Annotated in this window: 44 protein-coding genes, 1 tRNA gene and 1 CRISPR repeat array (1 of these 46 running past the window's edge); of the genes, 16 read left to right on the forward strand and 29 right to left on the reverse strand. The window is 58.3% G+C overall.

The window, feature by feature from the left end:
- Positions 1-27 precede the first annotated feature (27 nt).
- A CRISPR array of direct repeats spans positions 28-703; the repeat unit is 36 nt; unit sequence AAAGAATATCAAGAGTTCTGGTAACTGATTCCCAGC.
- A gap of 149 nt (positions 704-852) precedes the next feature.
- The 6 genes from AC5RE1_RS01695 to AC5RE1_RS01720 form a co-directional block, all read right to left on the reverse strand.
- Positions 853-1,665, reverse strand: a complete 813-nt coding sequence (locus AC5RE1_RS01695; protein WP_179370244.1) for a hypothetical protein — start codon at positions 1,663-1,665, stop codon at positions 853-855.
- Positions 1,665-2,372: an ABC transporter ATP-binding protein gene (locus tag AC5RE1_RS01700; RefSeq protein WP_179370243.1), complete on the reverse strand. Its 708-nt coding sequence runs from the start codon at positions 2,370-2,372 to the stop codon at positions 1,665-1,667. Before AC5RE1_RS01700 ends, AC5RE1_RS01695 begins: the two co-directional genes overlap by 1 nt.
- Positions 2,369-2,758 carry a GntR family transcriptional regulator gene (locus AC5RE1_RS01705; RefSeq protein ID WP_179370242.1) on the reverse strand — a complete coding sequence of 130 codons (390 nt, stop codon included), beginning with the start codon at positions 2,756-2,758 and terminating at the stop codon, positions 2,369-2,371. Before AC5RE1_RS01705 ends, AC5RE1_RS01700 begins: the two co-directional genes overlap by 4 nt.
- Before the next feature lie 460 nt (positions 2,759-3,218).
- On the reverse strand, positions 3,219-5,585 hold the full coding sequence (locus tag AC5RE1_RS01710) for a glycogen/starch/alpha-glucan phosphorylase (protein ID WP_179370241.1): 2,367 nt from the start codon (positions 5,583-5,585) through the stop codon (positions 3,219-3,221).
- A 259-nt stretch (positions 5,586-5,844) separates the two neighbouring features.
- Positions 5,845-6,480 carry a MarC family protein gene (locus AC5RE1_RS01715; RefSeq protein ID WP_006680914.1) on the reverse strand — a complete coding sequence of 212 codons (636 nt, stop codon included), beginning with the start codon at positions 6,478-6,480 and terminating at the stop codon, positions 5,845-5,847.
- Positions 6,477-7,322: a PHP domain-containing protein gene (locus AC5RE1_RS01720; RefSeq protein ID WP_179370240.1), complete on the reverse strand. Its 846-nt coding sequence runs from the start codon at positions 7,320-7,322 to the stop codon at positions 6,477-6,479. The genes AC5RE1_RS01715 and AC5RE1_RS01720 overlap by 4 nt, the downstream gene beginning before the upstream one ends.
- 47 nt (positions 7,323-7,369) lie before the next feature.
- Between AC5RE1_RS01720 and AC5RE1_RS01725 the strand changes: the two genes are divergently transcribed.
- Together AC5RE1_RS01725 and AC5RE1_RS01730 are read left to right on the forward strand one after the other, a co-directional pair.
- Positions 7,370-8,917 carry an aminopeptidase P family protein gene (locus tag AC5RE1_RS01725; protein WP_493938253.1) on the forward strand — a complete coding sequence of 516 codons (1,548 nt, stop codon included), beginning with the start codon at positions 7,370-7,372 and terminating at the stop codon, positions 8,915-8,917.
- Positions 8,918-9,110: 193 nt separating this feature from the next.
- Positions 9,111-10,919, forward strand: a complete 1,809-nt coding sequence (locus AC5RE1_RS01730) for a hypothetical protein (protein ID WP_493938241.1) — start codon at positions 9,111-9,113, stop codon at positions 10,917-10,919.
- Between the two features lie 86 nt (positions 10,920-11,005).
- On the opposite strand, the gene AC5RE1_RS01735 is transcribed toward AC5RE1_RS01730, so the two are convergent.
- Positions 11,006-11,785: a YflT domain-containing protein gene (locus tag AC5RE1_RS01735; RefSeq protein ID WP_006680910.1), complete on the reverse strand. Its 780-nt coding sequence runs from the start codon at positions 11,783-11,785 to the stop codon at positions 11,006-11,008.
- A gap of 95 nt (positions 11,786-11,880) precedes the next feature.
- Here AC5RE1_RS01735 and AC5RE1_RS01740 point away from each other — a divergent pair, with 95 nt between their 5' ends.
- The 4 genes from AC5RE1_RS01740 (at position 11,881) to AC5RE1_RS01755 (ending at position 15,924) form a co-directional block, all read left to right on the forward strand.
- Positions 11,881-13,170 (forward strand): magnesium transporter MgtE N-terminal domain-containing protein, encoded by a 1,290-nt coding sequence (locus tag AC5RE1_RS01740; protein ID WP_040318376.1) that lies wholly within the window; start codon positions 11,881-11,883, stop codon positions 13,168-13,170.
- Positions 13,163-13,741, forward strand: a complete 579-nt coding sequence (locus AC5RE1_RS01745) for a DUF1003 domain-containing protein (protein WP_103632366.1) — start codon at positions 13,163-13,165, stop codon at positions 13,739-13,741. Before AC5RE1_RS01740 ends, AC5RE1_RS01745 begins: the two co-directional genes overlap by 8 nt.
- Before the next feature lie 233 nt (positions 13,742-13,974).
- On the forward strand, positions 13,975-15,105 hold the full coding sequence (locus tag AC5RE1_RS01750) for an Mrp/NBP35 family ATP-binding protein (RefSeq protein WP_179370237.1): 1,131 nt from the start codon (positions 13,975-13,977) through the stop codon (positions 15,103-15,105).
- Between the two features lie 189 nt (positions 15,106-15,294).
- Complete coding sequence (locus AC5RE1_RS01755) at positions 15,295-15,924, forward strand: O-methyltransferase (protein WP_006680906.1); 630 nt, start codon at positions 15,295-15,297, stop codon at positions 15,922-15,924.
- A 65-nt stretch (positions 15,925-15,989) separates the two neighbouring features.
- Here the strand turns inward: AC5RE1_RS01755 and AC5RE1_RS01760 are convergent, their stop codons facing one another.
- The 4 genes from AC5RE1_RS01760 to AC5RE1_RS01775 form a co-directional block, all read right to left on the reverse strand.
- Positions 15,990-16,154, reverse strand: coding sequence for a DUF3117 domain-containing protein (locus AC5RE1_RS01760; protein WP_006680905.1), 165 nt, complete (start codon positions 16,152-16,154; stop codon positions 15,990-15,992).
- Between the two features lie 99 nt (positions 16,155-16,253).
- Positions 16,254-16,982 (reverse strand): LOG family protein, encoded by a 729-nt coding sequence (locus AC5RE1_RS01765; RefSeq protein WP_179370236.1) that lies wholly within the window; start codon positions 16,980-16,982, stop codon positions 16,254-16,256.
- A gap of 46 nt (positions 16,983-17,028) precedes the next feature.
- A complete protein-coding gene (gene dapE / locus AC5RE1_RS01770) occupies positions 17,029-18,159 on the reverse strand; it encodes a succinyl-diaminopimelate desuccinylase (protein WP_179370235.1) in 1,131 nt (376 codons plus the stop codon).
- A 317-nt stretch (positions 18,160-18,476) separates the two neighbouring features.
- Entirely contained in the window at positions 18,477-19,061 is a 585-nt protein-coding gene (locus AC5RE1_RS01775) for a hypothetical protein (protein ID WP_179370234.1), read from the reverse strand.
- A 180-nt stretch (positions 19,062-19,241) separates the two neighbouring features.
- Between AC5RE1_RS01775 and AC5RE1_RS01780 the strand changes: the two genes are divergently transcribed.
- On the forward strand, positions 19,242-21,341 hold the full coding sequence (locus tag AC5RE1_RS01780; protein WP_179370233.1) for an LPXTG cell wall anchor domain-containing protein: 2,100 nt from the start codon (positions 19,242-19,244) through the stop codon (positions 21,339-21,341).
- A gap of 448 nt (positions 21,342-21,789) precedes the next feature.
- Here AC5RE1_RS01780 and AC5RE1_RS01785 read toward each other — a convergent pair whose 3' ends face one another.
- The 4 genes from AC5RE1_RS01785 to AC5RE1_RS01800 form a co-directional block, all read right to left on the reverse strand.
- On the reverse strand, positions 21,790-22,377 hold the full coding sequence (locus tag AC5RE1_RS01785) for a 50S ribosomal protein L25/general stress protein Ctc (protein ID WP_006680900.1): 588 nt from the start codon (positions 22,375-22,377) through the stop codon (positions 21,790-21,792).
- A 164-nt stretch (positions 22,378-22,541) separates the two neighbouring features.
- Complete coding sequence (locus AC5RE1_RS01790; protein WP_179370232.1) at positions 22,542-23,513, reverse strand: ribose-phosphate diphosphokinase; 972 nt, start codon at positions 23,511-23,513, stop codon at positions 22,542-22,544.
- A 37-nt stretch (positions 23,514-23,550) separates the two neighbouring features.
- A complete protein-coding gene (locus AC5RE1_RS01795; RefSeq protein WP_179370231.1) occupies positions 23,551-24,591 on the reverse strand; it encodes a sugar phosphate nucleotidyltransferase in 1,041 nt (346 codons plus the stop codon).
- Between the two features lie 39 nt (positions 24,592-24,630).
- Positions 24,631-24,701: transfer RNA gene (locus tag AC5RE1_RS01800), tRNA-Gln, on the reverse strand.
- Between the two features lie 122 nt (positions 24,702-24,823).
- Between AC5RE1_RS01800 and AC5RE1_RS01805 the strand changes: the two genes are divergently transcribed.
- Genes AC5RE1_RS01805 through AC5RE1_RS01815 form a run of 3 tightly spaced genes read left to right on the forward strand, consistent with a single transcriptional unit; the run spans position 24,824 to position 26,306 of the window.
- Positions 24,824-25,459, forward strand: coding sequence for a TetR/AcrR family transcriptional regulator (locus tag AC5RE1_RS01805; protein ID WP_179370230.1), 636 nt, complete (start codon positions 24,824-24,826; stop codon positions 25,457-25,459).
- Positions 25,456-25,989: a MarR family transcriptional regulator gene (locus AC5RE1_RS01810; RefSeq protein WP_179370229.1), complete on the forward strand. Its 534-nt coding sequence runs from the start codon at positions 25,456-25,458 to the stop codon at positions 25,987-25,989. Before AC5RE1_RS01805 ends, AC5RE1_RS01810 begins: the two co-directional genes overlap by 4 nt.
- The gene (locus tag AC5RE1_RS01815; RefSeq protein WP_493938242.1) at positions 25,986-26,306 is read left to right on the forward strand and encodes a DUF4298 domain-containing protein; all 321 of its coding nucleotides are present in this window, start codon (positions 25,986-25,988) and stop codon (positions 26,304-26,306) included. Before AC5RE1_RS01810 ends, AC5RE1_RS01815 begins: the two co-directional genes overlap by 4 nt.
- Here AC5RE1_RS01815 and AC5RE1_RS01820 read toward each other — a convergent pair.
- The 12 genes from AC5RE1_RS01820 to AC5RE1_RS01875 all read right to left on the reverse strand — a co-directional run bounded on the left by AC5RE1_RS01820 (position 26,281) and on the right by AC5RE1_RS01875 (position 44,206).
- Positions 26,281-28,323, reverse strand: coding sequence for an ABC-F family ATP-binding cassette domain-containing protein (locus tag AC5RE1_RS01820; protein ID WP_179370227.1), 2,043 nt, complete (start codon positions 28,321-28,323; stop codon positions 26,281-26,283). The genes AC5RE1_RS01815 and AC5RE1_RS01820 overlap by 26 nt on opposite strands.
- On the reverse strand, positions 28,324-29,304 hold the full coding sequence (locus tag AC5RE1_RS01825) for a 4-(cytidine 5'-diphospho)-2-C-methyl-D-erythritol kinase (RefSeq protein ID WP_103632354.1): 981 nt from the start codon (positions 29,302-29,304) through the stop codon (positions 28,324-28,326).
- The gene (gene rsmA, locus AC5RE1_RS01830; RefSeq protein WP_179370226.1) at positions 29,297-30,388 is read right to left on the reverse strand and encodes a 16S rRNA (adenine(1518)-N(6)/adenine(1519)-N(6))-dimethyltransferase RsmA; all 1,092 of its coding nucleotides are present in this window, start codon (positions 30,386-30,388) and stop codon (positions 29,297-29,299) included. The genes AC5RE1_RS01825 and rsmA overlap by 8 nt, the downstream gene beginning before the upstream one ends.
- A 105-nt stretch (positions 30,389-30,493) precedes the next feature.
- Positions 30,494-31,909: an aggregation-promoting factor C-terminal-like domain-containing protein gene (locus AC5RE1_RS01835; RefSeq protein ID WP_179370225.1), complete on the reverse strand. Its 1,416-nt coding sequence runs from the start codon at positions 31,907-31,909 to the stop codon at positions 30,494-30,496.
- A 245-nt stretch (positions 31,910-32,154) separates the two neighbouring features.
- Positions 32,155-33,279, reverse strand: coding sequence for a resuscitation-promoting factor (locus AC5RE1_RS01840; RefSeq protein WP_179370224.1), 1,125 nt, complete (start codon positions 33,277-33,279; stop codon positions 32,155-32,157).
- A 219-nt stretch (positions 33,280-33,498) separates the two neighbouring features.
- On the reverse strand, positions 33,499-34,407 hold the full coding sequence (locus AC5RE1_RS01845) for a TatD family hydrolase (RefSeq protein WP_179370223.1): 909 nt from the start codon (positions 34,405-34,407) through the stop codon (positions 33,499-33,501).
- A gap of 1 nt (position 34,408) precedes the next feature.
- Positions 34,409-35,848, reverse strand: a complete 1,440-nt coding sequence (locus AC5RE1_RS01850) for an alpha-amylase (RefSeq protein ID WP_179370222.1) — start codon at positions 35,846-35,848, stop codon at positions 34,409-34,411.
- Between the two features lies 1 nt (position 35,849).
- On the reverse strand, positions 35,850-36,512 hold the full coding sequence (locus AC5RE1_RS01855) for a DJ-1/PfpI family protein (RefSeq protein WP_179370221.1): 663 nt from the start codon (positions 36,510-36,512) through the stop codon (positions 35,850-35,852).
- A 26-nt stretch (positions 36,513-36,538) separates the two neighbouring features.
- Positions 36,539-36,721, reverse strand: a complete 183-nt coding sequence (locus AC5RE1_RS01860; protein WP_493938243.1) for a hypothetical protein — start codon at positions 36,719-36,721, stop codon at positions 36,539-36,541.
- Positions 36,722-36,758: 37 nt separating this feature from the next.
- The gene (locus AC5RE1_RS01865; protein ID WP_179370220.1) at positions 36,759-38,600 is read right to left on the reverse strand and encodes a cation:proton antiporter; all 1,842 of its coding nucleotides are present in this window, start codon (positions 38,598-38,600) and stop codon (positions 36,759-36,761) included.
- A gap of 152 nt (positions 38,601-38,752) precedes the next feature.
- A complete protein-coding gene (locus tag AC5RE1_RS01870; protein WP_493938244.1) occupies positions 38,753-42,412 on the reverse strand; it encodes an efflux RND transporter permease subunit in 3,660 nt (1,219 codons plus the stop codon).
- 453 nt (positions 42,413-42,865) lie between these two features.
- A complete protein-coding gene (locus tag AC5RE1_RS01875) occupies positions 42,866-44,206 on the reverse strand; it encodes a galactose-binding domain-containing protein (protein WP_285067917.1) in 1,341 nt (446 codons plus the stop codon).
- Positions 44,207-44,638: 432 nt separating this feature from the next.
- Here AC5RE1_RS01875 and AC5RE1_RS01880 point away from each other — a divergent pair, with 432 nt between their 5' ends.
- The 6 genes from AC5RE1_RS01880 to AC5RE1_RS01905 all read left to right on the forward strand — a co-directional run bounded on the left by AC5RE1_RS01880 (position 44,639) and on the right by AC5RE1_RS01905 (position 53,576).
- Complete coding sequence (locus AC5RE1_RS01880) at positions 44,639-46,279, forward strand: choice-of-anchor M domain-containing protein (RefSeq protein ID WP_493938245.1); 1,641 nt, start codon at positions 44,639-44,641, stop codon at positions 46,277-46,279.
- The gene (locus AC5RE1_RS01885) at positions 46,276-47,925 is read left to right on the forward strand and encodes an anchored repeat ABC transporter, substrate-binding protein (RefSeq protein ID WP_103631556.1); all 1,650 of its coding nucleotides are present in this window, start codon (positions 46,276-46,278) and stop codon (positions 47,923-47,925) included. The genes AC5RE1_RS01880 and AC5RE1_RS01885 overlap by 4 nt, the downstream gene beginning before the upstream one ends.
- Positions 47,922-48,917 carry a choice-of-anchor M domain-containing protein gene (locus AC5RE1_RS01890; protein WP_493938246.1) on the forward strand — a complete coding sequence of 332 codons (996 nt, stop codon included), beginning with the start codon at positions 47,922-47,924 and terminating at the stop codon, positions 48,915-48,917. Before AC5RE1_RS01885 ends, AC5RE1_RS01890 begins: the two co-directional genes overlap by 4 nt.
- Positions 48,914-49,636, forward strand: a complete 723-nt coding sequence (locus tag AC5RE1_RS01895; RefSeq protein WP_103631552.1) for a metal ABC transporter ATP-binding protein — start codon at positions 48,914-48,916, stop codon at positions 49,634-49,636. Before AC5RE1_RS01890 ends, AC5RE1_RS01895 begins: the two co-directional genes overlap by 4 nt.
- On the forward strand, positions 49,633-50,511 hold the full coding sequence (locus AC5RE1_RS01900) for an anchored repeat-type ABC transporter permease subunit (protein ID WP_103631551.1): 879 nt from the start codon (positions 49,633-49,635) through the stop codon (positions 50,509-50,511). The genes AC5RE1_RS01895 and AC5RE1_RS01900 overlap by 4 nt, the downstream gene beginning before the upstream one ends.
- A 293-nt stretch (positions 50,512-50,804) precedes the next feature.
- Entirely contained in the window at positions 50,805-53,576 is a 2,772-nt protein-coding gene (locus AC5RE1_RS01905) for a choice-of-anchor M domain-containing protein (RefSeq protein ID WP_493938247.1), read from the forward strand.
- Positions 53,577-53,838: 262 nt separating this feature from the next.
- Here the strand turns inward: AC5RE1_RS01905 and AC5RE1_RS01910 are convergent, their stop codons facing one another.
- Together AC5RE1_RS01910 and AC5RE1_RS01915 are read right to left on the reverse strand one after the other, a co-directional pair.
- The gene (locus AC5RE1_RS01910; protein ID WP_493938254.1) at positions 53,839-56,736 is read right to left on the reverse strand and encodes an InlB B-repeat-containing protein; all 2,898 of its coding nucleotides are present in this window, start codon (positions 56,734-56,736) and stop codon (positions 53,839-53,841) included.
- Positions 56,717-57,671, reverse strand: partial view of a hypothetical protein gene (locus AC5RE1_RS01915; RefSeq protein WP_493938248.1) — the 3' portion only. 1,007 nt of this gene lie beyond the right edge of the window; the window shows 955 of its 1,962 coding nt (coding positions 1,008-1,962); the start codon falls outside the window, past its right edge; the stop codon is at positions 56,717-56,719. The genes AC5RE1_RS01910 and AC5RE1_RS01915 overlap by 20 nt, the downstream gene beginning before the upstream one ends.

A 57,671-nucleotide genomic window follows, 5' to 3' on the forward strand; every position in this document is an offset into this window, starting at 1 on the left:
CCGCAACGCGTGGAACGGTCTCGACCAAAAGAATATCAAGAGTTCTGGTAACTGATTCCCAGCTTACGAACAGGCTGAACGGGCATATCGCAAAGAATATCAAGAGTTCTGGTAACTGATTCCCAGCATGTCGAGGCGATCTTGCAGGCGAACCCAAAGAATATCAAGAGTTCTGGTAACTGATTCCCAGCGTTTCGTCATCATTCGGGTTGTCATTCGAAAGAATATCAAGAGTTCTGGTAACTGATTCCCAGCGCGGGGTGATGTGGTAGACGTTGATCGCAAAGAATATCAAGAGTTCTGGTAACTGATTCCCAGCCACATCCCCCAAGCCCGAATGCTTGGACAAAGAATATCAAGAGTTCTGGTAACTGATTCCCAGCTCCACAAGCCCCTAGGCGCGTTAAAAACAAAGAATATCAAGAGTTCTGGTAACTGATTCCCAGCGTTTGGATTGTTGGTGGCTGACTGTAGAAAAGAATATCAAGAGTTCTGGTAACTGATTCCCAGCCCTGCGGATATGTGCCCGTCAGGCCGGGAAAGAATATCAAGAGTTCTGGTAACTGATTCCCAGCTAATTGCCTTGTCCTGGAACTGTTCTGCAAAGAATATCAAGAGTTCTGGTAACTGATTCCCAGCGACAACATTAACCCCGTATGCCCTGAATAAAGAATATCAAGAGTTCTGGTAACTGATTCCCCAAATAATAATTTCAGTTAAGAAAACACCATTAGAGCTGGAAGCACACTTAAATGCAATACGTCTTGGGGGCAGGGCGCATTTGCACCCTACCCCCAAGGTCTGTGCGGAACCTCGTCGATTGTGACGAAGCCCGACAGTCGGAAGGTGGAACTAACGCACCGATGTGTGGCGCTCGATCGAACGCACACCCCACCATGCGACACCGATTGCCAGCAACACCGCCCCTACGGGCGCACCAATGCCGACAAACTGCGGATCCGTATCAGCTAACAGCGCGTTCACCAGGTCCGTGACCCAAAAGCCGAAACGTAACTCGCCCGTGTTGACATCCATCATCAGCGGGAAGAATGCCATCGCAACAAAGGTCACCACCTGATTCGCCAGATAGAGGATCACGAAACCCACTATCGCAGCTCCAAAGCCATGCTTCTGCCAACGCTCGCGGGCACTCAAGCTCATTCCAGCAGCGACCTCAAGAACAATCGTCACCAACTGCACCACAACAGCCACCACAGCGAACCAGACAATCCAGCTCGGAAGATCCCAAATAACAGCGGTGCGATGCCAGAACTCCTGCACGCTCAGCTCCGCCTTGTGAGCCTTCAGTAGAGCCAGCACACCCCAGTTCAACAGGGTTAGCACGATCGCCACTAACGCATACGCCAAGGCAACCAGCACTTTCGACCAGAAAAGATCACGGCCACGAACCGGCAGCAAATGCGTAAAGTACGCCATCTGGCCGTGCATACTTTTCCAATACGCCTGAGCCAGAACAAGTAGAACAGCAACCGGCATCATCGGAGCCACAAGCAGAGCAAAGCTACTAGAAAAGCCTGAAAACACGGGGAAATCAACAGCGACTGCCACGAAGGCAACAAGGCACATGACCTGCAGGATGCCTAACGTTTGCACAACCGCCTTCGCGTTCTCACGCAATTCATACCCAAACAACGTACCAAACATCAGCGGTACTCCTTCTTGAAAATACCCTCCAGCGACAGGCCATACTCGGCTCGCAGATCGTCCACATTCGCGTGAACAAGCACAGTACCCGCCCGCATCATGATGACGTCATCCAGAATCTGCTCCACGTCAGCAATCAAATGAGTGGAAATCAGCATCGCCGAATCCGGGTTAAAGTCGCGCAGAATCCCCTGCATGATCGTGTCGCGCACCGCTGGATCCACACCTGACAGAGGCTCGTCCAACAGGTACAGCTCAGCACTGCGTGCCATCAGCAGAGCAATCTGTAGTTTCTCCCCCATGCCCTTCGACATGGACTTCAGCTGCTGATCCGCTTGCAATCCGAAGTAGTCGATTCCTTCACGCGCCTTCTTGGCCGAGAAATCCGAATAGAAACGCGAGTACACGTCAATCGCTTTATTCGCATCCCACATCGGATCCAAGAAATCCGAGGCGGGAAGGAATGCGACGTGTGCCTTCGTGGTGGCTCCCGGCTTCTCACCTGCGATCAGGACAGTCCCGTCCCAATCGGAAAGAACGCCCGCCATGATCTTCAGTAGCGTCGTCTTACCACAACCGTTTTCGCCAACCAAGCCGGTGATTGTGCCCGGCTTGAGCTCAAAATTCACACCTTGCAGGGCAGTCGCGCCACCCGCATAGGTTTTCATCAGGTTTTCCACCCGAACAAGTGCATGTGTTGATGTCATTGCGCATCACCTTCGCGTGTTGTGCGTTCGATGTCGGTCCACTGTTCAGCAAGCAACTCCTGCGCCCGATCGAGACTCAGCCCAAGTTGCGTGACAGTAGTGATGTGATCGCGAGTTGCATCGAGGGCGAGCTCTGCCCTGGTCACATCGATCACGTGTTGGTCTGCGGTGACGAAACGCCCCTGCGCACGTTCAGCTTCGGTCAGTCCCTGACGATCCAATTCGCCGAGGGCACGCTGAATCGTGTTCGGATTAACTCCCGCTTGTAGTGCGAGTTCGCGGACACTAGGAATCTTCGAGGACGGTGGCCAGGTTCCGGACACGATATTGATCCGAAACGTTTCAACTAGCTGGACCCAAATTGGTCGAGAATCGTCGATACTCACACCCCCTCCTTCCTGTATCGCTGTATTAATACAGTAATACTATGACAGTCCGCGAGGCACTGTGTCAAGCGCTTAATACAGACGCGGAGGGTGGGTGCTCTACTCGTTCGGTATACGAGGCAACGAAATCAGGCTCTCAGCAGAGATAACAGCGCCTCACACGACCAAACCCGACCGCAGGAGCCACGTACGCGACCGACAACGTCATACGAGGCAACGAAACCGGGAACCACTGCAAACAGCGTGAAAATATCGCTTCACACGGTCAAACCTGCCCCCAAACACCCCACGCAGAGGCACACACCCCAGCAGGCATCCCGCCCCCCCAACCTGACCGCACACAGAAAACTGCGGGGACAAGGCCTTTCGGACCTGCCCCCACAGTCAGAGCCAGCAGAGCGCCGGCGCAAAGCCAACACAAAGCCAGCGAGAAGCTAGCAGAAACTAGCGCGTCGCCAGATCAGCCGATCGGCGTTGCGTCGAGCTTCCAGACCTCGTTCGCATAGTCGGTGATCGTACGGTCAGACGAGAAGCGACCGGACTGAGCGATGTTGATCCACGCCTTGCGCGCCCAACCACGTGCATCGCGGTAGTCGGTGGCCATGCGATCCTTCGCGTCACGGTAGGCCGCGAAGTCGCCGAGGACGTAGTAAACGTCGGCGGGCTCGTAGCCGGCTTCAAGAAGCGACCAGCGCAGATCGTGGAACCAACCGGAACCACAGTCATCCAAGGTGCCGTCTGTCAGAGCGTCAAGGACTCGCTTGAGGCCGGGGACGTTCTCGTAGTGCCAGCGCGGATCGTAGTTCTGACGTAGCTCGGGAAGTTCGTCTTCGGTGGCACCGAAGATGTAGGCATTCTCATCACCGACGGCGTCGAGAATCTCAACGTTTGCGCCATCGAGGGTGCCGAGGGTCAGGGCGCCGTTCATCATGAACTTCATGTTCGATGTGCCCGACGCTTCCTTACCCGCAGTGGAGATCTGCTCGGAGATGTCGGCTGCCGGGATGATGTGCTCAGCAGGAGACACGTTGTAGTTGTGGATGAAGACGACCTTGATGCGACCGTTGATGTCTTCGTCGTTGTTGACCAGGTCAGCGATCGTGTTGATCAGCTTGATAACGCCCTTTGCGCGGATGTAGCCGGGGGCTGCTTTTGCGCCGAAGACAAAGACGCGCTTCGGGACGTCCAGCGTCGGATCATCCTTGATGCGGAAGTACAGGTCAAGGATGTACAGAGCATTCAACAGCTGGCGCTTGTATTCGTGCAGGCGCTTGATCTGAACATCGAAGATGGCGTCGGGATCGATGTCAACGCCTTCGCGTTCCTTGACCCACGCCGCGAAGTCAACCTTGTTGGCGTGTTTGATCGAGGTGAGTTCGTCCAGAACATCCTCGGAAGCAGAGTCAACGTAGCGGGACAGGATGGAGAGGTCCGTGACCCATTCGTCAGAACCGGTGACGCGATCGAGGAGAGATGCGAGGCGAGGGTTGCACTGCTTCAGCCAACGACGCGGAGTGACACCGTTCGTCTTGTTGTTGAAGCGCTCGGGCCAGATGTCGTGCCATTCCTTGAGGGTTTCGCGCTTGATGATCTCGGTGTGCAGGGCCGCAACACCGTTGATCGAGTAGGCGGCGTAGCAGGCGATCCATGCCATGCGGACCGTGTTGCCGGAAACCGGTGCCATGTAGTCGATGGTCGACTGTTCCAGACCACGTTCTGCCATCTCGATGCGGAAGCGACGGTCGATTTCGCGGACGATTTCGGCGACGCGCGGGAACAGACGGTCGAAGATCGTCATTTCCCAGGTTTCGAGAGCTTCGGCCAGAACCGTGTGGTTCGTGTACGCGAAGGTCTTGGCGACGATTGCCCAGGCGTCTTCCCAGCCGAGACCGTGCTCATCCATGAGCAAGCGCATGAGTTCCGGAATAGCCAGAACCGGGTGGGTGTCGTTCAACTGGATCGCATTGTACTTCGCGAAGTCGGTCAAATCCTTGCCGTGATGTTCGACGTAGTTGTCGACGATGGCCTGCAGGGATGCGGAGCAGAAGAAGTACTGCTGGCGAACGCGCAGGACCTTGCCTTCAAACGTGGTGTCGTTTGGGTAGAGGACGCGCGAGATGTCGTTGGTGCGTTCACGGTCGACGATAGCGTCGGTGAAGCGCTGCGAGTTGAAGGCGTCGTAGTCGAATTCCTCGACAGGCTCTGCACGCCAGAGGCGCAGAGTGTTGACATTCTTTGTGCCGTAGCCGGTGATCGGCATGTCGTAGGGTACTGCGCGGACGGTCAGGTCAGCGTAGGAAACGATGCGCTGGGCTTCTTCACGACGGATAACGAAGGGGTAGCCCTCTTCCATCCAGGGGTCCGGATGTTCGGTCTGGAATCCGTTGTCGAACAACTGCTTGAACAGGCCGTAGCGGTAGAGGATGCCGTAGCCGGCGACCGGCAGATCGAGCGTGGCGCAGGAATCGAGGAAGCAGGCCGCCAGACGGCCGAGGCCACCGTTACCGAGGGCCGCGTCCGGTTCTTCTTCGAGAACAACAGAGAGATCGTCGCCGTGTTCGGCGAGTGCGGCGCGCGCTTCGTCAACAAGGCCCAGGTTGGACAGGTTGTTCAGCAGAGCGCGCCCCATGAGGAACTCTGCGGAGAAGTAATGCTCTTGACGACCCTTGGCGTAGGTTTCGGTCGTTGTATCCCACGAGTCGGCAATCTGATCAACGACTGCGGCTGACAGGCCCTGCCAGAGCTCCATCTTCGTGGCTTTTGCGATCGGACGGCCAGAGACCGCGCGGACCTGCGTTGCCAGCGTCTGGCTGAGGTTCTGAGTCATAGGTACTCCCAGTGTTCAATGTTGTCGTGGCTCGTTTGCCGCTTTGGCAAAGACACCCTAGCTACGAGATTACCGACTATTTCTGCGCAATTTCGCCAAAAGTGGTCGTTTGAAAGGTGAGCCACAGTGGGAGTTTTCGCCCCACGGGGACTAGTGTAGCGCGTTTTACGGAAACGTTTCCGTTACCGGTGATACTCAACCGAGTTTTCACCCGGACAGATCCAAAAGGAACACACCCCTTATTCGAGGAAAAAGACCCTTAAACTGCCGCTTCAGCAATGAAATCGAAGATGCCACCCATGACCAGCTGAGTCGCGATAGCGGCCAAGAGAAGGCCCATGATCTTCGTCAGGAGCATGATGCCACCGGTGCCAAGCAAACGCGACAGGATCAGCGAGAAATACATGGCGAACCACATAATCAGGTGGGCGACAACGACCGCCGACACGACGGCGATCCATCCCGCAAGAGAGGCGTGAGCCTGCGCGACGGACACCATGACGGCAACAATCGCGCCGGGGCCTGCCAGAAGTGGCGTGCCCAGCGGAACCAGGGCGACGTTGACGTTCGGGTCGCCAGTATCGGGCTCATCACTGTCTTTGCCCATCAGCAGTTCCATTGCGACAAGGAACAGCAAGACACCGCCGGAAAGCTTCAGCGCCTCCATCGAAATTTGTAGGAGACGAAGAACCTGCTGGCCAAGAACGGCGAACGCCAAGATGATGCAGAAGGAAATAATCGTTGCCTGGCTGGCGGCTTTCTTTTGTGCCTGTGGCTTCAGGCGACCGGTTAAACCGAGGAAGATGGGGATCGCGCCGAAGGGATCGAGGATGACGATCAGGGTCGTAAACGTCGTCGCAAAAAGTGTGACATCAAAAAACGACGATGCGTTCACGGGCGAATTACCTCCATTGTTCCTGCGTCTTCAACCTGAGAAATTACTTCAGGATCCGTTAAATTCTCGCCCAATTGGTTCGGTTTTCCCAAACCGTGGTAGTCAGATGAGCCGAAGATCGCAAGCCCCAGATCGTCGGCCAACCGTTGGACAACCGCGCGGTCTTCAGCCTGATGGTCGCGGTGATCGCGTTCAATTCCGAAGAGCCCGGCATCCTTCATGTCGTAGATGACTTCGTCGGAGAGCAAACGCTGGCGCGCACGCGCTTTCGGGTGCGCCAGAACAGGCACTCCCCCAGCCTTCAAAACAAGCTCTGTCGCTTCGACAGGATCCGGTGCCCAGTGGTGAACGAAGTAAGGACCGGACGGATGCAGGATCTTTTCAAAAGCCTGCGACCTGTTTTCAAAAACGCCGACTGCGACCAGAGCGTCCGCGATGTGAGGGCGACCGATTGGCCCACCATCGGGCGCAAATTCGAGGACCGTATCCCACGTAATCGGGTAGTCTTCCGCAAGGTTTTCAACCATCCGCTGGGCGCGAGTTTTGCGAGAATTTCGGGCTTTCTCGAAGCAATCAAGCAGTCCGGTGTTCGTGGGGTCCGGCAGATATGCCAGCAGGTGCACCGTAATTCCCGAGGCTGCGCATGACATTTCAACGCCTCGGATTAACGCAACGTGCGATTCTTTGACGCTCGCCTCACCTTCATCCCACCCGGCAAACGTGTCATGGTCGGTCAATCCGATCATGTCAAGACCAGCATCGCGAGCCTTGAAAAGCAATTCAGTTGGCGTATCGGTGCCATCTGAATACGCGGTGTGAGTGTGGGAATCAATTCGGAGCATAAAACTGAGAGTATCGACCTTCGCCCGAAAGTGCCATCATGGAGACTATGAACGACACGACGAATACTCAGTCAGCGCAAGAAAACAAGGCGGAAGAAGCGCCCGCATCGATGGCTCAGCGAGGGGAAGGACGAAGCCGTCGCCCCTCGTCGGACGCGTTCCGCGCGTTCATGGGCTCCGGTTGGGGGCCTCGTATCCAGACGGAAATGAAGCGCAGTGGAGCAGCCGACTATCTGCCCGAGCGCGCTAAAGTAGCCGGCGAGCCTTTCAAGGGCGAGCGCTTGGTAATCCCCGCGGGCACATACAAGGTACGCAGTAACGACTGCGATTACCGCTTCCGCGCATACTCCGCTTTCGCACACCTTTCGGGCCTCGGTGGCGAGCGCGAACCTGATTCTGTCCTCGTTCTTGAACCGCGCGAAGACGGCCCGCACGAGCCGGTTCTGTACTTCCGCCCGCGCGCTTCACGTTCTTCCCAGGAGTTCTACTCCGACGCAACCTACGGCGAGTTCTGGGTGGGCGCCCGCCCCTCTTTGGAAGAGGTCAGCGCCGAGACCGGACTCCGCTGCGAGCACATCGATACGCTCCGCGACGCTCTGTCGAAGGACGCTGGGCTGATCAACTTGCGCATCGTGCGCGGTGTGGACGCGAACGTTGAAGCAATGGTGAACGAGGTTCGTACTCAGGCTGGATTGAAGGCCGGAGACGACGCCCGCGAAGCAGACGAGAAGCTTGAAGAGCGCCTGTCGGAAATCCGCTTGCGCAAGGACCCCTTCGAAATCGCTGAACTTCAGCGCGCGGTCGATGTCACCTATCAGGGCTTCACCGATATCTTGAAGGCTCTCCCCCGCGCCGTCGGTCACCACCGTGGCGAGCGCGTCATCGAGGGTGCTTTTGGCGCGGTTGCTCGCGAAGAGGGCAACGGCCTTGGCTACGACACGATCGCAGCATCGGGCAATCACGCGAACACCCTGCACTGGATCGACAACGATGGTCCGGTGAACGAGGGCGATCTGGTTCTGGTTGACGCTGGTGTTGAGGTCGATTCCCTTTACACCGCCGACATCACCCGCACACTGCCGGTCAACGGAAAGTTCACCGAGGTCCAGGCACGTGTCTACCAGGCTGTTTTGGATGCGTGCGAGGCTGCGCTTGCGCGAGCAAACGAACCTGGCACCCGCTTCAAGGACGTTCATGACGCGGCAATGCAGGTCATTGCCACTCGCCTGCGCGAGTGGGGTCTACTTCCGGTCACCGTTGAAGAATCCCTGTCCGCCGAAGGTCAGCAACATCGTCGTTGGATGCCTCACGGCACCAGCCATCACCTGGGTCTGGACGTTCACGACTGCGCTCAGGCGCGTCGCGAGATGTACCAGGAGGCACTGCTCGAACCGGGCATGGCTTTCACCATTGAACCCGGCCTATACTTCCGTGCCGATGACGAACTGATTCCGGAAGAATTCCGTGGCATCGGCGTGCGCATCGAAGATGATGTGATCGTGAACGAAGACGGTTCGGTCACGCGAATCTCCGAGAATATCCCGCGCACTATTGAAGACGTCGAGGCATGGATCGCGGCGGCGCAGCAAAGCTGAGCATCATCAGTTTCGACTGACCGTTTTCAACTCCCGCTGGTGGGGAGCAGGCAGCGCCTGCTCCCCACCAGCCTTTTCATATCAGCGTCATATCAACTCGTTCTTCCAGCGCGAACGGGGAAAATATTTTAGTGCAACACAATCCTTATGCTAATTTAGGTGCGCCTTACCTATGACATAAAAGGAGAACCTAATGACGCATTCGTCTCGAGGAGTGCAAAAACGACGCATTTCTCTTCGCACGATTGTTACGACGTTGTGTGTTTCCATCCTCTGCAGCGTGGCAGGAATCAGTTCCGCCATTGCTGACACTGGCCAGCACAATTTCGAGTGGATCAAGACCCACGGCAAAAAGACCGTAGTCAAGTTGGACGACGGCAACGTTGATGTCTACGTTGCGACGCTTTCTGTTGACCCGTTGAACAAGGCGAAGGAAGTCATTCTGTACGGGGAGCTACAGATGCCACTGACCGTCCAAGATCTTGGTCTTGAAGATGTTGACAACAAGACGTACCTGCGTTCGGACAGCAACAAGGTCAAGTACAACGAGTACGTGACCATCCCTCTGCTCGTGTCTCCGGAAGACACTAAGCCCGGTAAGTACGACAAAACGATCTTCCAGCTTGATCAGTCAATCCAGGTCAAAGGCGACAAGGTGAAGCTTGTCTTGAAAGATAAGAGCTTCGACATCCCGCTGCCCGCAAAAACCGCTGAAGTCGACACCAGCTACCTTGAAGGAGCAATTGCAGAGCACTGGAACGAATACCAGGCAGCACTGAACGACGGCATCAAGCTCGACCCTACAACGGCTGATGCATATCTGCGCATCAACGACGAAGCACGCGCTTTCGTAGAGAACGCCAAGAAGGCGGAGAACCCGCCGTCGATCGAAGAGATCGAAGCAATGCGTACAAAGCTCAACGAAACGTACGCCGAACTTCTCCCACTCCCCTACGAGCGCGACGGGCTGAAATCCTTAATCACTGAAGCACAGAAAAAGATTGACCAAAACGGAGCCAACGCCACTCGCTACACCAAGGATTCCTTCGACGCACTGAACTCTGCTCTGGCAAAGGCAGAACAGCTTGTCAGCTTGAAAGATCTGACCACCATTAAGGTTCCTGCCGACGGTTCACCGCTTGTCACGCACCGCGCATTCGACGAGAGCGAAAAGGCATTGCGAGCCGCGATCGATGGTCTTCAAACCGAACCGTTCACCCAAGTGAATCTTGATGCTTTGAAGGCTCTCTACGACCAGGCAGTGGCGAAGACTCCGAAGGACGGATACACGTTCAGCAAGGACGGGATCGAGGCCCTTCACGCAGCTATCGAAGCAACCGCAGCTGAAATTTTCACGGCTCCGCAGTACATGGACGAGCAGAAGGTGCAACAGTTGACTGATGCCCTGCAATCCGCACTCAAAGGACTGAATGAGGTCAAACTCGACCCGAAGCGCGCCTTTAAAGTCAAGGTCATGTACGCACACCCCACTGACGGTGGTGTCTCGCCTCTTCTCAAGGAATACTTCACCGATGAAGCACAGAACCCGATCACGGAAATACTTCCCGTGGTTGACGGTCAGTACATGAATATTCCACTGTCCGATCCGCTGGTGAAGGACTTCCCCGGCTACCTGCCAACGAATTTCCTCTACGGCTCTGACGACGGTTCCCTGCAGCTCGCAAAGGTCCTGCGCGATTCTTCTGGGAAGCAACGCGTCGTGTTCACTGCAACTTCAGCAAACCTTCAAACCGGCACAACCCTTGTTGTCTTCTACGAAAAGGGCGAGAAGCCAGCCACGGGCACCACCGTGACAGAACCATCTGGAGTAGCTAACGCTCAGCAGGCAAACGCTACGTCCGCTCAAGCATCCAAGAGCGGAAAGCTCGCACGTACCGGCGCAGACACGTACACCGCCTTGGTGACAACCCTTGCAACCTTCCTTGCAGGAGCATCACTGATGGGAGTGAACTCATTCGCTTCGCGTAAACAGCGCAACTGAGTCATTACTTGACTGATCGATAGTGCAACTAACCGGATCAGACGCACTGGTGGGGAGCAGGCATTGCCTGCTCCCCACCTTGCTGTTCAGTCGTCTGCCCGATGGCGTCCATACACTGGCTTGGAATCGTCTGCGTCGTTGGAATCAGCCTTTTCATCTGCGGGCTGGCCAGGGTGGGCTCCACCGCGAGTAGGCTCCGATCCTTCGGAAGAAAGAGAGTCTGAGGAAGCAGGATCGGCCTCGTTCCCCGAAGCGGAAGATGCGGAAGACGCAGAGGCATGACTCAAGCGGACACCGAAACGAGGCTTTTCGTCCGGGCGCGACCCGTATTCGGTCGGGCCGGTGGATTCTGGGCGGACTCGACGCAGCTTCGGACGCATCTGATTACCCGGCGTCTTCTGCAACATCTGGAACGCGCGATCGATATCCGCTGACGCAAGTAGCGCGTATCGCGACGCCACAGTCTGTGACTGTGACGTGAAATCCCTACGCCCACTCGTCATCGCATACAGCAGACCCGACATGATGATGCCCGCGAGCGCGCCACCCAGAATGCCAATGCCAACCCACACGAACGCCGATCCGTTCGGTGCCGCGAAGGACAGCATCAAGCCCATGAAGGCACCCCACAAGGCGCCACTAGAGGCGCCTGACAGGGCCGCGCGTCCCATCGTCATCCGACCGGTCACGCGCTCAACAAGGTGCAAGTCGGTGCCGACGATCGTAATCGACTTGACGTCGAATTCCTGGTCGGACAGGTAGTCGACCGCTCCCTGAGCTTCCGCGTAGGTCTGGTATGAGGCCACCTCGGTCCCTGTCGGCATTACCGGCATGCCAAAGTTCAGGTCATTCGAGCGTTGCGCCATGGGTTTTATTCCTCACAAACTGAACAGTTTTCACTACGTGCTAGCCACTATCATTCCACCCGAGGGCATAGGCTGTCCCTGTGAACAGCGCACCTATGGAACTCAGAACAGCCGGGCGACGCGTATACATTGGCAAGCTCGCAGGTACTTCCGTCTTTGACCCCATCGGGGATCAGGTTGGAAAGATCCACGATGTCGTCGTGATTTTCCGCTATGGATCAGCCGCGAACGTCATCGGATTCGTCGTCGAGGTCGGTCCGCGTAAGCGTGTTTTCCTGCCAATGACACGCGTGACGTCCATTGAGTCCGGGTCGATTATTACGACGGGCCTGCTCAATATGCGTTCATTCACACTGCGTCCCATGGAGACACTGGTGCTTGGTCAGCTGTTCGACCGAGTTGTTGCCTTGAACGATGGTTCGGGCGATGTGAAGATCCTTGACGTTGCGATGGAGCGACGTCGCCCGAAGGATTGGGTGATTTCGAAGCTTCATGTGCAGCGCCAGCGCACGACGGCACTGGGGTTCATTCGTTCCGGCGAGACGCTGAACGTCTCGGTTTCTGAGGTGACCGGCCTGCGTAGTCGCGACGTGGAACAGTCTGCGGCGACTCTTATTCAGCAGACCGAGGATATGCGCGCTGCCGACCTAGCGGACTTCCTGCATGATCTGCCTGCCGAACGCCAGATGGCTGTTGCGAAGGAACTGCCTGACGCGCGTCTAGCCGACGTCCTCGAAGAGCTCGGCGACGACGACCGAGTTGCCATTCTGTCCGGCCTTGAAGCAGCCCGAGCAGCAGACGTTCTGGATGTCATGCAGCCTGACGACGCCGCAGACCTCGTTTCCGAGCTTCCCGAAGCCCAAGCTCAGCACCTGCTGAACCTGATGGAGCCAGAGGAAGCTAAGGACGTTCGCCGACTGCTCACCTACGCCGAGTCGACGGCCGGTTCGCTGATGACGACCGAGCCGATTGTGTTGGGCCCGGATGCAACTGTGGCGCAGATGCTTGCTTCTGTGCGCCGTGAAGATATTCCCACGTCCCTTGCGACCGTCGCGTTCATTACTCGCCCGCCGGAAGAGACTCCGACCGGCCCGTACCTGGGTATGGTCCACATTCAGCGTGCCCTGCGCGAGCCTCCACAGACTCTGCTGGGCACGATCCTCGACTCTGATATTGAGGCTGTTTCCCCGCAGGCTCACGTCGCAACTGTCACGCGACTGTTGGCAACGTACAATCTGACAATCCTTCCCGTCGTGGATGAAGACGCGCACCTTCTGGGCGCGGTCTCCGTTGACGACGTGTTGGACGAACTGTTGCCAGAAGACTGGCGTGATTACGATGACGAGGTCACTGACCGCATGATGGCAAGGAGCATTGATGGCTGAACGTCTAGATACTCCCCGCGAAGCTGGATTCCGTTTCTTCAAGCGTCGCAAGTCATCGGGTGATAGTTTCGGCAAGTTCGCCGAAGCGACCGCCCGTTTCATGGGCTCGCCGAAGTTCATCTTGTACATGACGATCTTCGTGGTCGCGTGGATCACGGCGAATATCGTGCTGTACCAGGTGTCGCAGAAGTATGCGTGGGATCCCTATCCGTTTATCCTGCTCAACCTTGCTTTCTCAACCCAGGCGTCGTATTCCGCTCCTCTGATTCTTCTTGCGCAGAACCGTCAGGATGACCGCGACCGTGTCCAGGCCCAGCAGGATCGTCAGCGCGCCGAGCGCAATCTGGCTGACACCGAGTATCTGACCCGCGAAATTGCGAGCCTGCGCCTGTCTGCCCAGGAAGTTGCTACCCGTGACTTCGTGCGTTCCGAGTTGCGTGATCTGGTCGAATCCTTGCGTGAGGAGATTCGCGAAGAATTGCACGCCGAACTGCTTGCCTCCCAGAAATCCGCTTCGGGCGACGATGAGTCCGCCGAAGAATCCACCTCGTTCGATTCCGCGCAGGTTTGAGGGGACGAGGCCGCCCGCTGGGGTAAGCGTGGCCCTGTACATTGGGCGAAAGTGGCCTTGTACGTTGGGCGGAATTCGAATAACCCACCGCCCACGTTACTCATATCCGCACGCCACGAGCTTCTGACTTTGGGGGGCGGGAAAATGGCGGTTACCCACGCTTTGACACTCACTTTCGTGCACCGGCTGGTTTAGGAAACGACCCCGCGCGCACGCCAACGTAGGATAAGAGCATGTCTGTCTCAATCGATCAGGTGATGGCCGCGCTCGAAACGGTCATCGATCCCGAAATTCACCGTCCCATCGTCGATCTCAACATGACCAGCGCCGAGCAGGTCACCATTGACGGCTCCACCGTCACCGTCGAGGTTCTTCTGACCACCGCCGGTTGCCCGCTACGCACCACGATCAACGCTGACGTCATCAAAGCTGTTGGCGCCATTGAGGGCGTTGAGAACGTCAAGGTTGATATGGGTGTCATGTCCGACGAACAGAAGAAGGCTCTGCGCGAGAAGCTGAACGGTGGTCGCCCCGAGCGCGAAATCCCGTTTGCTCAGCCCAATTCGCTGACCCGTGTTATCGCTGTTACTTCCGGTAAGGGTGGCGTCGGCAAGTCCTCCATGACCGCGAACCTTGCTGCCGCGATGACGCAGGCAGGTCTGAAGGTCGGCGTTATGGATGCCGATATCTACGGCTTCTCGATTCCGCGTATGTTGGGCGTCGACCACGACCCGCAGGTCATCGACGGCATGATTATTCCGCCCGTCGGCGCTTCCGGTATCAAGGTCATGTCCATCGGCATGTTCGTGCCCGACGGTCAGCCCGTCATCTGGCGCGGTCCCATGTTGCACCGCGCACTCCAACAGTTCTTGGCTGACGTCTTCTGGGGGGATCTCGATGTCTTGCTCATTGACATGCCTCCGGGCACCGGCGACGTTGCCATCTCAATCGCGCAGCTACTGCCGAATTCCGAGGTCCTGGTCGTCACGACCCCGCAGGTTGCTGCCGCCGAGGTCGCAGAACGCGCAGGTTCCATCGCATCGCAGACCCAGCAAAAGGTCATCGGTGTTGTCGAAAACATGTCCTACCTGCCTCAGCCCGACGGCTCTCAGTTGGAGCTCTTCGGTGCCGGTGGTGGCGCATCGGTTTCCGCTCGCCTGACGGCTCAGCTCGGTTACGAGGTTCCGCTGTTGGCGCAGGTCCCACTGGACATCGCGTTGCGCGAAGGCGGAGATGCCGGACGCCCCGTTTCCCTTGATGATGGTCCGGCTGCGAGTGAACTCGTCGCGCTGGCAACAGCACTGGGCAAAACGGAACGAGGCCTAGCGGGTCGCCCGCTTGGGGTCTCCCCCATCAAGAACTGAACGATTGCCCTGCGTGGGCAATCACTTCGACATCGTTACTCAACGTCGATTCCTTGGGCATCCAACGCCCGGCGGATCCTTTAATAAGTAACTTTGTCCCCACTAGGCGCCCTCACGCTTTGCGTGAGGGCGTTAGGCTATGCCTAGACATCACTTTCAACTGATTCTTTTATATGGAAGGGCCCTTCGATGGCAGATAAGGCTCAATCCTGGGTGTACGCCGAGGATTACATCGCCGAAAACGAGATTCTTCTTGAAGCCCGCGACGCAGCAAACGAACTCGGCGCCAACCCCGTTTCACCCGGCACCGGCGCGGCCCTGCGTATGCTCGCAGCCCTGACCGGCGCACGCGCGGTTCTTGAGGTCGGAACCGGCGCTGGCGTGTCCAGCCTGTGGCTCCTCGACGGGATGAGCCCCAACGGTGTCCTCACCACCATCGACTCCGAAGTCGAGTTCCACAAGCAGGCCCGAGCCATGTTCAACCGCACCGGAATCGGCTCCGAACGTATCCGCACCATTTCTGGTCGTGCGCTCGACGTTCTGCCCCGCATGACCGACGGAGGCTACGACCTAGTTGTTCTGGATGCGGATATCTCCCAAACCCCCGAATACTTGGATCACGCCGTGCGCATCCTGCGCCCCGGTGGCACCGTCGCGCTCGTGCACGCCATGTGGAACGACCAAGTGTGCGATCCGGCTCGTCGCGACGCTGAAACCGTCATGTGTCGCGAACTGATCCGCTTCCTGCGCGAATCCCCAGACTTCGTGCCCTGTCTGTTGCCCGTCGGCGATGGGCTGGCGGTTGCGGTGAAGCGCTGAGCGACAAACAAAACGGGCGTGACTAGCATTTATGCTAGTCACGCCCGCGCTGTATAAGAATCTGCTCAAACCGCCTGAGCGAGCGCTTCCGCGAGAGCCGAAGCTTCGTCCGGGGTCAGTTCGATGACGAGACGGCCACCACCTTCGCTGGGGATTCGCATGATGATTCCGCGTCCCTCTTTGGTGGCTTCCAACGGTCCGTCGCCGGTCCTTGGCTTCATGGCTGCCATGTGCCGCTCCTTGCTCCTACTGTCCGCGAACGCGGTCGCGTTACGGTAACGTCCCCATTTTACCTGTAATCACCACAAGTTCGCGAGGAAAAAGACTCATCATCCTCCGCAGGCAATACGAACTGCTTCGGCAGGATCGTCAACAATCTTCACAAGATCAATATCTTCGGGGGAAATGGTTCCCTCTCCAATCATCTTTTCGCGGATCCAGGCGATCAGCCCTGACCAGTATTCGGTACCGACCAGGACAATCGGGAAGGAACCAACCTTGCGAGTTTGGACTAGGGTCATTGCTTCGAATAATTCGTCCATGGTGCCAAAACCGCCAGGCATGACAATGAAGCCCCGCGAATACTTCACAAACATCGTCTTACGTGCAAAGAAGTAGCGGAAGTTAATACCCACTGTGATCCACGGATTGAGCGCCTGCTCGTGTGGCAGTTCAATGCCAAGACCAATAGACGTTCCACCGGCATCCCACGCGCCTTTATTCGCTGCCTCCATCGCACCCGGACCCCCACCGGTGATGACACCTATTCCGCGCTCGGCAAGCATACGCCCGATTTCGTAGGCGGCCGTCCAGTAGGGGTCGTTCCCCGGAGTGCGAGCCGAACCGAAGACCGAGATAGCGGGCCCAACTTCAGAGAGGGCACCGAAGCCTTCAACGAACTCCGCTTGGATTCGCAATACCCTCCAGGGGTCTGCGTGGAGCCAATCCGAGGTCTCCTGCGCCTGCAAGAGCCTCGCGTCCGATGTTTCTTTCGGGATTGCTTTACCGCGCAGGACAACCGGGCCACGCTGGTATGAGTGACGTACAGCTTCGCTCATATTTTCTCCTTGGAATAGTGGCGGTAGGCGACCGCGTCCTTCGATTCTAGTTTCGTTCTTCGCTGATCAACGAGGCCGCCCCCACATAATCAATCAGTATCTTCGCGTAGTGGCGGAGCTGGGAGACCGGAACTGCTTCATCTTGAGTATGAGCGTGAAGCGGATCACCCGGACCGCAATTGATCGCAGGGATCCCAAGAGCAGAAAAGCGAGCAACATCGGTCCACCCGACCTTCGCGCTCACGCTGAGGTCTTTGCCTTCTTCTGCCATGACTCGACGTGCTGTTTCGATGAATTCCTGCACCAAAACAGAGTCCGCACCGGGGCGAGCACCTTCTGATTCGTCGTCAATTTCGAAGAGTGCATCGACCCCATCAAAGTAGGACTCGATGTGAGCGATCGCGTCCGCCGGCGACATCGATGGAGCAAAACGATAATTCACGGTCAAACGCACCGAATCGGGAATGACGTTGTTTGCGATACCACCGTCAATTCGGGTGACGGACAGGGATTCTCTAAAGTCCAACCCGTCAACGTTCACCACCGGATTGCCGAACATGGCGATCTTTTCGATGATTGGCGCTACCTTGTGGATGGCATTATCGCCTCGCCACGCCCTAGCCGAGTGCGCAGCAACACCCGGAACCGTCGCAATCACACGAACCGTCCCATTGCATCCGCCCTCAATCTGAGTATTCGTGGGTTCGCCGAGGATCGCGAACTGACCATCAATCCAATCGGGATGATTGCGATAGACGCGCCCCAGCCCATTCAAGGGAGCCGCAACTTCCTCATGATCGTAGAAAACCCACGTCACGTCATGTTTCGGTTCATTCAGCTTCAGCGCAGCATACAGGGCTCCGGCCACACCGCCGAGCATGTCAACAGAGCCCCGGCCTCGAACCTTCTCGACCCCCTCTGTTTCTTCGCGAACGTGTGGCACGTTCCCGGAAATCGGCACCGTGTCGATGTGTCCGGCGATGATCACTCGCTGAGAACGCCCCAGGTTCGTCCGCGCCACAATCGCATCTCCATCACGCAGGACTTCCAGATGCGAGGCGCCACGTAGGGCCTCTTCAATCGCATCCGCGATCGTCTGTTCGTCGCCACTGACCGACGGAATATCGATGAGGTCGCAGGTCAGGTCCACCACGTCATCTGTTCGCAAATGCGTCACGATTGTCGCCTCTCAGTGCCCCACAACGTGTTCTTCACCACCGACATCGCACATTTCACAACGGCGAAGACGGCACCTGCTTTGAGGATACGTGTTTGTCCCCACTTCAGCCTCACGTACCCGCACATTCGTTGTTTTCTTAGAACGGCTAACACCGGTCTTCCCCCTTCTTTCCCGACGCGAAGAAACCCCTAGACGTTTCATTGTGTGGCGCCGACCAATTCTGCACAAAATATCCCTGTGACCTGCCCAGATATTAGCCTTAAACCCATGAGCGACATCGAGGTATTTGCACGTAGTGCTTGGGGTCTTGCCGCTTACTCAGTCGGCACAACCGCGCACAGTACGTTCTTCCAGTGTCCCATCGAGGCGCGGGCGCTTGGCGCTCCGGCGTAAAAATCATCCGCATTCACGCGGAACACCTTGCCACTTGAAGGCTCAAACACCGCGTATATTCTCGTATCCGTGCCATCCGCAAGCACAAGCACCACATGCCGTGGGATCCACGCCGACCCGGGCGTATCCCAGCCCCCGGTGAAAACCAAGACATCCCGGCCTCGGCAAAGAGCGGAATCAACAGCCACACGAAAGCGCTTCCCGCGCATAACTATACGGTGGCGCTCTCCTGTCGCTTTCGAAGCCAACTTCGCCAGCGCCCACGGCGACGTACCCAGCGCCTGAGGCCACGGCACACCCACGCGCGACGCAACACGATGCAGATGAATTTGCGCGCGCTCACGCTTATCAGGCGGCAAAGACAAGTACACGGGATCCGCGTTCGCACGGGCAGCAAGCACAGCAAGCGTCGCAATCCCACACGTCGTTGGATCAGCCTGCTTGGGGTACGAGGCCGGGATCTTCACACCACCCACCAGCGGACATGGCCCGGATGTTTCACTCACTCGTGTTCTCGCTTCGACTCGCAGGATTTTGTTTCACGATTCTTTCGGGCATTAGCCCGGAAGTATCTGCAAGATATATCACTGGAAATCGGGAAATATTGACTGACACGGCGAGGTAAGTACAATTTTTGTAAGATATTTCCACCGCGATCTTCCCGCAAAGAAAGAGAGAACACCGCGTTGAATACTAAAACAACCAAATGCTTAGCTGCAGCACTATCACTGGGTATCGGTTTCACGGTTGCCGCTCCGAGTGCTTTCGGAGCCATTAAACCAGCATCGGACTCCACCCCAGTTTCTTCGACCGATACGAAGACTTCCTTAACCCGTGAGCAGCTACAAGCCGCTATTGAAAACGCTACAAACGAAGCTGCTCAGGCTAAGAAAAATCTTGATGAAAAGACTGCCTTATTGAATGAGGCAAAGAAAACATATGACAAGGCCGTTTCGGAACTAGAAGCCAAACAGGCCGAAGTTAAAGGTTTGGAAACGCAAACTGCAGCTTTATTGCAGAAAAAAGAAGAAGCTGAAAAAGCCGTTCAAGTTGCAAAAGATAAGTTGGACAAAGCTATCAAGGACTCTGGTGCCGATGACGAGCTTAAGAAGCTAGAAGAGGCTCAAAAAGTAGCTGCAAAAGAGGCTGAGGAAGCGACTGCAGCCGAGGCTTTGGCACAACAGAAGCTAAAAAAAGCTCAGCAAGAGAAGAATCAAGCCGACGAAAAAGTTGCTGAGCTTGAAAAAGAAGTTGTCTCAGCTACCAAAAAAATTGATGACGCTAAAACCCGGTTGAGCCAGCTTGAACAGGAACAAAAAACGCTCAAGAAAACCATTGAGCAGTTACAGAAAAATCACCCGAATATTGATAGTGACTTGCAAGAAGCAAAAAGTCAACTAGAAGAAGCTGATAAAAACAACAAAGAGAAGCAAGAATTCCTTACTGAAAAGACCAACGAGTATAACAAGCTCGTAGAAGAGGCAGTATCCGCTAGGTCCGCAGTCCAAACCCTGGAGAAGGAGTTGGAAGAAAAACGGGCTGCCCATGAGAAGCTTAAGGAAGAGAACAAACAGAGCCTTCAGGAAATTAACAGGCTTGAAAATACGAAAAATACATTCCAGGCTAATCTAAAGCAGAAACAACAAGAAGTTGCGTCTTTTGACGAGGATGTCAAGCGGGCACAATCAGAGTATGAAGAAGCGCTAGCCGAAGACAAGAAGCATTCTACCGCCGAGACACAGAATAAAATTAAGAATGCTGAAGAGAAAAAACAGCGAGCAGAAAAGCAGAAGGAGTCAGCCGAAAAGGAAGCTGATGCCCTAAAAGCTGAGGTTAATGCTTTGGAAGAAAGAATTCCTACCTTAAGGAATGAACTTCTGAAAAAGGAAGTTGAAAGAGGAACTCTAGAAGCTGACATCAAACAACTTGATCAAGACCTTCAGACGAAAACGCACACTGCCGAGAATCTCTTCCAAAAAGCAGACGAAGCCGAAAACGTCCAAAAAGAAGCTAAAAAGCAAGCTGATGCTGCCACAAAAGAGTACGAGAACAAAAAACGTACTGCGGATGAGCTAGAGGCAGTTGCAAACAAGCTAGAAAAAGCCAAGCAAGACGAAAAAGAAGCTACGCAGGAAAAGCAGAAATTCGAAGGGCTACTAGCTGAAGCCCAAAATAATCTGAATTTGGCGACGAGCAACAAGGAACAGGCCCAGAAAAACGCTGATTTGAAGGATAAGCAGCTTCAACAAGATCAGGAAGCTGAGGAAAAAGCCAGGGAGAAAAAGCGAGCTGCAACAGATAAGCTTTCCCAAGCGAATTCTGATTTGAAGAATGCCATGGACAAGCATGCGCCTGTTGTCTCCGCCAACGAAGCGCTTCAGAAAGCGAAGCTGAACTTGGCCGAAGCCCAGAAAACTTGGGAAGCTAAGAACGAGGCGTTAAAACAAGCGCAGCAGAACCTATCTGAGCTGAGAAAAGCTGAAGAAACTGCTAAAGCTACTCTTGAATCTGCCACATCAGAATTTAACAAAGCTAAACAATCTAGCGAAGACCTAGAGCGCAAGTTAGCTGAACTACGCGCTCAGCTGCAGGCTATGAAAATGCTTTCTGAGGCTACAGACCCGTCTGGCGTGCAAAATAATTCAAAGAACAAGCGCGATAGTCAACAGCCAAAGGCAAAACAGCTTGCGAATACCGGCGCAGACATCACCCTATTACCCGTGGGAGCAGGTATCGCTTTGCTAGGCATTGGCCTCGTTGGAGCTAGAAAACGCCGAGCTGAATAGGAAAGGGTGGATTAAGTCAATCTGATCTGTAATGCATCAATCTGTATTGACCATCACTGATGGACAATAACTGCCAGATCCAATACAACTGTTAGATCTGGCGATAGTACAGGGGCATACACAGAACGTAATCCGCAGCGGATACATCCAAGAGGGGGCGGCTCGTACTACAAGTATGAGCCGCCCCCTCTTATTTATGGCAAGTCCGTATTATTCGGGCATTACCTTCAGATCCCTACACATCCGCAAAGGCTGGGCAGGACACTCAACCACTCCAACACGCCCGGAAAAAACACACAATTGGGCATTAGCCCCAAAACTAGACACCCGCCACCTGGGGCCGCACCTTACCTCGGCAAAGATCCGCTCCATGTTCCCCGGTACACAGCAAGGCGGGCGAGCCTCACATACGACCCGCCCGCCTTGAAAGAAAACGCTACGCGCTAGTTCACTCAGCGTCGCCTTCGGCTTCTGCCGGAGCTTCTTCTTCAGGTTCTGCAGCGAGCTCGGAGATAATGACGACATCCTGCTCGGCGTCGAGTTCGCACTCAACGTTGGCCGGCAAAACCAGGTCGGAGACGCGGACAACGGTGCCAGCTTCGAGGCCGGTCACGTCAACCTCGATAGCCTCGGGGATGTCGGTTGCCGGGGCCTTGACGGTCACGGTGTGCTCTTCGACGTTGTGGGTGGTGCCGGGGGCTGCTTCGCCGACGACGACGATTGCGACCTCAACGTCAACCTTTTCGCCAGCCTTGACGGCTAGGAAGTCAACGTGGAGCAGGTTGCGCTTGACCGGGTGACGCTGAATGTCTTTGACAAGTGCGAGTTGCGACGTGCCGTCGATCTTGAGCTCAACAAGAGCGTTCTTGTTGCCACGAACGATCAGGAACAGGTCGTGTTCCGGAATGTCAAGGTGGGTGGTTTCGCCGTGGCCGTAAACAACGCCCGGAACCATCTGCGCACGGCGAGCGCGACGTGCGGCGCCCTTACCGAACTCGGTGCGGGTGGTGGCGACAAGGATCGGGTTATCGCTCATAAGAAATGTCCTCCTGAGTATGTAGGTTTCACGCTCAAGCGTCGAAGAACCCAGGTAGGACCGGCAAAGATCCGAAAGGCCCTGTCGATAACGGCGGAATACAGAAAACCGCCCTCGCCGGAGCAACTCAATCAGAGTACCCGACGAGGGCGGTGAAAAGCGAGTCAGTCGAACAGTGATGTGACCGATCCGTCGTCAAAGACCTCGCGGATGGCGCGTGCCAACAGCGGCGCGATCGACAGGATGGTCAGAGTCGGGAAGCGTTTCTCGGGCGGAATCGGCAGGGTGTCGGTGACGACGACCTCGGTTGCTCCACATTCGGAGAGGCGGCGCGTTGCCGGATCAGAGAGGATGCCGTGCGTTGCGGCGATGATGACCTTCTTCGCGCCAGCGTTGTTGAGGACCTTGACGGCCTCGGTGATCGTGCCAGCGGTGTCGATCATATCGTCGACCAGGACACATTCCTTGCCTGCAACTTCACCGACAACGCGGTTGGCGATAGCAACGTTCGGGCGGGTGGTATCGCGGGTCTTGTGGACGAATGCCAGCGGGCAACCGCCAAGCTTCGAAGACCACTTTTCGGCGACGCGAATACGGCCAGCGTCTGGGGACACCATGACGGTGTTGGAAAGGTCGAGGCGCGAACGGACGTAGTCAACCAGAACCGGCATTGCGAAGAGATGGTCGACCGGGCCGTCGAAGAAGCCCTGTTCCTGCGAGGCGTGCAGGTCGACGCTCATGACACGATCAGCGCCGGCGGTCTTGTACAGATCAGAGACCAGGCGAGCCGAAATCGGTTCACGACCCTGGTGCTTCTTGTCCTGACGCGAGTAGGGGTAGAACGGCGAGACAGCGGTAATGCGCTTTGCTGAGGCACGCTTGGCAGCGTCAATCATGATGAGCTGTTCCATCAGCCACTTGTTGATGTCGCCCGTGTGTGACTGGAGGACGAAGACGTCTGCACCACGAACGGATTCATTGAAGCGAACGTAGATTTCGCCACTCGCAAAATCGTAGGCGGTCACTTGCGAAAGCCCGCACCCGATTTCTTTGCCAACCTCTTCGGCAAGTTCCAAGTGCGCTCGACCCGAAACGAGGACGAGGCTCTTCTCTCCACTGGTGACCAATCCGCTCATGCGGCGTTCCTCCCCTTGCTTAAAGAACCCGGATCGGTCAGTCCCGACTGGACTGTCCGATGACGCTGAATGGTGTAACCATCGTATCGGGTGCAACCGATACGTTGGACACGCACGCGTTGTGGATAACCGCACGATTCCCGACAATCGCGGTATCAAGGGTCGCTGAGGGACCGATCTCACACTCGGATCCGATCACCGTCGCACCACGCAACACGGTTCCTGGCCAGATTGTTGTGTCGTTTCCGATCTCAACCTCAACGCCGATCCACGTGGATTCGGGGTCGATGATGGAAACGCCTTCGCGCATGTGCTTTTCGCAGATGCGTCGGTTGAACTCAGCGCCGAGTTCTGCAAGCTGGACGCGGTCATTGCACCCCTGTGCTTGCCATTCGTCGAGAAGTTCCATGGCGCCCGCACGCTTTCCAGCGGGGGCGGCTGCTGCCAGGACATCGGTCAGGTAGACCTCGCCCTGGTCGTTGTTAGTTCCCACGTTGGCGAGGGATTCGCGCAGGTAGTCAGCGTCGAATGCGTAGATACCAGCGTTGATTTCGTTGATGAGGGCCTGTTCTTCGGTGGCGTCACGTTGCTCGACGATGGCCCTCACACGACCGCCGGCATCGCGAATAATGCGACCGTACCCCGTGGGATCATCAACGCGCGAGGTCAGAACGGTGACGACATTCGCCTGTTCGATATGGGCATTGACGAGGTCTTTCAGAGTCTCAGTGCCCAGCATGGGGACGTCACCGTAGGTGACGACAACAATGCCGTGGATCTGGCCAACCTGGCGTTCCAGCTCTTCCAGGCCACATTGAACGGCTCGTCCGGTACCGGGGATTTCATCCTGATCGGCGACGATAGCGGTGGGGCTGACACGCTTAATTTCAGCTTCGACAAGGTCACGCTGGTGGCGCACAACAGCAACTAGGTGCGTGGGGTTCAGGCCTTCGCCTGCTTTCAGGGCATGTCCAATCATGGAACGTCCGGCAACGGGGTGAACAACCTTGGGAAGAGAGGACTTCATACGAGTGCCTTGACCTGCGGCGAGGACAATGACAGCTGCAGGAACGGTCATGATTTACCTTCCAAAATCGTGGCGGTGACCCACTTGTAGCTCCGCCCCCAGGACTCGAACCCGGACCAAAGGCACCAAAAACCCATGTGCTGCCGTTACACCAGGGCGGAAAACGCCTTTTGATTCTGCCATATTTACCCCTTGCCATGCCACGTCGGCCGGGCAGAGAAGGGTCGTTCGCGCCACACCTCACACCTACCGCGCGCCCCAATTCAGATGACATACTGACGGTATGAGTGAAAAACGCACGCGAATGAGCGGGTTCGAACGACGCGAACAGCTAGTTGAGATTGGACGCTCACTTTTTGCTCAAAAAGGCTTTGATGCGACGAGCGTTGAAGAGATCGCATCGAAGGCAAAAGTGTCGAAGCCGATCGTCTATGAGCACTTCGGCGGCAAGGAAGGCCTGTATGCGGTCATCGTGGACCGTGAAGTTCAGGCGCTTGTGACGAAGCTTCACACGTCGTTGGAGTCCAGCGCCAGGCCTCGTATCCTTCTAGAAAACGCGACACTTGCCCTTTTGGACTACATCGAATCTCACACGGACGGCTTCCGCGTACTGGTTCGCGACGCACCCACCGATCGCACGCAGGGCTCATTCTCTTCCGTGCTCGGCGATGTCGCGTCGCGCGTCGAATACCTGTTGGCCGAACAGTTCTCGCACACGGACATCAACGCGAACCTCGCTCCCCTGTACGCGCAGATGCTGGTCGGACTCATTGCGCAGGTTGGACAGTGGTGGCTGGACGATCGGCGAATGAAGAAGGACGAGGTCGCCGCACACGTTGTAAACCTAGTTTGGAACGGCATTCGCAATATGCGTCCCAGCCCGTCGCTGGCCGTCCGATCGGAGGATTGTGTGCAATGACTTCAGCTGATCGCGCTTCCTGCCCGACGCACGAGGCGCACGATGAGGTCTCTCGCATTGTCGAAGCGTGGACAAACGAGCGCCCAGATCTGGATCCCACGCCGATGCTCGTTCTGTCGCGAGTGACTCGTCTGGCCAAGCACCTCGACCGCGCCCGCCGAGCCGCATTCGCCGACCACGGCTTGGAAACGTGGGAATTTGACGTTCTTTCGTCCCTGCGTCGCGCAGGGGAACCCTATGTGCTGAGTCCGGGTGATTTAATCGCCGAGCACTTGGTGACAAGTGGCACGATGACGAACCGTATTGACCGCCTGCAGGAGAAAGGCCTGGTCACCCGTTCTTCCGCGCGTGAAGATCGTCGCGTCGTTCAGGTGAAACTGACCGAGGAGGGCAAGACGAAGGTTGATACCGCGCTTGCGTCCCTACTCAATTCTGAACGTGGAATCCTGGCTCCTCTGTCATCTGGCGAGCGCGAGAAACTCGCTGATCTTCTGACAGTTCTACTGGCCCCCTTTGAAACTAAAGAATGACTGTGACCCGCGAATCTGAAGCGTTGGAGCGCCTGCACCACATGGAAGAGCGCTACACCGAAGCGTGCGCGCTGATGGATCAGGCAGAAGATGCGCTGGCCAGTATTGAGGCACTGGATCAGACAATGATTCCACTGATGGATCAGTATTCGTCGTCGTGGATGAACGACCGTGAGGTCGCAATCGAAGCAGGTGAACGCCTTGGCGTGATCGGCGAAGACGAAGTGTGGACCCTCTATAGTCGCCAGCGCGCCCTCATGGCCAAACTTCTGGCGGATTCCAGCCGTTTCTTCACCGACGATCTGCTGGGCGACTGAGCTCTTCGTCCTCATCGGCGGCTGAGTCCTGACGGTGCCTGGGCTGAGTCCTGACGGTCGCTGAGTCCTGGCCGCCAGCTCCCAACTCATCCAACAGTTCCGCCGCTTCCAGCCACGCCATTTCAAGTTCATCGATCTCGTCTAGAATCTGGCGATGTTCGGCTGCCACCTGTGTCAGTTCATCGACCAACGAGGCATCCGTGGCAACGCGGGCCCCCAGATCGGCGAGGCGATCAGACAGTTTTATTTCCGAGGCGCGCAGTTTTTCGAGTTTACGTTCGATACGATCGGCGTCTTTCTTCGCCACCCTACGAGCGGCGGCGTTAGAGATGGTCGAGACGGCCTCGTTCCCCGCGGAATTCGAAGCAGAATTGCCCGCGGACTTACCTGTCGGATTCCCGGATACATTCGCCGACGTTGAGTCTGCATTACTGCCGGAAGTCGTAAGCCCCAGCCCCTCTTCGCGCATGGCGAGATACTGTTCGACACCGCCGGGCAGGGCGCGCAACTTTCCATCGCCGAGCAGTGCGACCTGATGGTCGGTGACGCGCTCCAGCAGGTAACGGTCATGCGAAACGACGACGAGCGTGCCCGGGAAGGAATCCAGCAGGTCTTCCATCGACGCCAGAGTATCGGTATCAAGATCGTTCGTCGGTTCGTCAAGCAGGAGCACGTTCGGTTCAGCCATCAGCAGGCGCATCAGCTGCAGGCGACGGCGTTCACCACCCGAAATCTCGCTAATTCGCGTGTAGGCACGCTGACGGGTAAAGCCCATGCGTTCCGTCATCTGTGCGGCACTGACCTCGCGCCCGTCGACGATCGAGGTCTGCGCAACCTCGGCGACGGCTTCGACGACTCGCATATCCGCGAGCGCATCCAGTTCATGCGTGTCCTGGGACAGCGTGGCCACTTCGACGGTTTTACCGCGCTTGACGCGACCGGAGTCAGGCTGGATGTCTCCGCGCAGCAGGTTCAGCAGAGTTGTCTTTCCTGCGCCGTTGACACCGACGATGCCGACTCGTTCGCCGGGTGCGAGGCGCCAGGTGACACCGTCAAAGATGATGTTCGCCTCGCCGTTCGGGCGCGTGAACGCGATCGAAACATCCTCAAGGTCCAGGACGTCTTTGCCCAGGCGCGCGGTCGCCATTTTCACCAGTTCAACGGTGTCGCGCGGTGGTGGCACGTCGGCGATCAAGGCTTCTGCGGCGGCTTTGTGAAACTTCGGCTTTGATGTGCGCGCGGGCGCGCCTCGACGCAACCACGCGAGCTCTTTGGTCAGCAGATTCGCGCGCTTTTGGGCAGCCACATCGGCTTGGCGGACACGTTCGGCGCGGGCCAGCGTATAGGCAGCGTACGAGCCATCGTAGATTTCGACGTGGCCAGCGATCTGTGGGCGGTCGCCACCCGGGTCGACTCCGGCGACGACTTCCCAGATGTGCTCGCACACGGTGTCGAGAAACCATCGGTCGTGCGTGACAACCAGCAGAGCACCATTCGCGCCGGGCTTCGCGAAGCGCGCGTTCAGGTGACGGGCCAGCCACGCGACGCCTTCAACATCGAGGTGGTTCGTCGGCTCATCCAAGCAGACGATGTCAGATTCGGTGGCGAGTACTCGGGCAAGTGCAACGCGACGCCTCTGCCCACCCGACAGGGTCCCAATCAGTGCGCGCGTGTCGATGTCGGACAGCAGACCCGCGTGGATGTCGCGGATCGTTGCGTTCGAGGCCCACTCGTATTCTTCAAGCCCGGGGTGGACAGCGTCGACAACACTCATCTGCGGGTCGAGCGAATCCACCTGATCCAACACAACGATGCGGACACCGTCGCGCTTGGTGATGAGGCCTAAGTCCGGTTCCTGAATCCCGGCCACCAGGCGTAGCAAGGTCGACTTTCCAGCGCCGTTCGGGCCAAGAATACCGACGCGCGACCCATCAAACAGGCTGACGGTGACGTCATCGAGCAGTTTGCGTGATCCCGCCATTGTGGCCAGGGATTGCGTTCCTAGAAGGTGAGCCATTTATGCGTTGTCCTCGTGCTCAATCATTGCGCCACGCGCGGCACCCCACGTCGTCAACACTGCGGAGACGGCGGGGAGCTGAGCGAGTTCGTCGGCGATGCAGTGGGCGTCTTCCGCGCTGGTGGCAAGGGCCGCGATTGTCGGGCCGGATCCGGAAAGAATCACGGCCAGGGCGCCAGCATGACGCGCGCCAGCAATCGTCTTAGCCAGTTCGGGGCGCAATTCAAGTGCCGCTTCGGTCAGGTCATTGACGAGGCAGGGCGCGGCTTGCTCGGCAGAACCTGTCAGTAGAGCGCCCGCTTCATCACTGAGATCTTCAAGAAGCTCCCACGTGCCTCCAGGCCCGCCCATCTGGTCAAGCTGATGGAAAACAGCAGGTGTTGATAAACCCCCGTGCGCCAAGGCGATCGCCCAGTGGTGACGCGGTTCGTCTGAACCGTCGGCAAGCAGACTCATATGGTCGCCTCGACCGGTTCCCAGCGCGATGCCACCGGTCAGGCATGCGGGAACGTCAGCACCCAGCGTTCGTCCCATCATTTCAAGCTGATCGCTGTTGAGGCCCAGCTCCCAGAGTGCATTGCAAGCGACAAGCGTCGCGGCAGCATCCGCGGAGCCACCGGCCATACCGCCAGCCATCGGCAGATGCTTTTCCACGTGGATCTCAATGCCGGCAGCCGTGTGTCCCCACGGCCCCATCGCAGCAAGTTTCTGCAGGCTACGTGCAGCTTTGACGCACAAGTGGTTTTCGGGATCCAACTCCGCCATTGCAGCAGTCGTCGCTTCATCAACCCGACCGTTAGACAGGTACGCCGTTGTTGTCACGTGAATACCAAGACGGCGCGACGTGCGAACAGTGACTGTCTCGCGCATATTGAGCGCTTCAAAGACCGTGACCAGCGGGTGATATCCGTCCTCGGTGGGGTGTCCCACGCGAAGAGTCAGATTCACTTTGCCCGGAGCACTCGCCCTCACTTCACGCATCAGCAGAATCCTGCTGTTGAGCGAGCGCCGACTCCGCCCCATTGTCAGCGCCAGGGGCTGCAGTGGAGGCGGCCTGGTCTATTGGGGAAGACCCCACGGACTTGCCTGTACGAGGATCGACGCGAGCAGCCAGCACCCCACACGCACGCAGTTCGAGGACCGCGCGACCAAGGCGCACGAATTCTTCAATACCGAGTGCTTCACCGCGGGCGGTCGATTCCACTCCGGCAACGTCCAACAGCGCTTCGGCGGCAGCTGGCGAACCCGCCCACGTCTTCAACGCAGCGCGGAGAGTCTTACGGCGCTGACCGAACGCCACATCACAAACCTCGAAGGTTGCTTGACGCAGGTCTTCATCGCCACGAGGCTCGCCATCGCGGCGCAAACGAACCAACGCAGAGTCCACGTTCGGAACCGGCCAGAAAACACTGCGACCGATCGTGCCCGCACGCTCAGCCTGACCGTACCAGGCGACCTTCACCGACGGCACGCCATAGGTTCGCGACCCGGGGCCTGCAGCCAAGCGATCAGCGACCTCAGACTGGACCATGACAAGAACATCCGTCAGCGTCGGGAATCTCTCTAGCATCGCCAGAAGCACCGGAACAGCAACGTTATACGGCAGGTTCGCGACCAGCTTCGTCGGAGGTGGCCAATCCACACCAAAGTCAGCAACACCGTTGATCTTCGTCGCATCCGCGTTCACCACGTGGAAACGATCAGCGGCTTCAGGCATACGAGCAACAACAGTCTGCGGAAGAGCTTGAGCCAGTGGCGGATCAATCTCGACCGCCCGCACGCGCGCACCGGTCTCCAAAATCGCCAGCGTCAGCGAACCAAGGCCGGGGCCAACCTCAATGACCTCGTCCCCCGCTTCCACACCACCGGCGCGAACGATGCGACGAACCGTCCCAGCATCGTGTACAAAGTTCTGCCCCAAAACTTTCGTCGGGCGAATACCGAGCGCATCGGCAATCGCTTTCACTTCAAGCGGGCCAAGCAAGCCGGTTTCAGACGGCTGGACGCCCTCTGGAAGAGTCGGATCCAGGCGAGTATTCGGGGTGCGGGTACGAGATCGAGTCACCCTGTCATTCTACTGGTCAGGCAGGCTGGACCGCGGTGCGGAAAGTGTGCGCTAGGTTGCGCTCGCCATGCCAATGAACGGTGCCCGCACAATTCACGCGGAGGATTAGTACCAGCCGACAGACTCAGAATGAGCCCATGCACCACACGGGCTCTGGTAGCGACCCTTGATATACTTCAGACCCCACTTGATCTGGGTTTCTGGGTTGGTTCGCCAGTCGTCACCCTCGGACGCCATCTTCGAGCCGGGAAGCGACTGCGGGATACCGTAGGCGCCCGAGCTCACGTTCTCTGCTCTGGGGTTCCAATGAGATTCGCGAGTCCACAACTTGTCAAGGCACTGGAATTCACTGATGTCCCAGCCAAAACTGACCACCAGTTCCTGGGCAATGCCACGCGGATCGCCAGCAGCATAGGAAGCGACGCTGACACCGTACACGGACGCAGCGCGAGCCTTCGCACGATCCGTCGCGCTTTCAATCGATGCAATAACAGCGTTCACTTCGTCTTCGGTAGAGATCGTTCCGAGCTTTGCCGTGTATGCGGTGATCGAGTTGCCCGCACTGTCCACGGTTGTCTCCAACGTGGCCTTCGGGTCGATTCCGGCGATAGCAAGCGCCTGAGGAGTCGCTTCCTTTGTACCATTCGACCTGACCTGCGCGGTGGGAGCGGTTGTCACCGATTCACTGATCACGGCGAAAAAAACGGGCCTGCCGTTTACTCTTTCCTGCCATTGCTTCTGAGCAGCAACGCCTTGAACACCCGCTTGGGTAATCTTCGATTCACCCTTGAACAGGTCCGCAGACTCTTGGGTGGTTTCGCTGAATTCAACGGGGATATCCACATCAACGTATCCGCGAGTCACGCGGTCCACGTTAATTTTCATCGAGCGATCAGGCCGGACACTCACGTTCAGGCGGTCATTGGGAGTCAACTGGACTCCAGCCTGCGCGACGATGTCATCGGGACGCTGTTCAGGAGAGACCTGAACCGTAGTCTGCTGACCGTCAGCCTGAACCGTGATGTTCTGCGAACGCTCAACAATCTTCGTCACATCTTTCCTGACAGACCTACGATCCACCGCAACGGCAACATCGCTACCAAGGGATGATGAACTGACAAGAAGAGCCTGAGCGGAGGAAGCGGTCGACCAAATCGTCGTCGGCGTCCCATCAACGGTCAGCTTGTATTCCTTCGCGGTACGCACGATGATCGTTCCCCCATCGGGAGCAACCGTGTTCAACGACGGCTGGATCAGATCGTGTTCACCAACCGCGACACCCGCGCGCGCCAGAACCGACGAGACGCTTCCACCCCACGTCGTAATCGGCTGAGAAACCCCATCGACTTCGAGCGTCAGCTCGGCGCGAGACGACATCATTCCGCCTCCAGCAACAACCGCCATCGTCGCAGACGCCAACCATGCGGTGGCAACGACTGTTTTGCGCGTTGGGTTTAATCCGCCCAGGAAAGCACGGGTGGGGTGCAGGACGGTTTCAGAAAGCATCGAACGTGAAATCACGGGGTCGGTAGCTCCTTGAGTGGAATGTGAGTAGTTCACCAGTGTCCACGGTACGTGATTCCAGGGGCGCTGCACAGGTGAACAGGTGCAAGGTGATCCTTTACACCCCACTTATTTTAAGAAAGTCAACGCTCACCTGCGGCGTGTTGAGAATCAACGTCACCCAGCAACGTGGATTCTGTTGTCACTCAGGCAGAATCTGTCAGTTCAGACCGAATTACCGGTCAGTACAGGCCCGTTACCTGTCAGTACAGCCCCATTGCTCGAGTGCACGACGGCCACTGACCCCAGCCTGCACGCGCCTGCAGCGCTTGAGCTCGGGCAGTTTGTTCTTCAGCGGACGCGTTGGACGGAAGCCCCGTACCACCAACTGACCGCCAGGTCGACAAGGTGAACTGGTAGAGACCGTAGTATCCGTTGCCCGTATTCGTTGCCGGATTACCGCCCGACTCACACTGCGCAAGGGCTGCCCAAACACCAGAAGAATCAGCAGACAGTGAGTATGCGCTTCCAGCACCGGCAGAAGTGGCAGCGGTTGAAGCGGTGCGCTCCTTGGTTCCCTTGGCAACGATCTCGCTGGTTGCCTCGGTCTTGGTTTCAGAGATCACACGGTTCACGGTGACCTGCCCGTCGACTGTTTCGCGGAACAGCTTGCGGGTGATAGAGCCGTTCACACCGGCCTGAACGACCGAGGTTTCGCCCTGGTAGAGGGTGTCGTCTTCACGCTCTTGGGTCGAGTAAGCAACCGCCTCGGTTTCGGTGACGGTTTCTCGGCTCACTCGGGTGACCTTCAACGTGGTCTTACCTTCGCTGAAGATGTAAGAGAAACGATCAAATTCGCCGAGCCTGACACCAGCATCTGCGAGAACCTTGTCAGCTCCCTTACCGGACGCGGTGATTTCGGTTTGTGTGCCATCAACGTCAAGGATGATCGGCGTACCGTCGGTAACAACGGGCATTTCAGAACGCAGTTTGGAACGATCCGCAGCCAACGTAATCGTGGACTCGCTGTTGATGGAGTCCAAGACGCCGTCGATGCTGTCGGCGGTTGACCATGCAGTCAGGTCTTCACCGTCAATGTTCACCGCGTATGCGGAGGCCATGCGGACTACGATCATGTCGCCGTCGTGGACGCGAGTTGAGGTTGCGGGAGCAACAAGGTCGTGCTCGCCAATATTCACACCTGCGGATTCAAGAACATCGTCAACAGTGGTGTAGAAACCTTCGACCGGCAGTGAGACACCGTCGAGTTCGAGGGTGACCTGATGATGAGCAGAGGCAACTCCGCCCGCGGCGATTCCCACCATTGCAAGGGCAAGCGCGGACGCGCCAGTGATGACGGTTCGTTTACTCGGGTGTGAAATGTTCACGCGGCTCCAGACTTTGAAGGTTCCGCTCGGGTGACTCGATGCGTGCATCGTGTGAGCGGATAACGGACTAACACACTTACCGTAACCGTTTTGTTATCTGCGTGCGTCAGTTCGTGTCTATCTTCACGAAACAAATTAACGAGGTTCATCACCGATCTTGATGCCTCATGGGACGAAGCTAGCGCGTTCTCAACCGCCAAAAAGGCGTACCCACCCCCCCTACTTTCCGTAGACTCTGAGCGAGTTTTCCATCAATCGACGGCAGGCCTCTTCTTCACTGGCTTCCCAAAGATCCGCGATAAATCGGACGGTGTGAGCCATCACGTACGAAGAGTTTGGCGAACCACGATGTGGGACGGGTGTCAGGTAGGGAGCGTCCGTTTCGACAAGAACAAGTTCGCGGGGCATCCGGAGAAGCCCCTGGCGAAGGTGATCATTGGCGGGATACGAAATGGGGCCCGCGAACGATGCATACCAGCCATTCTTTGCCAGGATGTCTGCCAGTTGTCCATCTCCGGAGAAGCAGTGAAAGACAATCAGCTGATCTGCGCGCGCCACGTCCTCAAGGACGGAAACCGTGTCATCGTGAGCGTCACGATCGTGAATCTGCAGGGGCAGGCCGGCTTGCTCAGCCATCTGAATGTGGGCGGCAAACGATTCTTTTTGCGCTTGCTTACCTTCGTCTGCGGTACGGAAGTAGTCCAACCCGCTCTCTCCGACGGCGACGACCGTCGGATCACTTAAACGTCGTTCAACTTCTGACAGCGCTTCGTCAAGGGGAATGTGATGATCGCGTTGAGTCGGGATTAAGCCGTCGGGTGACGGAACCTGGACTCCAGCGTGAAGAGCGGCTTCGTTTGGGTGGATCGCCAGCGAAACCTGGACGCCTTGGAAGGATCGAGCGATCTGAATCATCGGATCGAAGTCAGGGAGCTCGCAGGCAGAGGAGACCTGGCGGGTGATATTCACCGATCGAGCACGCTCAATCTGTTCTTCAAGGGACAGCTTCACACCGTCAGCTTTCGGAATTTCGCCCTCATGGACGGGAAGGTGCGTGTGATTATCCATGACCGGCTCCACCAGCGGAGCTGGGACCTCTGGCCATGTGCGAGGGCGTCGTTTACCCACGTCAAACCCCCTTCGGAGAATAGACGGACAATCCGGAATCTGGAACCGGGAACAAAGCAGAACCATCGTCACCGATCTGGACGGGTTCACATCCGCCGATCACGCACTCCCAGATCTGACCGGCATGATGAGCACCCACATTCAGAGTCTTTGCGCTCTCACCAGAATCGGAAATAACAACAGCAACACCGTCACTAGCGTCATCCGTCTGCCCTTGCCTCGCCCAACCGACCACGTGAGAATCGTCGAACGCATCCCACTGGACACCGTACGCGTGCGTCTTACGCATCTTCATCAGGGTTTCTAGTCCTTCAACCGGAGCAATAGGATGCTCACCTTCAGCCCCGAATAGGTCGGCGTGGAATACACAGGGGTAGCCGGCCTCGCGAAGAAGGATCAGCGCATAGGCTGCGGGCTTGAACGAACTATCGACCGGCGACGCCAGCGATTGACCATCCTGAGTATCATGATTCTCCACAAAGGTGACTGCCATCGTGGGGTCCGCGTCCACCAGCGTGCCATTGAAGATTCCGCCCATGTCGAAGGTACCGTTGGCGCGCGACGCGTGGTGGAAGTTGAAGTGAAGCGGGACATCAAACAGGCTCAGTCGGCGATCATCACCGATGAACGCCCGCAGTTCACCAAGGTCAGCGCTCCAGTATTCGCCGACCGTGAAGAGTTCCTTGTCAGAAACATCACGCATGCGGTCGAGCCATGCCATCGTAAAGTCGCGTCCCATGTGTTTCAACGCATCCATGCGCAGGCCGTCAACCCCCGTTGTTTCGAGATACCAGGATCCCCATTCGACCAGGTGATCCATGACTTTGGGATCGGTCAAGTGAACGTCAGCGCCCATCAGGTAGTCAAAGTTACCGAACTCGTCATCGACGTTTTCGTTCCACTTTTTACCCTCGAACAGCCAGAGCCCCTTGCGCCCAGTCGCTTCATCCCAGTCGGTCCCGTGAAAACACGTCCAGTCCCATTCAAAATCCGAGTACGTGCCAGCACGACCTGGGAACGTGAATCGCGTCCAGACCTGGATCTGTTCAGGGTTGCCGACTTCAATGGTGCGATTCTGCTGATCAATCGGGGTTGCGGTCACCGTTTCTGACGCGTCTGCACCCATCTTGTGGTTGAGAACCGTGTCTGCAAGCACGTGGATCCCGTAATCATGCAAGGCCTGGATCGTCCCCACATATTCTTCGCGCGTCCCATACTTCGTGCGAACAGCTCCCTTCTGGTCAAACTCCCCCAGATCCCACAGGTCATACACGCCGTATCCGACGTCATCAATGCCCGCCTGCCCCTTATATGCCGGAGGCAACCACACGGCGCTGACTCCCAGGTCAGACAGGTGCTGCGCCTGATCAGCAATCGAATGCCAAAGCGAGCCGTCATTGGGCACGTACCACGAAAAACCCTGCAACAAAGTGCCGTTCATGTCAGTCGCCCTGTTTCACGATCGCGATTTCAACCGCCTTGGCAGCCTCTTCGCCCAGCAGATGGTTCACGAGGCTCAGACCAAGCTGGATAGCCGTCCCCATTCCGCGCGACGTGAACACGTTATCGTCCACGACAACCGAATCGGTCAGAGCGCGCGCCCCGCCCACTTCGAGATCCTTCATAAAGCCTGGGTTCGCCGTCGCGTTTCGCCCGTCGAGGAATCCAGCGTGAGCCAAGATCGAAGGAGCCGCGCAGATCGCAGCGACAGGCTTGCCGAAGGCGATGCGACGAGCAATCTCTGCCTGAATCTTCGTGTTTTCTTCAAGGTTCACGGTGCCCGGCATGCCTCCGGGCAGGAACAGCACGGTGTATTCAGACAGGTCCGCGTCATCAAGATGCAGGTCACACACCAATGTGATGCCGTGCGACGACGTGACGGACAGGGAACGGGTAGGCGACAGCAACGACGGCGCGCTAGCAAAAGGATTGGAACGAGGTTCTTCTACGGCCTGACTGTCTGATGCCGGAACGGCAATCAGGTCAGCGCGCACGCCCGCCCGATACAGGCAGTCGACGACCGCGAGCGCTTCGACTTCCTCTAGTCCGGGCGCGATGAGGACGCCGACGGACGCGTCGGTTGTGACAGTGGTCGGGGTTGGCATGAGGACCTCCTAATAGCTTTCTGCCTTCAAGTATCGCGCTGACCATGGACGAATTCACTGACAGTAAGCGTGAAACTACCTACTGCCCCGCGTCTACGCGCCACATGACTCGCTTCGCAGAGCCTCGACGGGATCTTCACGCACGGTTTACGCGATGGGACGATGCCGACGGCCACCATCGGGCCGACGGAGATAGCGATCAGGATCATCGCCGCACTCACGGGAAGTTGCGCATGATCGACAGGATCAACCGATGTTGAGCATGATTTCTTCTTGGTCCAGGCGCTCCATTGCCGTTTCGAGGGCGGCGGATGAGAACACGCCTTCATTACGTGCTTCGAGCAGAGCCTGACGCTGTTCGCGGATCGCTTCGAGGGCAAGGACTCGCATTTGTTCGATGGTGAGGGCACCTTGCTCGGGCGTCTTGTCCGGAATGGGGTTTACGGGCACCGGGTCACGCCCATCACTTTCACTAGTGGAGGCAGTTTCTGATGTCCCCTTTGCGACGCTCGCTTGGACGCTGGTTGCTCCGATCACCCCACCGAAAGGCATGGGTGTCTTAAGAGCGGAAGGATGCAGGGCCTCGGCCAGAGCAGTCTCTTTAAGCGAGGAATGCATGAGGTGAAGAAGGTGCTCGCGTTCTTCTTCATTCACTGTATCTGTAGCCATCTGAGGCTTCACCAAACGGATCACCCACGACAGAGTCAAGCCCTGCAATGCCAGCGAACCGCCGGCTACGACCAGTGCGATCAGCAGGAGGACGTTACGCATCGGGGTCGCGAAAGGCAGGGTCTGGGCGGCCGCAAGCGTGACGGCACCTCGCATGCCTGCCCACACCAGAATCGACCCTTCGCGCACGCCCAAGGGCTGGGCGTTGAAGTATTCCAAGTCGTTTCCGCGACGCCTCTGCTGGCGCCAGCCACGTTCAACCCTGCGGTGCCACCGTTCAACAGCCGCATTCCATTGCTCGGGGCTCATGTTTCGGGCTTCAAGAAGCTCAGGATCGACATCACTCGCGTGCGCCAGGCGCTCTTCATGCAGACGCAGACGTTCTTCGTCACGTTCCATTCGCGCGCGAGCATGCGATTGACTGTGGTTCAAGAACGCCAAGAGGGGCGCGAGGAAGAGGACGCGAACACCAACCGCGATGAGGCCAAGAAGCAGGGCGAGGAGCAGGGCATATCCAACGCCGATCTGGCCTTCCTCAACTTTCTCGAAGATGCCGAAAGCTTGGATCCCCATAATCAGGAAGACGAAGCCTTCCAAGACCAATTCCACCGTGTGCCAGTTCTGCTGGGAAAACCGCCTGTTCAGAGCAGGCATGCGCACGTTGCGATTGTAGGAAACGATCAAACCTGCAACGACGGCCGCGACCAAGCCTGAACCACCCAAGTGTTCAGCGGGGATCGAGGCAATGAACGGCATCGCAAACGAAAAAACGGTGTCTGCTGCGGGCTGTTTAATCTTTGAACGCATGCGGCTACCAACTTCGCCTACCACCCAGCCAACAGCAACGGCGGTCAGTAGCGCGATAACAAAATCGCTCAGCAGGTGCGCGGGGTTGAGGGCATCGGCGTCACCCAGAAGTGCAGCCGACGTTGCCGACGACACCAGGACAAGGGCCGTCGCGTCATTAAACAGGCCCTCGCCCTCCAAGATGGTGATGATGCGTGGAGCGACACCCTGTTTCTTCACAATCGATACGGCAACCGCGTCAGTCGGCGAGAGCACCGCGCCCAGCGTGATTGCCCACGGGAGCGAAATAGCCGGGACCAGCCAGTTCAAGACACAACCGACGACCAGAGCGCTGATGATCACCAAGCCGATCGCAAGGGCTGCGACCATTCTCAGTTCGCGCCGAAAATCCATGATTGGCATCGACACTCCGGCCGCGAACAGGAGCGGGGGCAAGATGACTTCGAGGATCAGATCGGGTTCCAACTCGATCGGATCAACCCATGGTAGAAAGCCGATTGCGATGCCCAGTGCAAGCAGAATCAGCGGTGAGGCCACGCCGATTTTCTGCGACACCTGCGCAGCAAAAGCGATAGCGATCAACGCGACAACGGCAATCAGCAGGGTGTTCATACCCGCATTTTATTGAAGGGGTCGCGGGTTTTCTCGCCAGTCTCAGCGCCGGTGGTTCTGAGCGCAGGCACTTTTCAGAGCATATGACTGCGAGTGCAGATGATCGTTAGTACGAGGATTATCAGCGCACACGGGCATCAGCGCGATATTTATCAGCGCAGACGCTCACGACCTGCGAAGAACCTATCCCCCAAAGCAAGTAACGCCGGCAGGACAAAGATAATCAGCGCGGACGCACACAATGCGCCGATCGAAATGGTGCGACAGATCTGCGCGATCGTCGGGTTCTCAAATAGGAAGCCAAGAATGCCGGTCACGAGGATCATGATTGACCCGGACGTTGCGATCGTGTGCATCGAATTGTCGTATGCGCGAGCCAGTGCATGCCGGATATCAAGTTCTTTCCGACCCTCGCGATACTGGCTTGTCAGCAGGATGCCGTAGTCGATCGTCGCACCCATCAAAATGCACTGCACCATCAGCTGGGCCAAATAGTAATTGTCGTATCCCTGCAGTTCGATCGTGGCGATCGTCAGGAAAACGCCGCACTGAACCAGCAGAACCAGTAGCAACGGAACCGACAGCGACAGGAAGGTCAGCGCGACGACAAGGAAGATTGAGCCGGCAGTTAGCCACTGGATCAGACTCATTTCCGAATCGAAAGACGACTTGAGCTCGTGCACCAACACCGAGTTGCCGACCAGGTAGCAGTTCCCGCCCAGATCCTCCGCGCACGCCGATTCCAGTTGGCCGATCAACGCTTCGGTCGCATCGGATTCTTCAGGCAGGGTCGTAGTGATGACCATCCGTGACCAGGTGTCCCCGACCAGTTGAATTCTGGCCTGTCGGATCTGGTGTGATGCGTCGGTGATTGCCGTGCGCATCTTGTCGTCGATGAACGAAGAAAAGCACGCATCATCCAAAATCTGCGTATTCAGCGTGTCCACCAATTGCGCGATCGATAGTGTCTGACCAGCGGTTTCACCCCGATCTGTTGCCGTTTGCGCGCCGTGAATCAGGTAGGCAAGCGCGACGTGATTCGTATCGAGCGAGCGACTTGAAGCGGTCAGCGCCGAAAGCTGTCCCAGCAGGCTTGTCATCTCAGTTGGGTTCAGCTGACTGTCATCAACGACAGCGCGCATGACCTGACGCAGGGCACTCAGCTGGCTCACCTGGCTTTCACTGAAATTCCCGGACGTTTGAGGGTCGTACGCCATCGTGTCGAGGATGAAGCTCACGGCGTCATAGGCGCTCATATTCCACGAACTCGTATCGCCGTACATCGAGGTGCGGAGCAGGGAAAGCTGACGAACTTGGTTGGCGTCCATGCCAAGGAAACTCGCCAATTGCCTGGGCGTAAAGTAGGTGCCCGCAACCGAAGCATCGATGATCGAATGCAAGGTGGAGACCTCGGCTTGCTGTTGTTCTGACAGAGACGAGTCATTCGCCAAGTCAGAGGCAATCGTCTGCGGAGTGTAGAGCCAGTCGGTCGCATGGGCGGGCGAGTCCGCAATCGCAATGATCACCTGAAGCTGAGCCGAGTTCATCGACACGATGGACGCGAACGTTGACAGTGGGATCTGCTGACCGGACACGGCAAGGGAAGCGATCTGATACATCTGCTCGATGCCCGCTTTTTGGTCGTCGGTCAGAGAGCCCGCCAGCGGAGATGCTTCTCCCGCCTGGACCTGCGTGTTCAGGAAATCGATCATCTCCCACGGGCTGGCCGTAGTCGCGGTTGCAGGGTCGTGCCCCGAAAGCGTGGCGCGCATCGCAAGGATCTGCCCCACTTGTTCGGGCTCCATTGACAGGAACTGAGCCAGCCCCTGCACATCCATCGGTGTAGCGAGCGTTGTGGTATCAGTCAATGCCATCAGGCTTGCCAGCTGCGCTGACCTCTCCCCCATTTGGGCACTGACCTGCGGTTCGTTTGTTGCAACCGCGTTGAGCGCTTCAACATAAGCCCTCAGTGTTCGCGAATCGTTCGCGTACTCCCCCGTTTCAGCTTTCTTCTTCGCGTAGAGCAGGCGCACCTGCGACGAATCAACCCCCAGCAGATTCGCCATCTGTTTGAAAGAAATCGGAGTGGTCATCGCCTGAGCATCGGTGAAACGTTGCAGGTTTTCCGCTTGAGCCCGCGCATCACCACTGACCATGGGCGCGTATTGAGTGTTCGGCACGTCGTTGACGATGAAGTCAGCGAACTGGCCAAGCGTCATCGAATCGGCCGAAATATTTGGGTTCGAGATCGCGTGATACAGGTAGATTCCGCGCGCCTCGGATTCGCTCATCCCCAGGAAGTTCGCCAAATCTGCGGGGCCTCGCACCCCCAGCAGAGCATCACGGTCAAGATAGGGCTCCAGCTGCACCAGCGAATTCAACGTGTCTTCATCCGTGCGTGACACGATCAGCCGATTATTGCGAATGAAAGAAATGAACGCCGGCAGACTCATACGCTCAGTTGCCTGGCCGTCATGCGCTAAGAAGTAGACTAAAGACAGCATGTCCGAGTCGAAACTCAGGTCCTCACTCCCCATTTCGCTCAGGGCAACAGACATATCGTCGACAAAACGCTGGCGTCCGATCGTCGTCGGTTGAGACATGACAGAGCGAACCCCATCAGTATCGGAAATACGCTCAGCTAGCTGGCCCGCAATCGCATCATCGCCATTGCGATACAGAAGAACAATCGAGTTTTCCTTCTCGAAAACATCCGCAATCGGATCCGCCTTCGCCAGCGTGTACGCAACCGGCGCGCCTCCAGCCATCACGCCACCGCCAGCGAATAAAGCAATGAAGGCGACGAGGATCGGAATACGAGCTTTATATTCGAACCGTGCAAGAGGATGAAAGTTTGCCCGAAGATAAGGCTTCGCGGTCTTCTCAATCGCCCTATCGCACCACAGGATCAGCGTCGGCAGAATCGTAAACACGCTCACCATCGACAAGAACACACCCTTGGCCAAAGCAATACCCAAATCCATGCCGATCAGCAAAGACATGAAACAGAGCATCAGTAGGCCAACAACCGTGGTCATCGACGAAGAAACGATCGACGAAAAAGCCCCCCGCATTGCGCGCACCATCGCCTCTGGGCGCGACCCATCAGGCGTCTTCTCCTGGCGGTAGCGATTCATCAGGATGATCGAATAATCCATGGACAAGACCAGCTGAAGGATCGCTCCGATCGTGAAAGTCACATCTGCGATCGACCCACGAATCAGGTTCGTCCCCAAATTCAGGACAACGGCCATACCTATCGTGACCAAGAACAGAATCGGCTCAAGCCAGGACGCGCACATCGCAAACAGGATCAGTGCAAGCAAACCAACAGCAACCATCACGATCCACAATGGAAGCTCTGAGGTCGGTGACGGGTTATCCGACTCAATCAACGCACCCTTGATCGCGAAGTGATCGGTGAGTGCCTGCTGGATCGCCGCGTCTTCTGCCGACCCATAAGCATGCTTGGACTCAACAATGAACAGAGTGTGATCACCCTGGTGATAAATCCCGTCTGAATCCTCAGTCCGAGCCTCGTACCCCACCGAATCAACATTCGGGATCGCCTGAAGCTTCGCCAAAGTCGACTCTTCTTCGGAAGCTGTCAGGCCGGTGAACATGACGCGCGTCGACGACGTGTCCATGGAGCCGGGGAACTCAGCCTCCATGATGTCGGTGCCGGCACGCATCTGGGAGGTCGCGGGCAGGAACTCCACCATGTCATTGATAACGCCAACCCTGGGAGTCAAGACAGCGCACGCACCGGTCGCCACCACCATGATGACAAAGATCAGATGGCGGAACCTCACCAAGAAATTGGCACTTGCGGTCAGCACTGACGACTCCGTTTGCTCCATTACATGCGGATTTTTACACGGTACCTGGTGGCGTGTGCGACACGCTAGCGAATCCGGGCAGGTGAGGGCTCGGTTGACGGGCTGAGCCTACGCCCGATGCTACACCTCACCTCAGAACAACCGCGGCGCGATGCTGTGGCCACCTGAATCCACTTCCACAATCACCACACACCCACTCAACCTGCGAGAACCTCCCACCCATCACACAAACCAACCTCCCCGAACAGTACAGTGAGTGGCGGCCTCCGCCTCCAACACGCATGTGGCGGCTTTCTCGACCTTTGGCGGGTCACAATGCTCTGTTCTGCACCGCCAAACACTCACAAATCTAGCAATGCTCCGCGCATGACGAAGCGGGTCGCCCCGAGGGGCGACCCGCTCACGCCGTTTTCTGCGACTACTCGCTCAGCTCCTGCGCTTGGCACGCGTCGAAACAACGGCTCCAGTCGTGGCAAAGAGCGCGGCGAGAGTCATAAGACCCGCCACATCGGCGCCGGTCTTGGCAAGGCCACCTTTAGCCTCCTTGGCCTTGGCCGTTGCGGCCTCGATGAGGAGAGGCACCTTGACGCTGACCCCGGTCGCCGCATCGGTGAGAATGATCTCATGGGATCCGATCGGCGTCGTCGCGGGAATCGTGTACGAGAAGCGCACGACTCCGCGCTCGTCCGCGACTGCGGTACCAATCGTGATCGGATCGGAGTGGAGAACCGCGCTGATCTCGTGACCGGCAGTGAAGCCCGTTCCGACGATCTCGATGCTCTCGCCGATCTTTGCGGTGCTCTTCTCGAGGGTAACGGTTGGGGCGGGGTTCGGGTTCACTCCAGGCCCTGGGTTCGGGTTCGGGGCGGGCTCTGCGGCCTTCAGCTTGAGCTCGACGATCCCGGACTCGACGGTTCCGGTGGAGTTCGTCGCGAGCAGGCGGATCTGGGCACCGTCGGTGCCGGGAGTGACCGCGATCGACGTGTCCCGGCCAGTGTCGCCGTCGAGCTCAACCCACTGGTTCAAGCCCTTCTCCTTGATCTGCCACTGAAGATCCGGGGCGGGATCGCCCGTCACATCGGCCGTAAGGTCGAGGATCGTCCCCTCGGGTGCGGTGATGGTGCGGAACTGATCGTCTCCCGCTATCTCGACCTTATCCATGTCGTCCGACTCGATCGAAATTGGCGAGATGTGCGGTGCTTCTCCGTTAACGATCTTTTCACCGAAGACCTCGACCTCTGCGAGCGCAAGCTGGGTGTAGGGACCCGGCAGGATAACGCGCACATAACGCGCCTGGAAGCCGCCGAAATCGACGCTCGACGGGAAGCCACCGACGCCGTCGACCTTGAGCGCCTTCACGCCATCGGCAAGCGGGCGGTTCGGATCAAACTTGGACAGTAGTTCCTCGTCGCGGGAGGCGACGACCCAGAAGTCCTTCAGGCTCTCATAGCAGGCCCCCTTTTGGCAGGGGTTGCGGTCCGAGCGATTCCAGACGTTGACGTTCGAGAGCGCGAACTCTTCGCCGAGGTCAACCTGCCACCACGGGTTGGTCGCATAGTTAGTGTGCGAGACGGAACCATTGTCGAAGACTCCATCGGTTATACCGTCATTGGCGCGCGAGGCGGGGGCGTACCAACCGGTCGAAACCTGCGTCGCTGTCTTGCCGAGCGCAAGGTTCTCTGGAGCCGCGAGGGTCGGGGATACTGCGCCCGTGAGCGCGAGTGCGGCAACCATCGCCCCACCCAAAATAGTTCTCGTGAAGTTCACCTTCTTACCTTTCGAAATGCTTCTCGCCAATGAACTCTGTCGTCGGCCGATCCTTATTGAGGCGCTCCCACGATAGTGGTTATCGATCGATTATTACATCGTTTGAAAGAAGAATCACATGTTACTCACACTTACCCCTAGGTGCACTGTTCGAGCTGGTTGGTTCATTGTGTGATGGGTGGTTTGTTGTCGCAGGCCTAAGTGGGGCCTGCGATGATTGCGGAAGCATATCCAGCCGACTCAGGCATCGCGTCGACGTTGTCCACAGATGTAGCGGTGGGCGCAGGCCCACCCCCTCGACGGCACCAATTACTCTTCTCGCATCCTTACACGCGGCGAGCGTGATCCGGACCTCACACTCGAGGTTGCGCGGTTCGCAGACAACCCCGTACGATAATGCGAGTCATTCTCATTATCGCTAGAAGGTTCATCATGCGCGCCACCCACCGCGGGATTCATCCCCTCCTCGCCCTGTTCACCGCGCTCCTCACCCTCGCGCTCTTTGCTACGCCGACGATCGCTGCGCCAGACCCGCAGAGCGGAGAATCAACGACAAAAGCGCTCCTCACCCACGGGCACACCGACGTCTTCACCCTCGTCCCCAACGGGCCGACGATCTCCCTCGTCGCCAAGGAGGACGTCACCACCCCGGGCGCACCGACCTACCACAACCCCGCAAAGCTCGTCCTCGGTGTCACCGACGCCACGAAAACGAGCGCGACCAAAAAGATCGAAGGCGTTGGAACCGCCGGCTACGCACTCCCCCAGTCCGAGAATCCCGCTCTCCTGTGGCCCGGTTGGGACTCGAACGCCATCGCCCCTCTGCGCCCAACCGCGATCCGCCTCGTCATCGACGAGGTCTCTGGGCCTGGTCGCATCTTCCTCTGGCGCTCGGCCGCATTCGGCGCGACCTCCCCGATCTTCGAGCAGGGCTCCCTCGAGGCCGCTCCCGGGCGCTCGATCCTCCAGAACGCGCCCGCCCACGAGCACGCGAACTGGCTCTTCACAGACGCGGGCACCTACTCCCTCACTCTCCACGGCGAGGTCGATACCCCCAACGGGCGCCTCGTCTCCGACCGAGCCTCCTACACCTTCGCCGTGGGCGCCACCGCGATCGCGCAGGCCACCCCCCGAGCGTCGGCTCCCGTCGAGCCGTCGACGCCCGGCACCGGATCGACCCCGACCCCCGCGCCAGCGCCAGCGCCAGCGCCTCAGTCCACCGCCCCCCAAGCGCCCGTACAGCCAGCCGCCGAGCAGTGCCTCCCCACCCCCGTCACCTCGAACGGGAGCGGCACTGCAGTCGGCGGATCCCACACGATACGAGCGAACACCCACGTCCACCCGAACTGGGTTTTCACCGCCCCCGGCCTCTACAAAGTCTCGATCACCCAGACCACGACCCTGAAGTCCGGTGCCCGTGTCTCGACCTCCGGCATCCTCTCCTTCAACGTCGGCGGTGCCGGAAACGCCGACTCCGGCCACTTCGACATCGGGACGAGTGCCAGCCCCTCGTCGATCTCCATGCTCGTCAAAGACGACCGCTCGCAGCCCGCGCGCTGGGTCGCTCCCTCCTCCCTCGTTTTCGGGCTTGGCTCCGCAGCCGAGACGACTGCACCCGCCGGTATCGAGTTCATCGCGAAGCAAGGTCAGAGGATCTGGATGATCTCCTCAAGCCAGGTCCCCTCCGTCCCGTGGCTCGGCGCAAACACGATGCACCCCAGCCTCCTCGCCCGCACGACCGGCGATGTCACCTGGACGCTCAACGGTGTCTCCGGCCCCGGTTCACTCGCCGTCTTCGAGTCCGGCAACTTCGGTTCGCTCGTCGGCGCCCGCTGGTTCGGCGGCAGCAGCTCAGGCTCGACGACCGTCTACGTCGGCCGCACCGCCGACGGGCACCCCTGCGAACTCGACCAGGCGACGATCGATCGTCTGCGCGCCGAGGGTAAGATCGTCGACGGCTCAGCCCTTCCCGGCGGTCTCGCATCGACCGGCGCACGCTCCGCCACCCCGGTCGTCCTCGCCTCGCTCCTCGCCCTCGCTGGGCTCGCCGCACGACGGTGGGCAAGAAGGTGAGGCGCACCCGAGCGCGTCGCGCTGGGGGTGCCCTCGTGCTCTCCCTCCTCATCGGCGCTCCTTCGCTGCTCCTCGGCGCATGTGCCCCCGTCCTCGCGGACGACGGAGTCTCTGCCGAGGAGCCTCCCGGCGCACGATCAGAGTCCGCTGCACCTGGCAGTGCTGATGTGGCCGATGACGGGTCGCAGCCTCGGATCGTTGCGACGACGCCGATCATCGCCGACCTCGTGCGCGCGGTCGCCCCGCGAGCGCGCATCGCGACGCTCGTCCCCGCAAGCGTTGATCCGCACTCCTTCGAGCCCTCGATGGCGGCCCTCCGCGACATCGCGCACGCCGACATCGCTTTCTCCAACGGACTGCTCCTCGAGCAGAGCGCACTCACCTCCTCCATCGACGCGAACCTCCCAAAGGGCGCCCAGCACGTCGCCCTCGGCGAAGAGTCCGTCCCCTTCGGCGCACGTCCGATTCCCCTCGTCGAGGACCTCTCTCTCGCGACGATCTGGCTCGGGCTGCGCGTCGACGGACGCGCCTCAACCGACTCAACCGTCTCCTTCGAAGCAGTCTCGGCGACCGGCCCCGGCGACCTCGCCGCCTTCACGACCGGCACCTTCGGCGAACCGCGCCCGTGGATCGCCTCGAAGGATGGGATCAACTCGAACGACCGCGTCGAACTCCCGACCAACGCTCACACCCACATGTCGTGGGGTTTCACCGAGCCCGGCGTCTACTCGCTCTCTCTGCGGGCGACGCTCCACTCGCCGACGGGCGACACTCCGCTCGGTGAGAAGACCCTCGTCTTCGCCGTCGGCGTCGACCCGCACTCCACCGGGCGGAGCGTCCTCGACTCCGGGCACGCCGATCTCACAGCGAAGCTTGAGGGCTCGATGACCCTGCGCGCAGACGCCCCCGCAGGCGACCTCGACCCCGACCGGATCGTCATCGCCGTCCCGGACACGACGACGACCACGATCCCCGACAATCGGTGGCGCTTCCTCGCCGAACCAGGCACCTCCGCCCGCATCCTCGCCCAGGCCGTTATCGGAACCCACGTCCACGGTGAGATCGACCCGCACATGTGGCACGATGCGAAGAACGCCATCGCCTACACTGACCTCATCGCTGACCGCCTCGCCGCCCTCGATCCCTCGCGCGCGGCCGAGTATCGGGCGAACGCTGTCGCCCGCGACGCCGAACTTGAGGCCCTCAACCGGTGGATCCGCGAAGTCGTCGCCACTATCCCTGAGAAGAGCCGTACCCTCGTGACCGCGCACGACTCCTTCGGCTACTACGCGAAGGCCTACGGGCTGCGGATCGGCGGGTTTGTCGCGCCGAACCCGTCCCTCGAGCCCTCGGCCCTCCAACTCGCTAACCTCACGCGTGTCCTCGAGCAGACGCCAGCCGCCGGAGTCTTCCTCGAACCGATCTCCCGCTCCCACCTCGGCGAGCTCGTCGCACTCGCGCACACGACCGGTAAGTCCGTCTGCTCGCTCCACTCCGACACGCTCACCGACGAGGTCCCCACTTACCTCGACCTCATGGTGTTCAACACGCGCTCGATCAAGTCCTGCCTCGACCCCGCCTCGCTACCCGCCTGGCCCTTCGAGTCGGAGGCATCCATCCCGAATCCCACCCGAGGAGACCAGTGAAACTCACGCACGCACTCGCGCTCGCCACCGCGGCTCTCATCGCCCTGGCCCCCGCCTCAGTCGCCACAGACACGACGACGCAGGACCCCGCCCTCACCCAGGTTGTCGACTCGAACGAGACCGTCGCCCCCGAAGGCACGCCTGTCGAGATCTCCGCCGGGCACGTCGACCTCGGACCGAAGTTCCTCGACGGCGCGTGGACCTTCCTCGCCCGCGACGACTCCGCTCAGACGCCGACCTGGCGCCACCTTGACGACGTCGTCCTACGAGTCTCCGACGCCGCGAAACTCGAACTCCCCGCCGACGACCAGTACTCCTTTATCTCGGCGAACGGCCCGGTCTGGGCCGTCCCCCAGTCTGAGATCGCCAACGTCGTGTGGCTCGGCTGGAACACCCAGGACCCCGAGGTCGTCGGCAGACTCGCCCAGGGCGCGACCCTCGTCTTCGAGGGACACGAGGGCGAGGGGGACTTCCACGCCTTCGTCCAGGCCGGAAACTTCTCCGGCCCCCAGCAGCTGTGGAACTCGACGAAGCCGAACTCGCAGCCGATCCACGTTGACGCAAACACGCACACCCACGCGAACTGGGTTTTCACGCAACCGGGGATCCACCTTATCCGCCTCAGCATCCAGGCCCAGCTCACCGACGGCACCACTGTCGAGGACACTCGCGTCCTCCGCTTTGCCGTCGGGGACGCCGCCGACGCGCAGAAGGCACTCGAAGCCCAGTGGAGCGTCTCGAACGCCCCTGAGTCGCCCGCTCCCGTTGACTCGCCGTCGGCCGTCGACCGCTCGACCGTTCTCCCGCTGTGGATCGCCGCGGGGCTCGGCGCCACGACCCTCGTCCTTGTCGCTCTCGTCCTCGTCGCCCGTCGCCGCAGCCACGAGCGCGAGCGGGTCGCTGAGAGGATCGTCGAGGATGGGACTTCCGGCTCCGTCGAGCCGAAGCCGGAAGCATCCGATGATGCCGACGACCGGGGGTCTCAGCGATGAGTCGCGCACTGGAGGTGTCCAGCCTGCGCGTCGACCTTGGCGGGCGGACGATCCTTGAGGATGTGTCCCTTCGAGTCGACGAGGGCGAGCTTGTCGGCCTCATCGGGCCGAACGGGGCTGGCAAGACGACGCTCATGCGCGCGATCATGGGACTCATCCCCTACCGCGGGAGCATCGAGGCGAGCGGCTCGGTCATCGGCTACGTCCCGCAGCGCCAGGATCTCGACTGGAACTATCCGATGAGCGCCGCCCAGCTCGTCGCGACCGCCTTCACCGGTCAGCGTCGCGCGCCTCGAGGTGCGACGCGCCTTGAGGCCGTCTACCGGGCTCTCGACGCAGTCGGAATGTACGCGTTCCGCAACCGGACGATCAACGAGACCTCGGGCGGTCAGAAGCAGAGGATCCTCGTCGCCCGGGCGCTCGTTACCTCGCCGCGTCTGCTCCTCCTCGATGAGCCCTTCACCGGGCTTGATCACCCGAATCAGGACGCGCTATCTCGCCTCTTCGTTGACCTCGCCCGTTCAGGAGTCGGAATCCTCATGTCAACGCACGACCTCGGGCAGGCCGTCGATATCTGCCACCGACTCGTCATGCTCAACGGGACTGTGAGGGCCGAGGGCGAGCCCTCCACCCTCTGCTCGCCGGAGCCGTGGATGGAGACTTTCCACGTCTCTAAGGACTCCGCACTCCTCCGCTCCCTCGGGATGGTGCGCCGATGAGCCTCCTCGACTTCCTCTCCGACCTCGCAAACCCCTCGCTCGCTTTCCTCCCGAGGGCGCTCCTCATCGCTGTCCTCTCCTCACTCGTCTGTGGCCTCGTCGGTGCGCACGTCGTCCTGCGCGGACTCTCCTTCGTCGGCGATGCGCTCTCACACGCTGTATTCCCCGGAATCGCGATCGCCTTCGCGCTCCAGGGGTCGATCCTCCTGGGAGGAGCCGCAGCCGGGATCCTCGTCGCGATCCTCATCTCCGTCTTCTCCCAGAACCGCCGGGTCGGCGAAGACTCCGTCATCGGCGTCTTCTTCGCCGCCGCTTTCGCCCTTGGCCTCGTCGTCGTCGCACGAACGCCTGGCTACACGGGATCCCTTGAGTCGCTCCTCTTCGGGTCGCTCACCGGCGTGACGAACACCGATGTCCTCATCTCCCTCGGGGCGTGCGCCGCAATCGGCATCGCCCTCGCGCTCTTCCACGACCGGATCGTTCTCGTAAGTGTCGACCGCGATTTCGCGATCTCGGCGGGCCTGCACGTTGGGCGCATCGATTTGCTTCTCCACCTCGCCATCGCTACTGCCGTCGTCGTCTCCATCCAGACGATTGGGAACGTCCTCGTCCTCTCGCTTCTCATCGCTCCCGCGGCGACCGCGCGACTCCTCACCGACCGCGTCATCCCCATGATGCTCATCGGCCCGGTCATCGGTGCCGTCTCTGCCTTCCTCGGCATCTGGGCCTCCTGGTCGCTCAACATCCCCTCGGGCGCGGCGATCGTCCTCGTCGCGACCCTCTTCTTCGTCCTCGCTCAGCTCCTCTCGCCCGGGCGCGGACTCCTCCTTCGCGCCCGACCGGTGGCGCAGACCACAGAAAGGACACTCGCATGAGGCCCCTGCCGTTCACCGGCCTCCTCACCGCGGCCGCCCTGCTCGCCGCGCCGATACTCACCGCACCCGTGGCGCACGCAGTCCCGTCAGAAACGACCTCTCCCACGGAGTACGCCTCCGGCTCGACCAACGCTGAGGCCGCACCCTCGTCCCCCGGAGCGCCCGACGATCCCGAGCACCTGCCCGGAGAGGCTGGCTACGGGGACCTCGTGCCCGCCGACCTCACGGTTCCTGCGGGCTCGCCCGGCGCCGACCCGGAGGCGACCCCTGGGCCCGACGGCCGCGTTCCCCACGTGTGCGCTGGCCGCAAGCTCCTCCACCACGCGCATGTTGACGCCGCCTACGTCACCCGTGTCGACGACACCTTCACCGTTACTGTTGTCGATGGGCGCAAAGTCGTCAAGGACCCAAACTCCGTCTGCGTCCGACTCGCCCCCGACGCGCGTACCTCCGACTCCCAGGAAGTCTCACGCATGGTCGTCCCCTCGGGTGGCCTCTTCAACTTCATTGGCAAGCCCGGCGACATTGTCTGGCGTGCCCCCCAGGAGCAGATCGACAACTGGCGTCCCGTCTGGGCTGGCATCGGCGCCTTCGACACGGCGCACGAGGTCGCCCAGCCCGAGGGGATCCTTCTTGACGAGGTGAAGCTCTCGATCGCGAATTCCTCCGGGCCCGGAGCCGTCGAGGTGTGGCGCACCGTCGGCACGAACTCCCTGAGTCGAGGGCTCTCTTCCGACCCCTCGCTCGCGCCGCTCTCCCTCCAGGCTGGCTCCCACGGCCACTGGAACTGGACCTTCTCGAAAGCGGGCGTCTACCGGCTGGACATGGTTGCCTCCTACACGTCCACCTTGACCCAGAGAGCCGTTAATTCCTTGCCCTCGACCATCACGTGGCTCGTCGGCTCCGATGACGAGGTCGGTCTGCCCGAAGGCACCACAACCTCCCTCACTCCGATCGGAACGACTACCGAGCAGGTGAAGGAGAAGATGATCGCTTCCGGCGAACTCTCCACCGAGGAGACGCCCGCCGAGCCCGAGCCTCCCTTCACCCAGGCCGAGGCCCGCAAGCAGATCGAAGCGCTCTTCGGCTCTACTGCGAAGGCTCCATCCTCACCCTCCTCCCCCTCCCACTACGTCTACAAGGGGACCTTCAAAGATGATGTGCGGGCTGGCGTGCCGATCAAGCGGGTGACCCTCGAGGTGAACGCGAACGACAAGTCGATCCCCGGGGAACCGATCCTCGAAATCCCCGACTCACTCAAACAGACGACCGCCGACAGCGACCGCTGGGTCCTGCCTACCTCCGGTGAGCACGGATCGCTCGGATTCGACTTCACCCAAATGCCCGCCGATCTGCGCTCCGGGCCAGCCGTTTACTCCGTCGACACCTTCGACGGCCCCAAGGGCGGCCGCTACATCGCGGGGACCGTCACCGACGGGGCGATGAACGTCACCCTCGATACGACGCGCGACCCCAACCGCGGCTTCACCGTCGATGCAGCCGCAGTTCCCCTCGCCCACGTCTTCACGAAGCCAGGCGTCTACACCGTCGGTTTCAACATCGAGACGCGCGACAAGGACGGGAACTTCTCCTACAAGTCCCGCTCCGCTCACTTCGTCGTCGGCGACGCCGCGATCTCGGCGCTGCGCGCGATCACCGCGGAGAACAACGGCGAGGCGCCCTCACCCTCTCCAAACCCTGCGAATCCGGATGCCGATGCGCCACCGAGCGGTGGCGTTCAGCCCGGCAATCCCTCGATACCTGATCCTGCCAACCCGTCCACCCCTTCCCATCCCGGCGATTCGGCGATCCACATCATCACCGAAGGTCACATGGATCAGGCGATGTCCCTGAGGGACGGGAAGGCGGAGGTCTTCGTCGACGACACCGCCGACCCGCGCCATCCCGTCCACCGCGCCTCCGGAACCTTCGCCTACGCCGTCCCCGACTCGACGCACGCGAAGATCCCCGCCGGCGCGAAGGGCTACAGTGAACTCGCCGCTGCGGCGCCCGAAGGTGTGTGGAGTCTGCCCGAGACCCAGCTCGAGGGCATCCCCTGGGTCGGCTTCTCAACCCAGCGGGTCGACTACTCGCAGCTCTCAAGCAAGGGCGTCGAGGTCGCGATGAGGAACTTCACCGGCCCTGGTCGCCTCGTCACCGGCGTCTCCTCCCTCTTCGAGGGATTCACGCCCCGACTCGACTCGACGAAGCCCGACATGGTCCTCCACTACCTCTTTGGATCACACGACCACCAGGCCTTCTACTTCACGAAGCCCGGGCGCTACTCGACCGACTTTGTCTACACCGCGCACCTCGCTGACGGCTCCACCATCGAGAAGACGCTCCATGCGATCTTCCTCGTCGGCGACGACACCATCAAGAGGGGCGCTGAGCCGAACCCCTCGCCTGAGCCGAATCCCTCGCCCGCACCGAACCCGGAGCCCGGCGACACCCTTCCCATCGACGAACTCGTCGCGAAGCTCAACGCCGAGTCCCACAGGAACTGGACGAACCCGAACAACGGTGCGCAGCGGCCCGTCCAGCCCACGCCCGCTCCGGGCACCTCCCCGTCAACCGGATCACCGTCCACGGGCTCCCCCTCAGCAAGTGCGAGCGCCCCGGCCTCGCCGATCGAGAACCCGACCGCGGCCGCCGCGCGCCTCGCCGAGGGTGCCGGGCAGACCGGAACCCCGGTAACCGGTGGGTCGACCGTGTCCGGCTCACTACTGTCGTCGAACTCGGCGGCCGACGCGGAGTCAACGAGCTCCGACTCCGACGCATCGGACGCTTCCAGCGCCGACGAATCCCAGTCGAGCGGCGTCGCGGGTCTGGACTTCGCGGACTCCTCACAGTCAGGAGCGTCCACGACGCGGGCACTCACCAAGCCCGCTACCCCAGTGAGCGCCCTGCTCAATCCTGAGCGCGGTTCCGCCTCGTACGGGAGCGGCTCGAACTGGTGGCAGTGGATCCTCGTAGGGATCGGCGGTAGCGGACTCGTCGGGGCGTGCGCCTGGGCGCTTCTCCTGCGCAAGCGCGTAAACGGCCGCGCACGTAGAGTTCGCTGACACGTCTCCCGGATCAACTACCCAGCCCGTGACTGAGTGAAATGTGAGCGCCGAGCGGCGGCCCGGACCTTCCCGGTTCGAGCCGCCGCTTCGTCGTCTACTTCTTCGTTTGCGCCTCCGCCTACTTCTTCATCCGAACGAGCCGCTGGCGAACTTGGCGCTGGCGCTAACTTCGACTTTGAGTCTGACTTTGGCACTGGCGCTGACTTTGGCGCTGGCAAAGCCTCCACCAAAGCTTCAGCAGCCCCGCGGGTTATGCCCGCTACGCTTTCCTCCTGGTCCTGCTGATCACCAGCGCAATGCCAGCTACAGTAAACAAGGCTGCCGCATAGAGATAAACCAGCACATTAGCTCCGGTTACTGGTACGGAGGGCACCACTTTTTCTGCAAATACCGGGGTGATCTCCGTGTCCTCACTGAACTTATGCCGTTTCGTGAAGTCATAAACTCCCAGTTTAGCTTGCCCCTCATTTTGGGCAGCTTTATCAGCTGACCAATGCTTCAACCCGGTTGCGGCCTTATCTTTATCGCTGACTGCAATCTCGGGAATCTCTACCCAAGCCTTGGGGTTAACCCAATAGCTCTGAGGAGGCAGCTTGTCCAGTCGACTGGAGGGCTCCACCGTCACCTTTACATAGGTTTTTCCATCCAAGAGTTTCGCCAAATCGCCATGAGGATCGGTTGCCTGCTTCAAGAAGTCTGGCATGGGTCCCGTAGGGGGCGCATCGTACCGGTTCTTATAAACCCTTATGGGCAACTCGATCTCTTCAATCTTTTCTCGGCCCGCAAACTTAACTTTCGCTTTGAGTTTCACGGTACGAACAAGTTCGTTTGAATCCGGTTCTTCTTTTACCAGCGTGTAAAGATCATTCTGGGTGGCTACGGAGGTACCGTTTTCATCTACGAACTCTACCGTCGCGTCATCAGGCAGTTTCGTTATCTTGGTTTTGTCTTTACTCTGCAGCTGAATAGCTGCCTTCAGCTCATCCAGAGTGGGCACAAAATTATTGATCCAGGTGTCATCGGATGCCTTAAAGGACTCGGTAGTCGCCACCCCTTTAGTCATCAGATCTGACCAATCAAACTGTGCGGTAAAGGTATGGTTTTCTTTTATCTCCGTGCCCGGCGATAAAAGTGGTTCCTTATCCCACTCTTTAAAGCTCTTGCCTTCTTCCGGCGTGACATAGTGCTTGTTCTCGTCCGGCTTTTTTCCATTCTCCAATTCTTGGGGAACTGGAAGCAGATCAGACTTAAGCCCCTTCAGTACATCGTAATTAATTTCTTTGATGGGGTTCCCATCTGTGCCGGCACCGAAGGAGCCGCCCTCACTGGCCTTAAAGGTTACCCGGACGTACCCGTCTGGAGGAGTAGGACTATTTGAGGGCACCTCAATAACCCTGACATCCTGATAGTAGAAGGTAATCTCATCGGAACCGGTACCGTTGATTCCTTTGAATTCATTAGTCTTTTCATCTACATCGTAGAAGAGCTGCTGCTGGGGAGCAGACGTTAGCCTCCAGCCGTTTATCGGCTTATAGTTTCTGGCATCGTAATGTCGACAGAGGCTAGTCACTGTTTCCTGGTCTAGAATACGGTACTTCTCTATAATGTTTTTCTTTTCCGCATCGGTAGTGGCTTTCGCCAGCTCTGTCTCAGCTCTTTGGTCCACATAGTTAACCTTGTAATCACGGGTCCGGAAGGGGCGATAGAAGAAGTGGAACTCATTGTCCTTGGCTTTCGGATTATCAACTAATTTCCCGTCTTCTAGAATCTGTTTCGGTTCTACCCTAAGCGTCTGGAAATAGGTGTTATCTTTCGTTGCCCGATGCTCGCCAGCCAGCTTTTGATAACCCTCATAGAGTTTTTTAGTTTCTTCGTCTTTGGTGTTCCGCAATTCTTCATCGGAAGCCAAAATCCATTTGGCATCTTGCTTAGAACCAATGGCGGCCACGTATTTTTCGGCGCGCTGGTTTCCTTTAGTTTCTGTAGCCGGATTATCCGTCACGGTCTTATCAATTGCGAGATCGTTATCCAAGAAGTGGTGGAAAACCTTTACATCCTGCATATCATTTTTTACCCAAATGGCTTTCAGGTAAATGGAACTGACTACGTCGTTACCGTAGGAGTAAAGTTCCGGAACTTTATAGGTGTCCCGATAAGAAGTATCCACTTTGTCGGTGTATTCGCCGGTATTGGCATCCTTCTGATAGCGCAGCACCTCCCAACCCATGAAGCTATAGCCTTTTCGGGTTGGTTTATTCGGTTCTACCAGTTTTTGCCGCTGCACTACAGTAAAGACTTGCTTATCCCCTTCGTTTTCACCCTTTTTCGCGTAGGTGACTTCTTTTTGGTCAGAGACATCGCCTTCCTTAATGGTCTTAGGTGCGGTGGTAACATTCTTCTCCTCAATGGGATCTAGCTTGCCCCCATTGGGATCGAAGGTTACCTTCCACTTATAGTCTGGTTCCCCCCATTTGGCGTAGAGCACCAGGTTGTGCACAGGCATAGTTTCCTTGTTTTCCCAAACCAGTTTCTGCCCGGCCGGGTCTAGCGCCCAACCCTTAAATACCATTTGGGGTGCGAGGCCCTTAGGCCTCTTAATCCGATCATTTCCCTCGTCATCTTTTTCCACCAGATCCGTCAGCTCTAGATCAATTAAGGTCTGCGGGTTATCTAGGTCTAAATCCTTTAAGGGTTTTTGGTAGAAGACGTCTGTCTGATTGGTCTCGTCGTACTCGCTGTCGTCCTTGAGGTTTGCGGGGTCATTGTTGAACCGCAACTTGTACTTATTCCGGTGGTACTGGAAGCGAATATAGCCATTTTTATCAAATGGCTCGCCTTCCTCTGCCCGCGGATCGCCGAATTCATCGGCTCGGTTAAAGAAAGTGCGCATAAACTGCATGTCGCCCTTGGTTTTTTCGTTGCCATAGGGGTCTATTACCGTTTCGTCAGGAAGGGGAGTTGTATCTGCCCGCTCCTCGTTCATAGCAGCAAGCTCATCCTCGGTAAGCTTCTGGGAGGGTTCGGATAGGCCGTAAGGGGTAAAGCCCTGCACCTTTGGGTACGGGTGACCATAGGCTGAACTTTCGGTATCCGCTTTGGTTCGATAGAGATTGTAGTCAACGATGGTCTCTCCGGACTCAAACCCATCCATCCACATCCATCCAAAAGTCCATGTGGTGAGGTATTGGCTGAGTTTCTTCTCCGGAACCACCCCGTTGTTCGATACCAAAGGAAAGAGTAGTGAAAGTTCTCGGTTTAGCATTCCAGTTGACGTCCAAAGTGACGCCATTTCCGGCATCAATCTCGTTAGTGTAACCACCCAGTCTCTCGTAGGCTGCCATATCGAGAAACTCTTCAGCCGAGAGCCGGTAGGGAGGAGTATCGCGGTATTGCCAATTTGGAATAACGTAGTTTGGTCCCCAGCCAAAACTTTGCTTACCCTCGGAAAACCCCTTGGTTTCCTGGGCGTCATCTGGCCACTCTGTCATCAACTGGTTAAACCGGGCCTTAAAGTGGTATGGATTACCTGGTTCCCCTAACTTTTTACCGTGTCTCCAAATTTCCGGATAGAAGGTCGACTCAGCTTGATCACCCGTCTTAGCATTCGACTTCGTAAAGTAAAGGTCATACACCTGGCGATCATAATAGATGTTATAAATGGTTTTGCCGGTGGAAGAAACCGCCTTTACTACGTCTGGGCTATTTGGATCAGCGTTTTCTTTATCGGTTAAATCTTTATTGTATTTATAAAATTTATTAAGGTAAAGGAAGGCGCCACGGTAAAATCTTTGGTTGTTCCATATTTTATCTAACCGCGCCTGATCTAGATCCGGAAACTCCACCCCTTTTACCGTCTCATTTTCAAGGTCTGGACGAGTACCGGTGGCCTGATCCTTATACACATGGGTACCCACGAAGTCGTACTTTTCTAAAAGAGAAGCCCCCTCGGGGTAGTCGGCCTTTTCCGTCCAAAATTGGATTACATAGTCTGCCTTCTCGTTATCTTTCCACGCCGCGGTGAACTTGACGTTTTCAGCCGGAATAATCAGCTTAGCATTGAGATCTTTAATCGCATTCCCGCTGCTGTCTTTA

The sequence above is a fragment of the Actinotignum sp. usb-actsch-rep-73 genome (genome assembly GCF_059082735.1).

Coding starts and splice junctions, on each gene's coding strand:
- AC5RE1_RS01720 (WP_179370240.1), bottom strand. CDS start 7,322: ATGCTCCGAATTGATTCCCACACTCACACCGCGTATTCAGATGGCACC.
- AC5RE1_RS01710 (WP_179370241.1), bottom strand. CDS start 5,585: ATGACTCAGAACCTCAGCCAGACGCTGGCAACGCAGGTCCGCGCGGTC.
- AC5RE1_RS01860 (WP_493938243.1), bottom strand. CDS start 36,721: ATGATCCTGATCGCTATCTCCGTCGGCCCGATGGTGGCCGTCGGCATC.
- AC5RE1_RS01825 (WP_103632354.1), bottom strand. CDS start 29,304: ATGCGTGAAGTGAGGGCGAGTGCTCCGGGCAAAGTGAATCTGACTCTT.
- AC5RE1_RS01730 (WP_493938241.1), top strand. CDS start 9,111: ATGACGCATTCGTCTCGAGGAGTGCAAAAACGACGCATTTCTCTTCGC.
- AC5RE1_RS01815 (WP_493938242.1), top strand. CDS start 25,986: ATGACTGTGACCCGCGAATCTGAAGCGTTGGAGCGCCTGCACCACATG.
- AC5RE1_RS01795 (WP_179370231.1), bottom strand. CDS start 24,591: ATGACCGTTCCTGCAGCTGTCATTGTCCTCGCCGCAGGTCAAGGCACT.
- AC5RE1_RS01750 (WP_179370237.1), top strand. CDS start 13,975: ATGTCTGTCTCAATCGATCAGGTGATGGCCGCGCTCGAAACGGTCATC.
- AC5RE1_RS01725 (WP_493938253.1), top strand. CDS start 7,370: ATGAACGACACGACGAATACTCAGTCAGCGCAAGAAAACAAGGCGGAA.
- AC5RE1_RS01695 (WP_179370244.1), bottom strand. CDS start 1,665: ATGTTTGGTACGTTGTTTGGGTATGAATTGCGTGAGAACGCGAAGGCG.
- AC5RE1_RS01910 (WP_493938254.1), bottom strand. CDS start 56,736: ATGTGGATGGATGGGTTTGAGTCCGGAGAGACCATCGTTGACTACAAT.
- AC5RE1_RS01900 (WP_103631551.1), top strand. CDS start 49,633: ATGAGCCTCCTCGACTTCCTCTCCGACCTCGCAAACCCCTCGCTCGCT.
- AC5RE1_RS01865 (WP_179370220.1), bottom strand. CDS start 38,600: ATGAACACCCTGCTGATTGCCGTTGTCGCGTTGATCGCTATCGCTTTT.
- AC5RE1_RS01785 (WP_006680900.1), bottom strand. CDS start 22,377: ATGAGCGATAACCCGATCCTTGTCGCCACCACCCGCACCGAGTTCGGT.
- AC5RE1_RS01755 (WP_006680906.1), top strand. CDS start 15,295: ATGGCAGATAAGGCTCAATCCTGGGTGTACGCCGAGGATTACATCGCC.
- AC5RE1_RS01740 (WP_040318376.1), top strand. CDS start 11,881: ATGGAACTCAGAACAGCCGGGCGACGCGTATACATTGGCAAGCTCGCA.
- AC5RE1_RS01760 (WP_006680905.1), bottom strand. CDS start 16,154: ATGGCAGCCATGAAGCCAAGGACCGGCGACGGACCGTTGGAAGCCACC.
- AC5RE1_RS01745 (WP_103632366.1), top strand. CDS start 13,163: ATGGCTGAACGTCTAGATACTCCCCGCGAAGCTGGATTCCGTTTCTTC.
- AC5RE1_RS01880 (WP_493938245.1), top strand. CDS start 44,639: ATGCGCGCCACCCACCGCGGGATTCATCCCCTCCTCGCCCTGTTCACC.
- AC5RE1_RS01895 (WP_103631552.1), top strand. CDS start 48,914: ATGAGTCGCGCACTGGAGGTGTCCAGCCTGCGCGTCGACCTTGGCGGG.
- AC5RE1_RS01805 (WP_179370230.1), top strand. CDS start 24,824: ATGAGTGAAAAACGCACGCGAATGAGCGGGTTCGAACGACGCGAACAG.
- AC5RE1_RS01810 (WP_179370229.1), top strand. CDS start 25,456: ATGACTTCAGCTGATCGCGCTTCCTGCCCGACGCACGAGGCGCACGAT.
- AC5RE1_RS01735 (WP_006680910.1), bottom strand. CDS start 11,785: ATGGCGCAACGCTCGAATGACCTGAACTTTGGCATGCCGGTAATGCCG.
- AC5RE1_RS01850 (WP_179370222.1), bottom strand. CDS start 35,848: ATGAACGGCACTTTGTTGCAGGGTTTTTCGTGGTACGTGCCCAATGAC.
- AC5RE1_RS01790 (WP_179370232.1), bottom strand. CDS start 23,513: ATGAGCGGATTGGTCACCAGTGGAGAGAAGAGCCTCGTCCTCGTTTCG.
- AC5RE1_RS01820 (WP_179370227.1), bottom strand. CDS start 28,323: ATGGCTCACCTTCTAGGAACGCAATCCCTGGCCACAATGGCGGGATCA.
- AC5RE1_RS01855 (WP_179370221.1), bottom strand. CDS start 36,512: ATGCCAACCCCGACCACTGTCACAACCGACGCGTCCGTCGGCGTCCTC.
- AC5RE1_RS01765 (WP_179370236.1), bottom strand. CDS start 16,982: ATGAGCGAAGCTGTACGTCACTCATACCAGCGTGGCCCGGTTGTCCTG.
- AC5RE1_RS01700 (WP_179370243.1), bottom strand. CDS start 2,372: ATGACATCAACACATGCACTTGTTCGGGTGGAAAACCTGATGAAAACC.